The organism is Crossiella sp. SN42 (genome assembly GCF_023897065.1).
In the GTDB taxonomy this organism is placed as follows: Bacteria; Actinomycetota; Actinomycetes; order Mycobacteriales; family Pseudonocardiaceae; genus Crossiella.
Genome location: NZ_JAMHIV010000001.1, coordinates 519,045 through 574,191 on the forward strand (window position 1 = coordinate 519,045; position 55,147 = coordinate 574,191).

The window sequence follows — 55,147 nt, forward strand, 5'->3', positions numbered from 1 at the left end:
GCAGCCTGTCCCCCAACGCTTCCCGGAGTTCGCCAGCCCGTCGTTCATAACGCCGCGGCCAGTCCGGGTCGTACTCGGCCAGCGTCACCTGGGCCGGTTGCAGGGGACGGAGCAGCACGGCAGCCAACGTGGCGTCGTCAAGCGGCTTGGACATGGTGGGTCCCTTCCAGTGGGCATCAGACCAACGTACCTCAGCCCCGGCAGCTGACCCGGTACTCCGTCGGGGTGCGACCGGTCAGCTCCAGGAAGGCCGCGTTGAACGCCGACAGGGACGCGTAGCCGACCCGGAACGCCACCTCGGTCACCGGGTCGTCACCGGCCACCAGCTCCTCGATCGCGCGCGCCAGCCGCATCCGCCGCAGCACCGCCCGCCAGGTCGTCCCGGTCTCCTCGGCGAAGCGACGGGCCAGCGACCGAGGCGCCAGCCCGACCTGCGCCGCCACCTCCTCGAAGCGCACCTCCTCGGCCAGCCGCGCCTCGGTCAGCCGCAACGCCAGCCGCAGCTCCGGCGAACGCCCGGCCGGGATGGTGACCGGACTCGGCTGCTCGGCCAGCCGCCAGGTCACCGCAGCCAGCGCGGCGAACATGGTCTCCGCGTAGGGCGAGAGCACCTGGCCGGGATCGCCCCACGCGCCGCACTCGGCCACCAGGCACCGGGCCAGTGGGTTGAGGTCGAACACGGTCAGCGGCGCGGGCGGGGGCGGGGCGAACCCGGTGTCGAAGAGCACCGAGGCCGTCCGGACCGGCCGCGGAATGCTCACCTGGATGGGCCGCCCCGCCGCCACCAGCGCGGCCCTGGCCGGCGGCAGCAGCCACACCTGGCCTTCCGCGGTCAGCCGCAAGGCCCCGGCCGAGGCGTACAGCAGGTAGTGCCGATCGGTGCGCAGTTCCCGTTCGGGCCCCGCCTCGACCTCCCGCACGAAGCTGTACGCCTTGGCCGTCATCCGATCTCGACCGGCTCGGCCAGGAACCGCCTGCTCACCGGCGCCCCCACGGTCAGCGGCCGGACCACCGCGCCGAAGCTGGCGAAGGACTCCGAGGCCAGGTAGCCACGGAAGGACTCCTCATCCACCCACTCGTGCAGCACGGTGATCTGCCCTTCGTCCTCCCGCGAGGCGAAGATCCGGAAGTCGCGGTTGCCCGGCATGGCCCGCACCCGCTCCTGTTCGGCGTCGAAGTGGGCGAGCGCGGCGGCCCGGTCGGCGGGCGCGGTGCTGAAGTCTACGGTGGCGATCAACATGTGGCGTCTCCTCTGTCGTGGTTGCTGAGAAGATCCTCGCCCGAGCACCACATGGCACGCCGCCGTCAGTCGGACAGCTTCACGCTCCTATCGGACAACCCCGAGACCAGCAACGCGGGGCTACTGGAACCAGTGCTGATAGGTCTGGCCGAGGCAACCCTGCTGGACCACCGGCGCGCCGTCACCGACACTGCCATCGCGAACGGTGACGCACTTGCCGGTGACCCGGTTGCGCATCTCGAAGGTGTCCTCGCTGACGGCATTGGACTTCCAGTGCTGGTCAGTCCACTCCTCGTGGCACTCGAACTGGATGACCGGAACCCCGTCGGCCGGATTGCCCTGCGCGATCGCCAGACACTTGTTCGTGAGCTCGTTGCGCAGCATCGTGTACCCGTCCGGGGCCGGATCGAAGAACCAGTACTTGTCGGTTCCCGCCTGGTCACAGGGATACTGGATCGCGCCGAGCCCGTCCGCGGGACTTCCGTTCGGGATGGCGATGCACTGCCCGCTGTTCACGTTCCTCAGCCACGGGGGCGCCTTCGTGCCCCGGGTGGGCGGATGCGCCGCGGTCGTGCTCGCATCGCTGGTGAAAGCAACGGAAGTCGGAGCGGTCAGTAACGCGAGCGCAACGGCCGCGGACATGGTGACCGCGGACAGCGGCACGCTGACTAATGACACTCTATCCCCCTAGGACAAAACATCCGTTATTCGCCACGGAATGGCACTCGTAGCGACAATCAAACGTTCACTTCCCACAGGACGCGCCATCTAGGCGCCTGGGAAGTGGCGAACAATGACGGGGGCGCGCTGATCAGATTTCATGGTTCACACAGCGGACGCAATGGTGCGCTCCGCCTAGCCTGCTCCCCGTACCCCCATTATGCCGCATTTCTTCTTCAAGGAAGCAACTATTTCTATCGTTGCCGTCACAACAAAGTCAAGGGCTGTCTGCGGTGTCACTAATTCGGAGCAGCAAGGTCAAGTTCGCTCGCTCCGGCCGGGCGGGCACTCAGGACAACGCCGCCAAGGCGCACCAGCCCGCCCGCGCCCGCTGGTAGCCGTCAGCCACCTGCAACAACACCGGCTCCCCCAGCGGCGGGCCGATGAGCTGCAACCCGATCGGCAACCCGAAGCCGTCCAGCCCGACCGGCACCGACACCGCGGGCAACCCCGCCAGGTTCGCCGCCGCCGTCAGCCTGGTGTAGGCGGAGCTGACCGGCTCCGTGGTCCCGTCCGGCCAGTCGATCGCGTCCGTCCCGGTGCGGACGGCGGTGGCCGGCACCGTTGGTGTGGCCACCAGGTCGACCTGGGTGAACAGCTCCAGCCAGGCCGCCCGCATCAACGTCCGGACCCGTTGGGCCCGCAGGTAGTCCGTGGCCAGGGCGAACGAACCGGCCTCCAGCATCCGGCGAACCCCCTCGCCGTACCGGTCCGGCACCTGGCGCACGGTCTCATCGTGGTAGGCGCTGGCCTCCGGCACCATCAGCCCCCACAGCACCGGCAGCACCAGCTCCGCCATGGGCGCGCGCACCGGCACCACCGTGGCGCCCAGCTCCGCCAGCGCGCCGATCGCGGTGCGCACCGCGTGCTCCACCTCCGGTCGCGCCCGGTCGAAGTAGTGGTTCTCCGGCACCCCGATGCGCAGCCGGTGCAGGTCCTGGCCGAGCAGACGGCCGTAGTCCTCCCCCGGTGCGGCCAGGGAGGCCGTGTCGCGCTGGTCGTGCCCGGCGAGCATGCCCAGCACCAGCGCCGCGTCCGCCGCGGTCCTGGTCAGCACGCCGACGTGGTCAAGCGACCAGGACAGCGGCGTGATCCCGTAGCGGGGCAGCAGCCCCGCGGTCGGTTTCAGCCCGGTCACCCCGCTCAACGCCGCCGGGATGCGGGTGGAGCCCGCGGTGTCGGTGCCCAGAGCGAAGGTGGCCATGCCCGTCGCGACCGCGGCCGCGGACCCGCCGCTGGAGCCACCGGGGCTGTGTCCGGACAGCCAGGGGTTGTTCGTCTGCGGAGTGGTGACGCCGTAGGCGAACTCATCGGTGTGCGTCTTGCCGACCAGCACCGCCCCGGCCCAGGAAAGCCGTCGCACCACGGTGGCGTCGTGTTCGGGCACCCGGCCGGCGCGCACCCGCGAGCCGGAGGTGGTCGGCACCCCGGCGGTGTCGATGATGTCCTTCACCCCCACCGGGATGCCGTGCAGCGGCCCCAGGTGCCTGCCCTGGGCGAGGTCCTGTTCGGCCTGCCGGGCGGCGTGCCGGGCCTGCTCCGCGGTCCGGGTGGCGAAGGCGTTGATCCTGCCCTCGACCTGCTCGGTGCGCGCCAGCACGGACTCCAGCAACGCCACCGGGGACAGCTCCCCGCCCGCGATGGCCGCCGATGCCTCGGCGAGGGTCAGCTCATAGGCGTGCACGGTGTCTCCCCTGAGCCGGCGGTGTCGGGCTCGGTCTCCCCGAGCTGGAGGTCCCGCAACGTTGCCAGCACCGCGTCGAGCTGGTCCACCAGCGGTGCGATCAGGCGTCTGCGTTCCTCGGTGAGCGGCAGCCGGGTGCGGCCGCATTCGGTGACTGGCATGGTCGTCCTTCCTTACCCGGGACCGCGCCCCCGCCCCCAAATCTCCAGGGGCGCGGTCCCAGTGCTGCCCGTACCCGCGACGTCAGGCAGCGCTCCTCATTCGCAGGCAGGGGCAGGTGTCCCGCCGGGGCTTCCGGGGCCAGCCGACGGGACACCGGTCCTAGGTCAGCAGGTGAGGAAGTCCGCGCGGATCCACACGTTCCGCAGCCCGCCCCACAGGTCCCCGTGCCGCCAGTTCTGCCCGTCGGTGCCGCGGGCAGTGACCGGCGGCGTGAGCGTCAGCCGCTGGCCCCGGTTCGCCTGGCCGAGTGAGATCCAGATCGGCCCTGGACCGGCCCGGTAGTTCACGTTGTCGGCCTTGACTGTGCACCAGTAGCTCGGCGCGGCCTGGGCCGGCGTGGCGGCGCAGGTGACCACCGCGGCGGCGGCCAGCAGGACGCCGGTGATCGTCTTCCCCATCGCTCCCCCTGGCTCGTCAGTCGCACACGAGCTTGTCGGCTTTGATCCACACATTGCTCCAGCCGCCCCAGAGGTCGCCCTTGTACCAGAGCTCGTTGCTCACGGGTGCGGTAGCGCGCGACCAACCCTTGTAGACCAGTCCTTGACCGGCATTGACCAGCGTGACAAAGCGGTGGGCGTCCCCAGGACCCCACCGAACCGTGGTCTGGTTGAAGCGCACGAAGCAGTTTGCGCGCTGCTGCTCCGTGCCAGCCCGCACGGCGGTGCCGGCCTCGGGAGAGGCCACAGCCGGGGCGGCGAGCAGGCCAACCCCCAGACCGGCCACGGCCAATGCGGACAGGGCGGTGCGGGTTAGCCGGGTCATCGTCGAGTTCATGTGCATTTACCTTCCTGATTTCGCGAATGAGCCGATCGGGTTGTTCACCGGAATGCGGCCCATTTCCCCTCTAATCTGTCGGGCAACACCGACACTGCCGGGCAACCAGGGGTGTGGGGAGGGGTTGTCCGTCGTCACCGGGGAAGACAACGGCGAACGCAGGGGGAACTGTGCCGGAGATGTCGAAGATGTTCGGGGCGGAGCTGCGCGGCCGCAGGCTGGCCGCGGGCCTCTCGCTCACCGATCTGGCCCGGCAGGTGCACTACAGCAAGGGGCATCTCAGCCGGGTCGAGACCGGGCACAAGCCGCCGGGGGCGGACCTGGCCCGGCGGTGTGACGCCGTGTTCCAGGCCGACGGGGAGCTGGCCGCGCTGGCCGGGTCAAAACCGGCGGAGGACGCGGTGCCGGTGGACGGGGACGGGGAGGTGTGGCTGATGAGTCTTGGACCTGGCGGGGACAGCTGGTTCGCCCCGGTGTCCCGGCGGGAGGCGATGACCACCGGCGCGGCGGCGCTGCTCGGCGCGCGGCTGCCCGAGGTGGTGGCGCAGCGGGAGTCCACGGTCGCGGTGTTCGAGGCGATGTTCGTCCAGTACCGGCGCCTGGGCATGGTCGCGGGGCCGTCCACGGTGCTGCCCTCGGTGATCACGCAGACGCACACCCTGCGCGAGCTGGCCCGCGCCACCCCTGGCGAGACGGGCAAACGGCTGACGCTGCTGGCCGCGCGCTTCGCCGAGTACGCGGGCTGGATGGCGCAGGAAGCCGGGGACGACCGGCTGGCCATGTGGTGGACCCGCGCCTCGATGAAGCTGGCCGGCCACCTCGGCGGCGCCGACCTCGCCGCCAACGGCCTGATCCGGCAGGCCCTGGTCACGCTCTACCGCGACGACGCGGTGCGCACCATCGACCTCGCCCGGCAAGCCCAGGCCAACGCGGACGCCTCGCCCCGCATCCACGGGCTGGCCGCGCTGCGGGAGGCGCAGGGGCACGCGCTCGCGGGGGCCTACGACGACTGCCGCCGCGCGCTGGACCGGGGCAGGCCGCTGCTGGCCGGCGCCGATGACACCGACGGGCTCAGCCTCGGCCCGGCCTCGGTCACCGACTTCACCGAGGTCATCACCGGCTGGTGCCTGCACGACCTGGGCCGTCCGGCCGAGGCCGCCGAGGTGCTCGACCGCGCGCTGACCGCCATCCCGGCCGGTTCGCACCGCCCCAGGGCCCGCTTCGGCGCACGCCGGGCGCTCGCGCACGCCGCGGCAGGCGAGGTCGAGCACGCCTGCGCGCTCACCGCCGGTGTGCTCGACGAGGCGGCGCTGGTGGACTCCGCGACGATCCGCCAGGACCTGCGCCGGATCAGCCGTACCCTGGCCCGCTGGCACACCCACCCGCCGGTGCGCGAGCTCCAGCCCCGGCTGGCCGCGGCGCTGCAGGCCCCGCTGCCCTGACCGTCACTTCGCGCACGCCTTCTGGGGGAGCCACATGGGTGGCATTTTCATCAACTACCGCACCGGTGACGGTGACTGGGCCGCCACGCTGATCGCCCGCGAGCTGACCACCCGCTTCGGCGCGGACAACGTGTTCTTCGCCAGCCGCTCCATCCGGCTGGGCGAGGACTTCGCCGAGAGCATCGTCGAGGGCCTGCTGCGCAGCGATGTGCTGCTGGCCGTCATCGGCCACCGGTGGGCCACGATCACCGGGCCGGACGGCCGTCCACGCGTGCAGGACCCCGAGGACTGGGTGCACCGGGAGATCGCCGAGTCCTTCAAGCGCGACATCCGGGTCATCCCGGTGTTCCTCGACGGGCGCGGCCGACTGTCCGAAGAGGACCTTCCGGCGGCCATCTCCAGGCTGGCGCGCTGCCAGTACCTGCGGCTGCACCACCGCAACGACGACCATGACATCGCCCGCCTGCTCGACGAGCTGACCGGCCTGGTGCCCGCGGTCGCCGCCACGGCCCCCGCCTCCCCGGCAGTCGCCGAGCCGCGGCCGCTGGGCGAGTGCCCCTACCGCGGCCTGCAACCCTTCCGGGAACAGGACGCCGGGATCTTCCACGGCCGCGACCGCGAGCTGGACCGCCTGGCACAGCTGACCGCCCACCGCGACACGGTGCTGGTCGCGGGACCGTCCGGCTCTGGCAAGTCCTCCCTGGTGCGGGCCGGGCTGTGGCCGAGGCTGCGCGCGGAGGGCGCCGCGCTGGCGGTGTTCCGCCCGATCGCGGGCGTGCCGGCCCGGCAACTGCTGGCCGCGGCGATGAAACCGGTGCTCGGCCCGGACTGGGAGGACCGCCTCGCCGAGTCCGACCCCGCGGTGCTGGCCGGGTCGATCACCGCCGAGGCCGGGGACCTGGTGCTGTGCGTCGACCAGTTCGAGGAGCTGGCCGCCACCGACCCGGCTGCCGCCACCGAGCTGTTCGACCTGATCACCCGCTTCGTCCGCGCGGCCCCGTCGCGTCCCGGCGGCGCGCCCGCGTTGCGCGCGGTCTACACGGTGCGCTCGGCGCAGCTCGACCAGCTCCGCTCCCCCGGCCTCACCCAGGCGCTGGAGGAGGCGACCGTGCACGTGCGCCCGATGACGCCGGAGCAGCTGCACGCCGTGATCACCAAGCCGGCCGAGACCGCGGGCGCGTCGTTCGAACCGGGCCTGGCCGAGCGGATCAGCACCGACGCCGCCGACGCGCCAGGACAACTCCCGCTGGTGGAGTTCACCCTGACCCGCCTGTGGGAAAGCGGCGCGCTGACCCACCAGGCCTACGACGAGCTGGGCGGCGTTGCGGGCGCGCTCGCCGGTTACGCCGAAGAGGTCTACACCCAACGCCTCTCACCAGAGTCGCGTGCCCTGACCGAAGGCCTGCTCACCCAGCTGGCCCGTCCCGCCCCGGACGGCGGTTTCCGCCTGTCCCCGGCCCGCTTCGACCAGCTCACCGAACCCCAGCAAGCCCTCGCCGCCGAGCTCGCCGCCGCCCGCCTGGTGGTCATCCGCCAGGACGTCGACCAGCCGGAAGTCGTTGCCCTGGCCCACGAAACCCTGGTGCACGCCTGGCAACGCCTGCACACCTGGCTACTGGCCGCCGCCGAGTTCCGCACCTGGCAGGAACAACTCCGCGTCACCCTGGCCCAGTGGCAGGACGGCCGCGACCCGGGCAGCCTGCTGCGCGGCGCCCCGCTGGCGACCGCCGAGCAGTGGTTGACAGAGACGCCGGAACGGTTGGCTGCGGTGGAACGGGAGTACATCGCGACCAGCCGCACCTACCAGCGGCGGGGAATCCGGCGGTTGCGGGTCATCACGGCGGTGGCAGTGACCGCGGCCTTGGTCGCCGGACTGCTGGCGGTGGTGGTGCAGCGCCGGGGCAGCGAACTGGCGCACCGCCTCGACGACGCCAACGCGACCCTGTTGGCGCAACTGGCCCGGCGGGTGGCCAAGAGCGACCCGATGACCGCGTTGCAGGCCGCCCAGGCAGCGTGGCGCACGAGGCCGGGCAATGACGAGGCCTACGGCGCGCTGCTGGAGCAGTTCCTGCCGTGGCAGCACGTCGAGAAGGTCTACCCGCCCAGGCCAGGGTTCGCCCCGGACAAGCCGCGGGCCAGCGCGGATGGCCGCGTGGTCGCGGTGGTCAACTCCGCAGGCAAGGACCAGGTCGTGGTGTGGCCGGAGGGCGATCCCGGACGTCCGTGGGTCGTGCGGACGGGGCCGGTGACCGAGCACCGGGTCAGCCCGGACGGGCGGCTGCTGGTCGTGATGACACACGATGGCGCGCTGAACGTCTGGAACATCGCCGAGAGAACCGGACCGCTGCCACTGCGGCCCGCCACACCGCACACCACCAGCAGCGTCCGGATCAGCTCTGACAACACCACCGTCACCGTGCTGAACGGCTTCCGGCACGATCCACAAACCCTCTTCCGCTACGACCTCCGCACCCGCCAGGCCCTGCCCGGCGACCAGTTCCGTCCTTCCGAGGTCAACGACCTGCTGCCCATGGAAGGAGGGGTAGCGGTCCTCACCTCCGAGGGCCGCTACGACATCACCCGCGTGGTGCTCCGCGATGTACGAACCGGCGCGGCGATCCGGACCTATCCGCCCAGTGTCGTACTCGGCAACGGTGCGGCCCTGGCGACCTGTGAAGCCGGGACAGTCCGGATCGTGGACACCGCATCGGGCGAGCGGCACAACTCCGGCGCGATGCCGAACTGCAAGGACCTACAGCTCATCCCGGACGCCTCCGGTGAGTTCCTGCGCATCGCCAAGTCCAGCATCGCGACGGACAGTGCGCTGCCAGCCGCCACGCGAAACGATCTGTTCCACTGGCGCAGCGGGCAGCTCAGCACGGTGCGCGCGCCAATGCTGGTCAGCGGCCTCACCGGTCCCACCTTCGTCGCGCACAAGGAGACCAGCGGCGCGGCGCGGCTGCTCGCTGTTGACCGGGACATCGCGGCCCGCATCGCCGTGCCCCGACCATCTCAGCCGCCCGCGCCGATCACCGCCAGTCCGATAGCGACCGACCTGGCGATCCGCCCTGGAGCCCAGTCCTACATCCGCGCGATCACAGTGCCAAAGGGGTGGGAGCTGACTTCTTTCGACGCGAGCACCGGCGCGGTACGGGGCACTCGCCCGATCACCGAGAAGAGCCCCTCTCCCACCAGGTTCACACCGGATGGCAGCCGGGTCCTGTCCTCCGACGGCACGGCACTACACGTCCTGGACGGCGGTGACCTCGCCCTGCAGCGGAGCATCGCCCTGCCGAAGCCACCGGTGCCCGCGACACCATCCACATCAACCACCGTGGCCGTGCTGTCCAACTCCGAGGCGGTGGTGTCCCACGGCGGTCAGCTGACCCGCTGGAACCTCGACTCCGGCGAACGGATAGGCGATCCACTGCCACTGGCCGGGAACGACGCCGACCTGCGTCGGTACGCCACCCAGGCTCTGATCGAGCTCCGGCCCCAGCATCCTGGCCAGGTCGTGCTCCAAACCCACACCGCGATAGAGGTGTGGGATCTCGGGCAGCGGCGGCGGATCCGCGAACTGCCCGTGCGGACCAACGGCTTCGCCGTAGTGGATCCCACTGGCACGAAGGTGTTGGCACGCAACGACCTCAGGAAAGCCCTCGGCATCTGGGACCTCGACCGGGCGGAGGCGGTGGCGACTCTGGAGACCGAGGCGAGGAGCGTGGCCGGGTTCGACGGTCCGGTGCTCGTCACCACGGGGAGCGGCTCGATCCAGGCGTGGCGCTGGGAAAACTCGCAACTGATCGCCGAGACCCGCACGAACTTCGACAACGGCATCGTCGAGCACCGCAAACTGCACTACCTCGAACAGAAGGACGCCGTCCTGCTGACCCTCGACCTGGATCCCGACTCCTGGTTCCGGCGCCTGTGTCAGGTCAACGACCGCGAGTTCACCGAACGCGAAAGGTTATGGCTGCCCGTAGGCGCCAACACCGAACGTCCCTGCGGCTAGGGTCAGCGGAGTCCGCTGATCTCCAGTCTCCACACGATGGTGCTCGCCAGGTCGGCGAGTTGCGGGTCGGGGCACGGGGACAGGGTGGTGGTGCCGTCCACTGGGTGTCAGCGAGCTTGTCCACGCCCGCGCACTCCGAGCGCGTCGCGGGGCGGGATGCTGTCGACAAGGTAGCGATTGACCGTGGTGTCCACACAGGTGCTGCCGCTGCCGTAATGGCCGTGTTCGCCGTCGTTGGGGACGCTGATCAGGCGGGGGCGCAGGGTTTCCGCAATCGCCGCGCCGTTGGGTAGCAGGCCCAGGCGACGGCCGGAACCAGCCGCCGAGGATGAGGAAGAAGAACTGTGGCAGGGAATCAAGTGGGAGTGAGCGCGACCGTCGCGAGCCTGGTGGTGCTCTGCCTGGGCGCGGCCGCCTGTGGCGGCAGGCCGATGCCGGAACTGACCTGGACCGCCTCGACGACTCCCTCGGCCGCTGCCGCCCAGGACAAGTATGTCGAGGTCTTTCCCGGCTGCCAGGAGATCGCCGGAAAAGTTCCGGGACTGCCGCCGTTGCTGAAAGGCAGTGATGTCCCCGCGGGCGCGGACCGGGATGTCCGGTGCGAGTTCGCCCCTCCGCCCACCGGGCCGTTCGTGACGGTGCAACTGTTCTCCTGGCACAGCGATCCGAACGATCCCCGCTACCGGGCCGATGTGGGCAGGGGCCGGCACCTGGCCAGGGAGCGGTTCGCCACGAACACCGATCCCGCTGACGACGGGGTGATCCCGGACCTGGGGTTCGGCGAGCAGGCGAAGTGGCAGCGGCCCGGCAACGGCGACGGCTGCTACCTGACCGTCCTGGACGCCAACGCCGTGTTCCTCCTCCAGTACTCGATCCTCGGCGGCACCCGGCTTGATCCGAAGTCCGAGCAGTGCCGGGGACCGCTGCGCGCACTGGCCAAACCGGTCTACGACGCGGTCCAGCCGCGGTGACCCAGCCGAATCCCTACCCACCCCACTGCGTACCGGGCATTCTTGATCTCCACGACCGGGACCGCACAAGGAGTGGTGAACCTTGCCCACCATCGAACTGGGCTCCTTCGGCGCGCAGCGCCCGGCGGACTGCTCCTTCTGCGCCATCGCGCAAGGCCGCGCCCGCGCCCTGATCATCCGGGAGTGGCCGGACACCCTGGCGATCAGGCCCCGCAGCGGGGGCGTGTCCGAAGGGCACCTCCTGGTGCTCCCCCGGGCGCACGTCCGGGACGCCGGTGTGGATCCGGTGATCACCGCGGCGGTGATGGCCCGTGCCGCCGAGCTGATGGCCGAGCACCCGCACGCCAACCTGATCACCAGCCGCGGCGCGCACGCCACCCAGACCCAGTTCCACCTGCACGTGCACGTGGTTCCGCGCGAACCCGGCGACGGCCTGCCCTTGCCGTGGACACCGCGGCAGGCCGCACCGGAGCTCCACCATGGGTGAGGTCAACCTGGTCATGGCACGCGAGGAGATCCCGAGCGGGTCGAGCGTGTTCCTGGCCGGTCCGACGCCGGAGCGCGGGTCCGGGGTGCCGTCCTGGCGGCCGGACGCGGTGGCCGAGCTGGCGGCGCAGTGGCGCGGCGCCGGAGCGTTGGCCGTGCTCTCCCCGGAGTCGCGGGGTGGCGTGCGGGCCGAGCGGTACGAGGACCAGGTGGCCGCCGAGCTGGCGATGATCGAGGCGGCGACCGCGGTGTTGTTCTGGATTCCCCGCTGCGTGCGCACGATGCCCGGCTTCACCACCAACGTCGAATACGGCCTCGTCGCGGGCAGCAGGCCGGAGCGCGCGGTGCTGGGCTGTCCGCCCTGCCCCAGTCCGGAGCGCAACCGGTACCTCATCTGGCATGCCCGGCGGCTGGGCATCCCGGTGTGCGACAACCTGTCCGAGGCCGTGGCCGCCGCGCTGGAGCTGGTGGCGCGAACGGGCTGACGATCAGCAACCTGGTCCTGTGCCGCGATCGTCCAGGCTGGCCAACGTGTTCAGGTGACTCAGCGCGGTGTAGACGTTCTGGGCGGCGTGCCTGGCCTCGTCCAGGGCGCGGCGCAGGGTGGTGAGGTCGCGGCAGGCGTGGGCGAGGTGCCGGGTGGGATCGGCGCCGTCGTGGGCGTGCAACAGGTGACGCCGGGGGTAGGCGCCGACCTGGGGCGCCAGTGCGGTGGCCAGTTCGCCGAGCGCGCCGAGCAGGTGGATCAGCTGCCAGGTCTCCGCGCACGCGGTGGCGGGGCCCGGTGCCCGGTGTGGGTCCAGGTAGCGGTGGGTGGCCTCGGCGATGGTGCGGCCTGCCTCCTCCAGCGCGGTCGCGAGTGGGCTGGCGGCGCTCATGGCCGCACCTCGGTCGCGGCCGTGCCGAGGTGCAGGTCGTCGAGAGCGGGCGCGAGCAGCAGCGTGCCGGTGGTCAGGCAGCGGTGCACCGCCCGCAGGTCGGCGAGGACTTCGGTGCTGACCTCGGCGCCGTGCGTGCCGGCGAGGACGGGCGTGTGCTCCATCGCCGCCTCGACCAGACTGGCCAGCGCGCTGGTGACCTCATGCGCGCCGGTCACCACGGCTGACACCTCGCCCGCATCCGGTGTCCCGGCGCGCAGGGCGGTTTCCGCCTCGGTGAGCTGGCGGCGAGCCTCGGCCAGTGCGCCGGTCACCCGCGCCGCGCCGTCATGCCTGGGTGCCACATCGCGCATCGGTGTCTCCCGGGCATCGCCGCGGCACGGGTCGGTACACATCAACATCTCGCAGTCTCCTGCCACACCGGTCGGGTCAACGCGATGCCCGCCACGGCAACGCACGCCGTGGCGGGCAGGACGGACTCAGCTGTCGAGAGGAAGCAAAGGGGAGTCACACCGGCACCAGAGGCATCGACGGCCACCGCCGCGAGCGCTGCTGGGTACCTCGCCTGGTCACGTCGCGAGACGCCGGGCCGGCCTCCTCGCGGGTGGATGCCGGCGAACGAAGCGGGGCAGAGGCTGCCACCGCAGGCTCGCGGGCCGGCTCCGTCTCACCTCCCGGCACCACCTCCTTTCGCTGGCCGATCGCTGACTCCGGCGGCCACACCGCGCGCGGCGGAGGAGATCGCTCCCGAGCCGTGACCCGGCGCGCCGGCCGCGCGAGGGCACCGGGGCACGACCGCGCGTCCGGACCGCGCCACCGGGTCTTCTCACCAGGTCGGTCGCGGGCCCGCGGTGCGGGAGGGGGTGACCGGCGCACCGGCGGATGTCCTGCCGTGGCACCGAAGTTGGCGGCGATGATGGCGTCGAACTCCGCGTGCAGCCAGACCTCGTCGGCACAGACGAGGTCGGCGAATCCGGCCCCTCCGGTGCTCACGCCACGCATCTCGATCACTCCCAGCTCACCATCACCAGGTCTCTGACCGAATACTTTTCTTATAGTCACCACTGTAGATTGTGTCAAGTACGTGCTGGAGATAATCTCCAGGCGTGGCCACGAGCGACCTCGACAACGTCGACTACCCCACGTACACCACCGGGCAGGCCGCCCAACTGCTCGGCGTGCAGCAGGCGTTCCTGCGCAGCCTGGACACCGCCAACCTGCTGCGCCCGCACCGCTCCGACGGCGGGCACCGCCGCTACAGCCGCCGCCAGCTCGACCTCGCCGCCCGCATCCGCACCCTGTTCGACGAGGGCCACAGCCTGGCCGCCACCGCCCGGATCATCGAGCTGCAGGACGAGCTCACCGCCACCCACGCGGAGCTCGCCGAACTGCGCAGCCGGCTCGGCCCCGAACGGGCCTGACCGCCACGCACAAGGCCGGAGCGGGCCCGCCGTCCCTCGGCGGGCCCGCTCCGGTTCAGCTGGCCGACTTTACTTGTAGGTGATGTCCGAGGGCTGGTACAGGCAGTGCGTGCCGTCCGCACCCGAACCGATCTTCTTGGACGAGCCCTCGCCCTTGATCACACCCTTGTACTTCTCGCACACCGCCATCTTCTTCTTGCTGTCACCGACGATGGTGATGTTGCGGAAGCGCGCGGTGTCACCGTAGTTGGTGTTGATGCCGACCAGGGCCTTGCCCGGCACGGCCGCGGTGATGTTCTCCAGCACCACCGAGCGCTTGTGCTGCGCCCGGCAGTCGCCGCAGGACCGGTACAGCTTGCCGAAGTCCTCGACCTGGAAGTTGCGGATGATCATCGTGCCGGGACCGTTGTGCTGGAAGACCTTGTCCGAGGCCTTGCGCGCGCCGCCGCCGTCGATGGTCATCGTCTGGTTGGCCGAGGTGCCCTTGAAGGTCGCGGCGTCCTCGCCGACGTCCTCCCACCACACGTTCTGCAGCGTGCACGTGCCGAGGCAGTGCACGCCGTCGGCGGCCGGGCTGCCGAGCACGACGTTCTTCAGCACCGACCCGTCGGCCAGCTCGAAGATCGCGCCCTGGTTCTCGCTGCCGCCGCCGGTACCGAGCTCGCCGGTGCCGTAGAACCGCTTGAGACCACCGTCGAACGGGCCGTTGACCTTGATCGTCTTCGGCACGGCCTGGGAGCTGGTGGGCTTGGGCCACGGCGCGGCCGACGCGATCGCGGGCAGGGAGAGCGAGACCGCGGCGGCCATGGCGACCGCCGAAGCGGCCACAGTGGACAGTTTCTTGAGTGTTGCAGGGAACACCGTAGTACCTCCTTTGGTACTGGTGGGTTTTCAGTTCCGGCCGACACCCGCCTTGTCCCGCACCACGCGGGGGACGGATCCGACCGGGTCCAGGTGGGCGACGAGGGTGGGCCTCCACCCCACGTCGGTGCCCAGATCAGGGTCATAGGCGGCGTTGTGCGCCGCGACCACGTCGACCGCCCGCCCGTTGGCCACGGTTCCGGTGGCGTGCAACGCGGTTCCCTTCCACCACTTGGCGAAGGTGGCCGGGGACACCGCGCGGGCGGTCTCGAAGTAGTTGTTCTCCGCGTAGATCCTGGACTCCACGCCGACGCCCCAGGAGTACTCGTAGCTGGCCGACTCCGGGATGACGTAGAGGTTGTTGTGCAGGTGGACCTGTCCGTAGCGGACCCGGGGGGCGCGGGAACCGAGGTTCTCGAACAGGTTGTGGTGCAAGGTGACCCGCAGCTTGCCGGCATCCTGCGCCGGGCGGTCGGTGTTGCCGATCAGCAGGGACTTGTCGTGGTCGTGGAAGTGGTTGTACGACAGGGTCACCAGGTCCGCGCCGTTGACCACGTCCAACAGGCCGTCGTGCACCTCGTACCGGCGGCCGAAGTAAGTGGGCTTGGCGGTGTTGCCGCCGTCGCTGAACTCGCAGCGGTCCACCCAGACCCGGGTGGCGCCGGCGAGCACCAGGTTGTCGTACTCGGAGTTCCAGTTGCCGGTGGGCCCGTCGGCCGGATCCCATTGCGGGAAGCAGTCGTGCGCGTCCTCGAACCGCAGGTTGCGGATGATCACGTTGTGCGCACCGGAGACGCGCAGGGTGAGCCCGCGCAGGGTGGCGTCGTCGCCGAGCCCGATGATCGTGGTGTTGGATCCCACCGGCACCACCACCCGGCGGGCCTGGTTGGCCTGGGAGCGTGCCCTGGCTTCCTCCAGCGGTCCGGAGGGTTCGACCCGGCCCCAGGTCGCCGGGTCGTACTGCTTGAGGTAGGCGGGCAGGCTGTAGCCCGGATCGGCGTACTGCTCGCAGCTGATCGAGCGGCCCGCGTCGTCGGTGTTGCCGTCGATCGTGCCGCGGACGTAGACGATCTTGCTCTGGCCACCGGCCAGCGCGGCCACGAGTTCGGCCCGGCTGTCCACGTACGCGACCTGGTCCCGGGTGGCGGCCGAACCGCCGGTGGTGCCCGCGCCCCAGCCGTCGCGCGGACCGGCCACCTGCCTGCCGAGGTGTTCGAAATCGCCGGCCACGGCCGGCACGGGTAACAGCATCAGGGCGGTCACGACCGCCAGCAGCCGGTTGCGCATCAGGCGTTCTCCTTGTCCCAGCGGGGAACCACCCGCAGCGCGAGGTAGCGCTCGATCCGCTCGGGTTCCCAGTGGCCGTCGGCGACGATCGCGTGGTGGGTCAGTGCGAGCGTGGCGCCGGGTTCGATGAACAGTGGTTCGTGGAAGGTGGTGGCGAAGCTGACCACCGGGAACGGTTGGGTGCGCACGTACCAGGGCGTCGGGTAGCGGATGTTGGCCGGGCAGTCGACGAAGACCACCGTGGACTGCCGCAGGCTCACGTCGTGCCTGCCGGTGAAGGCCAGCCACGGCGCCCGCACGCCCATGGCCTCGTCGTCGTGCACACCGGTGGCCGTGACCACGGAACCACCGGTGAAGGACCGCGGGCCACGCCAGAACAATCCGCCGTAGCCCGCGGTCGGCCTGCCCTCGGTCACCGGACTGCCCCACCGCAGCCGCCGCCCGCTGGTGTTGTGCAACCGGGTCCGCCAGGTGAGCAGCCAGGAACCGTCGAGCGGGTCGACCTCGTCCACCTCGATGGACCGGTCCTCCACCAGCCAGCACTCGCCACGCCGGGTCAGCCACTCCAGCCGGTGCGCAAGCTCCGCGCGGCCGTCCTGGCAGCCGGTCTCGTGCCAGCGGATGTGCTGGATGGAGCCGTTGTTGTCCAGGTCGGTGTAGCCCTGGCCGCGGACGAAGGTGCGGCCGCCCCAGAAGTTCTCGCCGGAGAGGTTGGCCGCGGTGAACTGGAGGCCGTTGTGCCAGGTGTGGTCGTGCGGACGGAAAGCGCTTACCACTTCGCCGGCGGTGGTGCGCAGGGGATGCAGATAGGGCTTGGGTGAGTCGGCGCGGGGGCTGGTGGGGACGACCACGTACTCGGCGAGGTCGATCGCGCCCGCCCGGACGCGCACCAGGCCGTCGTCGACGACGAGCCGCACGACTTCCGCCGCGCTGGCGGCCGTGGCGGTGTCGGCCGCGATCACCTCGATTACCCCGGCCGCTTCGGCCCTCACCGTCGCCGCGGCCACCTCCGCCGCCTCGTTCACCCCGCCCATGGCACCCCCTGCTCCGAGAACAGCCGCAGCCGCTCGGCCGCGGACTCGATCGCCTCGCCGATCCCGCGCACCGCGTAGCGCCGCTCCGGCCCGCGCTCCAGCTGCTCGGCCCACTCCGCCGCGATGGCCTTGGGCTCCGGCGCGTCCCGCACCGCCTGCACGAACGCGGTGAAGGCCCTGGTCTGCTCCAGCGGCGCCGCCAGTGGCGTGCCCTCGCCGAGGTGCCACACCAGGTCGCGCAACAGGTCGACCGGCGTGCCCAGTGGCACGCGTTCGCCGTTGAGCTCCAACAGGTCCGTCTTGTACCACCACCTGGCCGTGCCCCTGCTGCCGTGCAGCACCACGCGGGGCGCGCTCTCCAGCTCCGCGCACAGGGTGGCCGCGGCGACCACGGGAGGGCCGCCGGGCAGCAGGACCCGGGCGCAGGCGGTGTCATCGGCCTCGATCGGGCGGGCGTGGTGCAGCTCGACCTCGATCTCGGCAGGCAGCTGGTCGGCCCGGCCGGTCAGCAGCAGCGCGGTGGCGACGGCGTGCGCGAACGGGTTGGTCAGCGCACCGTCCACAACGGACACCCCGTTCAGCCGCCTGCGACCCGCCCACGGGTTGCGCGTGTAGTAGGCGTCACGGCGGATCCACGCGCCCGCCGTGCCGATGCCGATCAGCTCGCCGAGTGCCCCGGCGCCGATCGCCTCGCGCAGCACGGGCAGTGCCCTGGACCCGAAGCTCTGGAAACCGACCTGGACCCGCACGCCCGCGCGCTCGGCCCTGGCGGTCAACTCGCCGAACCCGGCCAGGTCCAGCACGGGTGGTTTCTCCACCAGCAGGTGGCAGCCTGCCGCCACCGCGGTCAGCGCGAGCGGCAGGTGGGTGTGCGGCGGGGTGGCCACCACCGCGATGTCCGGGGTGGTGCGCCGGAGCAGTTCCGCCGCCTCGGCCGCGAACACCGCGCCGGGTGGCAGCAGCTCCCTGGCCTCCGGCGCGGGCTCCCGCACGTCGCAGGCGCCGGCCAGCACGAGCTCGCCCGCCTCGTGCATGGCCCTGGCCCGGCGCAGGTGTGTGGTGGCGTATCCCGCGGTGCCGAAGACCACCACCCGGGGCGTCATCGGGTGGTCCCCACGGCGGCCAGCGTCAGCGGCCCGCCGACCAGCAGCAGCATCAGCGGTTGCAGCCACACCAGCACCCCCGCGGTGGCCACCGCGGCGGCCAGCAGCAGGGATCCCTTGGGGTTCAGGCTGAAGTCGGCCGCCGCACGCGCCGCGGCCAGCCAGCCCCGCTGGGCGCCGACCAGGGCGCAGGTGCGCACCGCGACCACCAGGAGCACCGCCAGCAGCACCGGCAGGGCGACGGAGAAGAACCGCGCGCCGGGCAGGCCGTGGCCCAGCAGCGCCAGGTCCACGCTCAGCGCCAGCACCACCGCGAGCACCCCGGCGGTGAACGGGATCCCGCCGCCTGCCTGGCGGCGGAACTCCGCGGCGAAGGTGCGCAGCAGCGGCGGCGAGTCACCGTCCCGCCAGCGGCGGACCACCTGGCAGCCCGCCGCCAGCGACGGCCCGATGGTGACCACCGGGACGGCCGCCACGCACACCAGGATGCCGAGTTGCAGGCAGTCGGCGAACTCGGTCAGCCGGTCCCGCCACATCGCACTCACCCCTTCAAACCGCTGGTGCTCACGCCCTGCACCAGCAACCGCTGGAAGGCCAGGAAGAACAACACGATCGGCACCAGCGCGAGTGCCGACATGGCGAACATGGCGCCGAAGTTGGACTGGCTGCTGGTGTCCACGAACAGCCGCAGTCCCAGCGGGACGGTGAACTTCTCCGCGTCGTTGAGGTAGACCATCTGCGTGAAGAAGTCGTTCCAGGTCCAGATGAAGGTGAAGATCGAGGTGGTGACCAGCGCCGGTTTGGCCAGTGGCAGCACGATGTGCCAGAAGGTGCGGTAGACCCCGCAGCCGTCGATGGTGGCCGCCTCGTCCAGCTCGCGCGGGATGCCACGCATGAACTGCACGATCAAGAACACGAAGAACGCCTCGGTGGCCAGCAGTTTCGGCAGCACCAGCGGGACGAAGGTGTTCACCAGCCCGAACTGCTGGAAGATCACGTAGTGCGGGATCAGGGTGACGTGGTGCGGCAGCATCAGCGTCGCGATCATGAACACGAACAGCGGCCCGGCGAGCCGGAAGCGCAGCCGGGCGAAGGCGTAGGCGGCCAGCGTGCAGGAGAACACGTTGGCCAGCACGGAGGCGAAGGCCACGATGAAGGAGTTCAGGAAGAACGTGCCGAACCCGATCCCGGCCGCGCCCTCCCAGCCCTGCCGGTAGCCGTCCAGCACGAACCGGCTGGGCAGCAGGGACAGGCTGGAGAGCACCTCCTCCGGCGGTTTCACCGACGCGAAGGCCAGCCACACCAACGGGTACAGCACCACCGCGACCGCGGCCAGGCACACCAGGTGCCAGAGCACCGCCTTGGCCCTCATGCCCGGTCTCCGTAGAACACCCACAGCTTCGCGCTGCGGAAGATCACCGCGGTGATGATCGCGATCACCACGAGCAGCACCCAGGCCATCGCCGAGGCGTAGCCCATCTCGAAGTCCTCGAACCCGGCCTGGTACAGGTAGAGCGTGTAGACCAGCGCCGAGTCCGCCGGTCCGCCGCGGCCGCCGCCGATGACGAAGGCCGGGGTGAACACCTGGAAGGCGTGGATGGCCTCCAGCACCAGGTTGAAGAAGATCACCGGGGACAGCATCGGCAGCGTGATGTGCCAGAACCGGCGCACCGCACTGGCCCCGTCCACCTCGGCCGCCTCGTACAGCTCACGCGGGATCTGCTTGAGCCCGGCCAGGAAGATCACCATCGGCGCGCCGAACTGCCACACCGCGAGCAGGATGATCGCCCAGATCGTGTAGCCCGGATCGTCCACCCAGCTCGGCGTCTCCAGGCCGATCGAGTCCAGCAGCTCGTTGACCGTGCCGCCCTCGGCGAACATCGCCCGCCACACCAGCGCGGCCGCCACACTGGCGCCCAGCAGCGAGGGCGCGTAGAACGCGGCGCGGTAGAAGCCGCTGGAGGCCACCTTGGTGTTCAGCGCCATGGCCACCAACAGGGAGACGATCATCTTCAGCGGCACCGCGACCAGCACGTAGACCAGCGTCACCTGGACCGAGCGGAGGTAGCGCTCGTCCTCGGTGAACATCCGGACGTAGTTGTCCAGGCCGATCCACCGGGGCTCGCTGAACAGGTCGTACTCGGTGAAGGACAGGTACAGCGAGACGATCATCGGCCCGACGGTGAGCCCGATGGCGCCGATCAGCCAGGGGGTGAGGAAGACGTAGGCCTGCGGCTGGTGACTCCGGCTCCGGCCGGCCGCACGGGGACGGCGGCTCCGTGCGGGCGGCGGCGCGCCGGCACTGGGCGGTGGCGTTTCCTGCAGGAGCGACATGGGCTACTTCAGGTCCTTCTGCGCTTCGGACATGAACCGGGTGACCGCCTCGTCCAGGCTGAGGCGCCCGAAGGCGATCTCCTCGTAGGAACGCTGCAGCAGCTTCTGGATCGCGCCCGCGCCCTTGGGCGGCACCGCGGGCGCCGGGCCGAGCTGGCTCTCAAGGCGGGCCTCGTAGTCGTAGACCGTCTTGTTGGTGCCGGTGGCCTCCGCGGCCAGCTGCGCCCGGATCTTCAGGTTCGGTGGCAGGCCGCGGTCGGTGCCGAGGATCTTGCCCGCTTCCGGGTCGTTGATCAGGAAGTGCACCAGCTTGGCCGAGGCTTCCTGGGCCTTGCCCCTGGCCGAGACGGACAGGAACATCGCCGGGCGGCGGTACTGCCCGGTGTCGGCCGGGTTGTCGGTGGGGTAGCCGGTGACCATCAGCGGTGAGCCGTGCGCCTTCTCGAAGCTGGGGTACACGCTGTCGTAGGCGAACTCGGCGCTGGTGAGCTTCTTGCCGAGCGGGGACTGCTCGGGCGAGGTGTTGTGGGAGGCGGTGACCTCGGCGGTGGAACCGGCCTTGCTGGTGCGGAACTGGCTCGCCAGCTGCCAGAACCGGCGCAGGTCCTCGGCGCCGAAGCCGAGCTTGCCGTCCTGGGTGTAGAAGGACTTGCCGTTCTGCCGCAGCCAGATCTCCAGCGCGCTGTCCAGGATGCCGAAGTCGGTCACCCCACGCCGGTTGAACCCGTTGGCCGCGCTGACCTTCTCGGCCGCGGCGCGGAACTGCTCCCAGGTCATCGGCTTGCTCATGTCCACCCCGGCCGCCTGGTAGGCCGCCGGGTCGTAGACCAGCGAGGAGGTGTTCTGCGCCCACGGCACCGCGTACCGCTTGCCGTTGAGGGTGCCGGTGGCGGCCAGCTCCGGGTTGATCTCGGCCAGCGAGACCTGCTTGCCCGCGCCCTCGTTGAGGTCCAGCAGCACCCGCCGCTCGCCGTACTCGGACAGGTAGCGGGAGTCCATGGTCATCACGTCCGGCGGGTTGCCGCCCGCGGTCTGCGTGGCGACCTTGTCCCAGTAGGCGTTGTAGGCGGCGAAGGTGGTGTTCACCTTGATGCCGGGGTTGCGCCGCTCGAACAGTTCCACGGCCTGCTTGGTGATGGTGGCCCGGCCGTCACTGCCCCACCAGGCGAAGGAGATGGTGACCTCACCGCCGGCGCCCCCACCCGCCGCCCCGCCGCACGCGGCCAGCAGCGGTGCCACCGCCAGCGCGGCGACCACCGTCCGCCACCTGAGTCCTGCAGCGACCATCACGTGGCTCCGTTCGCTTGCATGATTTGTGGATTTTCAGCAAACTCTGGCATTGGCTCGAAACGGTAAGACCCAGCTTCCTTGCCTGTCAACGGTTAGTCAGCGGCCGTGTACTTTCTGAAAACGATGCGAGGTGGGCATGCGCGGGGATCACAGCCGGGCGGCGACGGTGGTCGACGTGGCCACCAGGGCCGGGGTCTCCACCGCCACGGTGTCCCGGGTGCTCAACCAGAGCGCACCGGTCTCCCCCGAGGTCCGGGAGCGCGTCGAACAGGCGATCGCCGAGCTCAGGTACGTGGTCAACGGCCACGCCCGTGCCCTGGCGGCCGCCACCTCGGACCTGATCGGCGTGCTGGTCGGCGACCTGACCGACCCGTTCTTCCCGCACATCGTGGCCGGGGTGCAGGAGGAGACGATGACCTCCGGCCAGCTGGCGCTGGTGTGCGGCACCGGCGGCGACCCGCACCGGGAGATCGAACAGCTGGAGCAGCTGCGCAGGCTGCGTGCCCACGGGGTGATCCTGGTCGGCGGGGCGCTGCGCGAGGCCGCGCACCAGGCGGAGCTGAACCGCCAGCTCGGCGAGTTCCTCCGGCGCGGCGCGCGCGTGGTGCTGTGTGGGCGGCCGCCGATCCCTGGTGTGCCGGAGGCGACCGCGATCACCTTCGACAACACCGGTGGCACGGTCCGGCTGGTCGAGCACCTGATCGATCTCGGCCACCGGCGCATCGGTTACATCGCCGGGCCCGCGCCGCGCAGCATCGCCTGGGAACGGCGGCACGGCTTCCGGCTGGCCGCCAAGGGGCTGGCGCGCAGGCTGATCATCGAGGGCTCCTTCACCAGGGAGTCCGGCTACGCGGCAGGCCTGGAGTTGTTGCGGCAGGAGGACATCACCGCGATCGTGGCGGCCAACGACCTGATGGCCGCGGGCGCGCTCGCCGCCGCCACGGCCCAGCGCCGCCGGGTGCCCGCCCAGCTGTCCGTGGCCGGGTTCGGCGACACGCAGTTCTGCCAGGACACCAATCCGCCGCTGACCACGGTCCGGCTGCCGCTGCGCGAGGCGGGCGCGCTGGCCGGCCGGATCGCCTGCGGCCGGGACACACCACCGGCCGCGGGCCGCATCGCACTCGGCGCGGAACTGGTGGTGCGCGAGACCACCGGACGGGTCAGGTGACCGCGGGCTGGCTGGGCGACCCGCGCCGCCTGCGGTGCGGACCGGCCCAGGGCACACCGATCTCGGAGAACAGCGCCAGGCGTTCGGCGGCCACCGCCACCTCCTCGCCGATCCCGCGGACCACCGGATGACGCCCGGGGCCCACGCCCACAGTGCGGATCCAGCCCTCCGGGATGGGCACCGGTTCCGGGGCGTCCCGCACCGCCTGCGCCAGGCAGGTGAAGGCCCTGGTGCGGCTCAGCGGCGCGAGCAGCGGGACGGTGTCCGGATCGGCGCGGTGCGCCAGCAGGTTGCGCAGCAGATCCGCGGGCGGGGCAACCGGAATCCGCTCGTCGTTGATCTCCAGCCGGTGTGTCTTGTACCAGAACTTCGCCCGGCCCTCGGTGCCGTGCACCACGACGTAGGGCTCGTGGTCCTGTTCCGCGCACAGCGAAGCCGCCACCACGACCTCGGGTCCGGTCTCGAAGCACAGCCGCACGCAGGCGGTGTCGTCGGCCTCCAGGTCCCTGGTGCCGAACAGCTCGACCGCGATGTCCGCGGGCTCGGACTCGGCGACCCCGGCCACCAGCAGGGCGGTGGCCACCGCGTGCGAGAACGGGTTGGTCAGCGCCCCGTCCACCACGGCCTGGCCGTCCAGCCAGCGCCGCCCGGCCCAGGGGTTGCGCGCGTAGTAGGCGTCGGTGCGGATCCACGCGCCCGCGGCGCCGACCCCGGTCACCACGCCGAGCTCACCGCGCTCGATCGCCTGGGCCAGCACCGGGATCGCCGCGGACCCGAAGCTCTGGAAGCCGGTCTGGCAGACCCGGCCGGTCTCGGCGGCCAGCCGGGTGAGCTCGGTGTGCCCGGCCAGATCGAGCACCGGCGGGGTCTCCACCAGCACGTCCGCGCCGGCTCGCAGCGCCGCGCCGGCCAGCGGCACGTGCGCGTGCGGCGGCGTGGCCACCACGACCACATCCGGTCTCGCCCCGCGCAGCAACGCCTCGACGTCGCGGTACACCCCGGCGCCCGGTGGCAGCAGCGCGCCGGCCTCGGCCGAGGGCTCCCGGATGTCGCACCCGCCCACGAACTCGGCGCGGCCCTCATCGTGCAGTTCCCGCGCCCGCCGCAGGTAGGTGAAGGCGTACCCGGCCATGCCGATCACGGCAAGACGTGCGGTACCCGCCATTGGGTCTCCGATCCTGCAAACGTCCGGCTACTTTCTGCAAACGACGCTAAGTGCGCACCGGAACCGCTGTCAAGAACAAAGGGGCAGGTAGAAGCCTGATCGTAGGCAGCGCGAAGTCAGCGTTCCGGGCGCGTTGAATTGACAGGAAAGCAGACGGTTTACATGATGAGCGCAAGTGCGCGCCGGAGGAGCCCTGTGACTGTCACCATCCACGATGTCGCCAGCCGGGCGAAGGTCTCCATCTCCACGGTCTCCCGCGCGTTCACCTCGCCCGAGGTGGTCAAGCCCGAGACCCGCCGTCGCATCCTGGTCGCGGCGGAAGAGCTCGGGTACCAGCCGCCCGGCGGGCCGCGCAAGCTCACCAGTCGCACCGGGCACATCGGGATCATCGTCTCCGACCTGGACAACCCGTTCTTCACCGGCGTGCTCAACGGGGTCCAGGCGCGGGCCAGGCAGGACGATGTCGCGGTGCTGTTCGCCAACAGCGACGAGGACCCGGTCGTCGAGGAGAACCTGGCCCGCAACATGGCCAAGCAGGTGGACGGGCTGGTGCTGTGCAGCCCGAGCATGTCCGACGAGCAGGTGCACGACCTGGCCCGGCAGACCTTCCTGGTGCTGCTCAACCGCGAGATCGAGGACATCCCGTCGGTGGTGATGGACAGCCCGGGCGCGATGCGCCAGGCCGTGCAGCACCTGGCCGCGCTGGGCCACCGGCGCTGCGCGTTCATCGGCGGTCCCAGGGACTCCTGGCCCAACGAGGCCCGGCTGAGCGGGTTGCGGCCCGCGGCCGAGGAGTACGGCATCGAACTGGTGGAGTTCGGGCCGTTCCCGCCCCGGTTCGAAGGCGGGTTGCAGGGGGCCGATCTGGCGCTGGCCGCCGGGGTCACCGCGATCATCGCGTACAACGACCTGGTCGCCTTCGGCGTGCTGGCCAGGCTCAACGCCCGCGGCGTGCCGGTGCCGGAGGAGGTCAGCCTGGTGGGTTCGGACGACCTGGTCTTCGCCGCGGTCTCCGCGCCACCGTTGACCACGGTGGCCATGCCCGCGGAGGCGGCCGGCCGCGCCGCGGTCAACGTCCTGCTCGCGCAGCTGGACGGCGAGCACCGGGTGAGCATGCACCAGTCACTGGACACATACCTCATCGTGCGCGCCACCACCGCCCCTCCCACCGCCTAGCCGTCCCCGTCCTCGGGAATCGAGCATCGGGAAAGCCGAGAGCGCTCCCACTCTGCACTGTAGTCACTGACGGCCTGCTGTGAACCCGCTGACCGGCGGGCTGCCGGCACCGGTGCGCGGGCCGGGTCAGGGTTGGTCCTCGCTCTCGGCCGGGTCGCGCCGCAGCCGGTGCAGCGCGAGGGCGGCGAGGAGGCGGGCGCCGTCGGCGAGGACGGTGTCGTCGAAGACCGCCTCCGGTGCGTGGTTGTGCGCCGCGCTGGCCGGATCCCGGTCGGCCGGGCAGGCGCCCAGCACCAGGTACGCGCCGGGAACCCGTTGCAGCACATAGGAGAAGTCCTCCGCCGCCGGCAGTGGACGGGGGGCACGCAGGTACCGGCCGGCACCGAAGAGCGTGCCCACCACCCCGGCCGCGAACGCCTCCTCTGCCGGGTGGTTCACCGTGGCCGGGTAGCCGAGCGCCTCCTCGACCTCCACCGTGGCGCCGTGCGCGGCGGCGATCCCGTGCAGCAGCCGGGTGATCCGCTCGATCAGGCCGGTGCGGGCGGCAGCGGAGAAGGCGCGGACGGAGACGGTGAACCGGGCCTGCTCCGGGATGACGTTGCCCGCGTGCCCGGCCGCGAACGCGGTGGGGGTGACGACCACCGGGTCGAAGGCGTCCATCGTGTTGCCCGGCAACGCTTCCAGGGCGGCGACCAGCGCGCACGCCACCGGTATCGGGTTGCGCGCCAGGTGGGGCATGGCGCTGTGTCCGGCGCGGCCCCGCACCGTGACCCGCAGGGTGTCGGCCGAGCCGAGGATCGGGCCAGGGCGGCTCACGAAGATCCCGCGCGGCAGCAGGGCGGAGAGCACGTGCAGCGCGTAGGCCGCCACGGGCGGTTCGCCCGCGGCGGCCAGCACGCCTTCCTCGATCATGATCCGGGCGCCGCCGTGGTGTTCCTCCCCCGGCTGGAACATGAGGATCACGTTGCCGTGGAAGGATTCCCGGTGCAGCAGCCGGGCCGCTCCCACCAGCATCGCGGTGTGCAGGTCGTGTCCGCAGGTGTGCGCGGGGACGCCGTCAGGGCCGGGCAGCGCGTCCATGTCCGCCCGCAGCAGCACGGTCGGTCCAGGACCCTGCCCACGCCGGACGGCGGTCACCGAGCTCAGCCCGGTCCCGGTGCCGACCTCCAGGTCCAGCCCGGCCAGCGCGTCCAGCACCGCCCGCTGGGTCCGCGGCAGGTGCAGCCCGGCCTCCGGCTCCGCGTGCAGCTGGGCGCGCAGGCGCCGCAGGCCGGGCAGCAGGTCGCCGTCGGGGGTCAGCGGGGCGGGTGCAGGCACACCGACTCCGTCCCGGTGCAGTCGCAGGGCTCGAGCCGGCCGGTGAGGTTCATCGCGGTCATGACCGCCATCGTGCGGTCGTGCACGTCGAGCTTCCGGAAGATCCGCTGCCAGTAGGTCTTCACGGTGGCCTCGCTCAACGACAGCGCCCGCGCGATGTGCGAGTTGGTCTGCCCGTCGGCGGCGCGCAGCACCACCTGGATCTCCCGCGAGCTGAGCCTGGCCGCGTTCGGCCGCGCCGCCCGCAGTTCGGGCCGCTCCGGCCCGCCGGCGGCCAGCACCGCGGTGGTGACCTGTTCCGCGGTGGCCTGCCACGGGATCGTGCCGCTCACCCCCGCGGACTGCGCGGCCAGGGTGAGCAGGTCCCGCTCGCCCACGGTGAGGAGGGTGACCGGCGGTGGCGCCAGCGCGAGCACCTCCTCCACCAGTGGCCGGATGTCCCCGCGGGTACTGGTGATCACCACCCGTGGCCGGGTGCGGCGGATCGCCTCCACCGCCTCGGCCGGGGTGCCAACGGTGCCGACCAGGTCCACCCCGGCACACCGGGACAGCGCCTGGATCACGCCGCTGGTCGCTATCGATCCGTCGTCCACCACGAACACCCGGGTGCCCGGGTCCTCGTACTCCTCCTCCACCACTGAGTCCCCCATTCGCCACGCGTCGATCAGGAAAGGAACACGTGCCACACGTTCGGCGTCGCAGCACTGTCCACTTCGGACATCACAGCCAGCTCGGCGAAGCCGCGGAACAGCAGGCGCGCGGACCGCCCGCTCCGGCGGCCCACCGCCGCCACGAGGGCGGCCGCCTCCTCCCGGCTCGGCCACAGCGCCAGCTGCTCCCGCACGTACCTGGCCTCGGCCGGACCGGTGGCCGGGGCGAGGCAGGCCGCGAGCGCCACCTCGTCGGCCGGGCGCAACAGCTCCAGCACGTAGCAGAGGCCACCGGGGGCCAGCCGGTCCAGCACCGCGCACAGCCCGTCCACCGGATCGGGCCACAGCGCGAGGGTGAGGTGGACGAGGGCGAGGTCGAACTGACCCGCCTGAGCCCCGGCGCCGGCCGGCCCCAGATCCTCAGCGCCCGCTTCGAGCACGGTGACCCGGTGGTCGAGGGCGAACCGGTCCCTGGTCGCGGCGACCGCCGCGGCGGCGGGATCGACGCCGACGAGCTCCGCCGCGGGAAGTTGCCTGCGCAGGATGTCCAGCACCTCGCCGTGACCACAGCCCACGTCGAGCACCCTGGACGGCGTCCGGCCCAGTTCGGCCAGCGCCAGTGCCACCGCGGTGGCGCCGAGAACCCGGCCGAAACGCCGGTCGCAGGCCGAACTGACCCGGACCAGATCCGGATTGACAAACCATTCTTGCGCGCGGAATCTCGCGGATTCCATTAAGTCCCCCAACCCCCAGGCTGGTCACATGCTCTCCATGCCGCATGCCCAAGGCCAGCGTACCGGAAAGCGGCAATAGTCCGACCAGACCAGCCTTGCCCTGCCAATGAGCTAGCTCGTGGGAGCGACCGGAATTGTGCGCAAATTTGCGCCGAGTGCGACGGATTGACCCCTAGAACTTTCGTCGCTAGGTTCTGCGCATCTTATCGCGAAAAGATTATGATCCAAAATGGGGGAAAAGATGTTGTGGAGGTGTGCCGCGCTGGCCGCGGTGTTGTCGCTGAGCGGGCTGCCCACCGCCGAGGCGGCGCCCAAGCCCGCGGTCTCGGCCAAACCGGCGAAGAAGCTGCGGGACGGGGACACCATCGCCGTCTCGGTGCGCCACTTCGCACCGGAGAAACTGCTGGTCGTCGCCCAGTGCGCGGTGGTGGAGCAAGGCGCGCTGGCCTGCAACCTCGCCGAGTGGAGCGGGATCTCCACCGACCCGCACGGCGCGGGCGAGACCACGATCCCGGCCCGCCGCACCTTCGCCGGGGTGGTCGGCGACCACAAGCCCTGGGGCACCGTGGACTGCACCACGATCAAGGGCGGCTGCCTGGTGGTGGCCTCCAACCAGGTCGACCTGACGGCCAGGACGGCCATCTCCTTCCACCACTGACCCACCGATCGGTGGGTTCGGCCGCCCACCGTTGGATGCTCCCGGGGTCCGTGCGCGACGCGGGAGGCTTCCGGCATGACCACCAACACCGCGGTCCTCGTACGGGACCTGCGCAAGACCTACCGGGGCAACCTCGCGGTCGACGGGGTCGGCCTGGACATCGCGCACGGCGAGATCTTCGCCCTGCTCGGTCCCAACGGCGCCGGGAAGACCTCGGTCGTGGAGATCCTCAACGGCCACCGCCGGCGGGACTCGGGCACCGTGCAGGTGCTCGGCGCCGATCCCGGCTCGGCCGGTCCGGCCTGGCGGGCCAGGGTCGGCATCGTCTCCCAGGAAGAGCTGGCGTTCCCGGAGCTGCCGGTCGTGGATCTGTTGCGGCACTTCGCCGGGTACTACCCGCGACCGCGAGATCCCGACCAGCTGGTCGAGGCGGTCGGGCTGACCGAGAAACGCACCGCGCGGGTGCAGCAGCTCTCCGGCGGGCAGCGGCGGCGCCTGGACGTGGCGCTGGGCATCGTCGGCGGGCCCGACCTGTTGTTCCTCGACGAACCGACCACCGGGTTCGACGCCGAGGCGCGCAGGCAGTTCTGGGAGCTGATCAAGGGACTCGCCGCGGCAGGCACCACGATCCTGCTGACCACGCACTACCTGGAGGAGGCCGAGTACCTCGCGGACCGGATCGGCCTGATGGCGGGCGGGAAGCTGGTCGACATCGGCCCGGCCGACCGGGTCGGCCGCACCGGGCAGGACCTGGCGCGGGTCAGCTGGGACGCGCCCTCAGGGGCGAAGCACGTGGACACCGACACGCCCACCGGCACCGTGCTGGAGCTGGCCGAACGCTACGGCGGCGAGGTGCCCGGCCTCATCGTGCGCCAGCCCACCCTGGAGGACGCCTACCTGCGCCTGATCGGAGAACAGCGATGACCAGCCCATCCACCCGGCCCGCGCCCCACCAGCCCTCGACACTGGCGATCGGCCTGCGCCGGGGAGGCGTGGAGATCCGCCAGATCCTGCGGCAGAAGGACACGCTGATCTTCACCTTCACCTTCCCGGTGATCATCATGTTGACCTTCGGCGCGGTGTTCAACCGGGAGATCCCCGGCACCGGCGTGGACTTCCGGCAGTACTTCATGGCCGGGATGATCGCCACCGGCGTGATGGCGGCGGCCTTCATCACCCTCGGCGTCGGCATCGCGATCGAGCGGGACGACGGCACGCTCAAGCGGCTGCGCGGCACGCCCATGCGCGCGAGCTCGTACTTCATCGGCAAGTTCGTCATGGTGTTCGCGCTGTGCCTCGGGCAGGTGGTGCTGCTGCTCGGGGTGGCCACGCTGTTCCTGGGACTGAGCCTGCCGGAGACCGGCGCGCGCTGGCTCACCTTCGCCTGGGTGATGGCGCTCGGCGTGCTCGCCTGCACCGTGCTGGGCATCGCGATCAGCGCGGTGCCCAGGAGCGGGCGCAGCGCGGCGGGTGTGGTGGTGCTGCCGTTCATGGTGCTGCAGTTCGTCTCCGGCGTGTTCTTCGTCTTCACCCAGATGCCTGCCGGTGTGCAGCAGGTCGGGGCGCTGTTCCCGCTCAAGTGGATGGGCCAGGGCCTGCGCTCGGCGTTCCTGCCGGACGTGCTGCAGCGGGTGGAGGCAGCCGGATCCTGGGACCACGGCACCACCGCGCTGGTGCTCGGCGCGTGGGTGGTCGGCGGCACGCTGGTCTCGTTGCTGACTTTCCGCTGGTACCGGCAGGCTGTGTGAGACTGGCGTGGTGAACGCGGGGACGGGGGGCGACGCGCACGCGTTGCACGTCGCCTCGGCTGTCGCGGTGGCCCTGGTGGCCGTGCTGTCGGCCGTCTGGGGCGCACCGTGGCACGCTTACCCGCTGCTCATCGCGCTTGTCCTCTGGTACGTGACGCTGGCCAGGCCGCTGGTGGGCCGCAGCACGGCGACCGCGCCAGGGGTCCGGGCCATCGGGTACCTGGCCGGGGCGATCGCGCTGGTCACCGCACTCGTGCTGGCCTCCCCGCCGGCCGTGGTGCTGGTCGTGGTGCTCTACACGCACACGTTCTGGCTGCTCGACCGGCTCTGGCTGGCCACCCTGGTCATCGCGGTGGCCACCACCGCGACGGCGCTGGCGGTGGCCGCCCAGTTCGGCGGCTCCGGGCTGATCGGGCTGGCCGTGACCGGCGGCGCGGTCAGCACCTTCCTCATCGGCACCGGGGTGGGGTTGCTGGTACGGCGGCAGGTCGAGCAGGAACGACAGCGCGACCTGCTGATCCGCGACCTGGAAAGCGCGCGGGCGGAGCTGGCCGCGGTCTACCGCAGGGAGGGGGCGCGGGCCGAGCGCGAGCGGATGGCCCGCGACATCCACGACACCCTGGCCCAGGGCTTCACCAGCCTGGTCATGCTGGTGCAGACCGCCAAGGCGGCCTTGGACCGCGACCTGGACCTGGCCAGGCGGCAGCTCGCGATGGCCGAGCACACCGCGCGGGACAACCTGGCCGAGGCCAGGGCCCTGGTACACGCCTCCCAGCCGGACGGGCTGCGGCACTCCGGGCTGGCCGGCGCGGTGCGCAGGCTCGCCGAGCAGCTCGGCGCGCTGGCGAGCCTGACCTGCGTGGTGCGCGCCGACGGCTTCACCGGGGCGCTGACGGCCAACGAGGAGGTCGCGATCATGCGCGCGGTGCAGGAGGCCTTCGCCAACATCCACAAGCACGCCGGGGCCACGGCCGCCTCGGTGACGCTCACCTCGCGGGCAGGCGGCACCGCGCTGGAGATCACCGACAACGGTCGCGGCTTCCGGCCTGCCGAGGCCGACGGGTACGGACTCAGCGGCATGCGCGCGCGGATCGAGGAGATCGGGGGCTCGGTGGTGGTGACCAGTGCGCCCGGCGAGGGCACCAGGGTCAAGGTGTGGCTGCCATGACGGCCGCGCTGCGGGTGGTGATCGCCGACGACCACCCGGTGGTGCGGGAGGGCCTGCGCGGCATGCTCACCCTGGACGGCGCCATCACCGTCGTCGGCGAGGCCGCCTCCGGACGCGAGGCGGTCGAGCTCGGCGAGCGGCTGCGCCCGGATGTGGTGCTGATGGACCTGCGCATGCCGGACACCGACGGCGCGACCGCCACGGCGCAGCTGGCCCGGCGGGCGCCCGGCGTGCGGGTGCTCATCCTGACCACCTACGACTCCGACAGCGACATCCTGCGCGCGGTGGAGGCCGGCGCCGCGGGCTACCTGCTCAAGGACACCCCGCGCCAGGACCTGGTGGCCGCGGTGCGCGCCGCGGCACGCGGGGAGACGGTGTTCGCGCCGATGGTGATGGACAAGCTGCTGAGCCGGGTGCGGATGCCGAAGGTGGAGCCGCTGACGCCGAGAGAGGTCCAGGTGCTGCGGCTGGTGGCAAGGGGGCTGACCAATGCCGAGATCGGCGGTGAGCTGGCCATCGGCGAGACGACGGTGAAGAGCCACCTGCTGAAGATCTTCGCCAAGCTCGGGGTGTCGGACCGCACCGCGGCGGTGACCACCGCGCTCGTGCAGGGCGTGCTGACCCTGCCCTGAGCGGGCTACCAGTCCCGGCTGGGCGGCAGCTCCGGCACGGTTGCGGGCGCGGGCGCCGCCTCGGGCGGAGGTCGTGCCGCGAGCACGGCGTTGTGCGCCACGTGCGCGGCCGCCGCCGCGAGCAGGCCCGCGGACTCGGCCAGCGCGGTCAGCACGAGGGCCAGCACCAGCAGGTAGGGCAAGCCGCGCCGGCCGTGCCGGGGCAGGTGCAGCACGGTGAAGCCCGCCACGGACAGCGCCGCGGCGACCAGCCAGGGCAGGCCGGCGGCGGTGAGCGCGAGGACCGCGGCCGCTCGCCAGAGCAGCTCTTCGGCCACCGCGGCGGCGGCCTGCAACGGCAGGCCGGACAGCCGTGGCCGCCAGCGCCTGCCGGCCGCGCCGGAACGCCTGCGGGCCAGGGCCGAGGCCAGCAGCGGCAGTCCGGCGCCGACCACCAGCCCGGCTCCGGCCGCGGCCACCGGGTGTGCGGCGGGCGGCCACGCCCGCGCCGCGGTGAGCACCACGGCCGCGGCGGCGCCGAGGGCGGTGGTGGCCAGGCCGTACACCCGCACCGGCGCGCGGCGCACCGCCAGGGTGAGTCCCGCGGCCCGGCCGCGCGCGAGCAGGCCGAGGCACCAGGGCAGCGCGAGATGGGCCGCCACGAGCACCGCCAGCAGCCCCACCGCGGCCGGGTGCACGGCGGGTCAGCCCGCGGGGGCGGCCGGCGCGGGCGGGCCACCCGGAGTGCCGATCAGCAGGGCGTAGAGCGGGGCGTCGTCCACCCCGTTGTGGTCGGGCAGCAGCGCGGTCAGGCCGGCGTCCAGGAAGCCGCCGACCGGACGGCCGGCCAGGCCGTAGGCGGTGGCCAGCAACAGGATGTTCTGCGCGAGGTGCCCGGCCTCCATCAGGGCGAACCGCAGCGCACGCTGCCCGTACTTGAAACGCGAGCGCCAGAAGGAGGCGGAGAGCACGAGCGTCACCGAGGCCGAGGGCGGCAGGCCCGGCGGGTTCAGGCACTCGCCCAGCGCCGTGGGCGAGACCGCGCCCAGGTCGGCGAGCACGTTGCGGAAGGGGTCGAAGTGGTACAGCCCGTTCGCGGTCAGACCGGGCACGCGCTGGGCGATGACGAAGACGTCCAGGGGGTAGAGCGCGCCACCGGAGGGCGTGGGCCGCAGCGGACGCTCGCCCTCCTGCCCGGAGATGCCGTAGCTGTGGCGCAGCAGGCCGGCGAGCACCGGCAGCCCGACTGGACCAGCCCCGAACGACATCGCGCTGCGGCGGCCGGTCAGCACGGTGACCAGGTCGGCGGCCAATGGTTCCGGCTCGGCCAGGGCCAGCGCCGGTCTGCTGCCGTACCGCCTGCCCGCACGGGTGGTCATGGTGCGCAGGGCGGCCGAGCGTTCCAGCGCCTGCGCGCCGGGCACGTCCCACTGGGCGCTGCTGAGGTACAGCTTGGACGCCTCGAAGTAGTCCTCCGCCGGGTCGCCCGCGCCGGGCAGCCCGCCACCGGAGTAGACGACGTCAACCAGGTTCGCGCTGTCGACCACGATCTGGTCGCTCATACCGGTGCTCCTGTCAGGGGAAGGGATGCGGAAGCGGGTTGAGCTCCGCCGCTTGCGCCGGGGTGCGCAGGCCGAGCCGCACCGGCAGCTCGCGCAGCCGCCTGGTGCCGAGGAAACGCCTGCGGTATCCGCAGTCCAGGGGTTGCAGTTGCGGGGAGAAGACCTTGACCACGTGCCCGCCCGCCTCGGCCACGTCCGGGCTGGTGACGTTGACCGCGATGAGGTCCACCCCCTGCCGGCGCAGGCGGTCGACCAGGGCGTCGCGCAGCACCCCCGGCGTGTCGTCGGGCAGGGCGGGCAGGTCGGCCAGATCGCTGCGCCGGCGGCTGCCGTCGAGGAACTCGGTGGCGGGGATGTGCGTGGGGTGCGCGTAGAGGGAGATGTGGTCGTCGAAGGTGCGCACGGTCTCGTCGAAGTCCCCGTGCGGGTCGACGACCTGGCCGTCGCGCTGTTTGAACACCACCCAGCCGCGGGTGCTGACCGCCTCGCACACCGCCTTGGTCACCGCGCGCAGCGGGGTGGCGCCCGCGGCGGCGCCCAGGCCCAGCGGAGCCAGCGGCGAGCTGCGGTTGCGCACCACGGCCAGCACCGTCGGCACGCCGCTGACCGTGCTGAGGTCGACCGCGGAGACCTCGATGCCCGCTGGGCGCACGTGCCGGTGGAAGAACTCCGCGAGGTCCGGATCCGACTCGACCGCGACCAGCGGCATGGACAGCCGCTGGTACCAGGTGATCATCACCGCGTCCCGTTCGACGAGCTCGAGGATCCCGCTGACCAGCGCCTCGTCCACCGTGCTGCCGTAGGCCAGGCCGTTGCTGGTCGGATAGCCCACCGGATTGACGTCCATGAGATCCGCGCGCAGGTAGACCAGCTGCGCCGGCACCTGCACCAGCGCCCCGTCGGCCAGCCGTCTGCCTTCGGCCCACGGCAGCGGGGTGTCCTCGCCGAAGGGCACGAACGGCGCGCCCTCCCGCGCGTACTGCCAGTCGGCGAAGGGGGTGAACTCCGCGGGGGACACGCACACCAGGCCCCGCGCGGTCAGTTCGCGGTAGCTGCCGTGGCGGAGCTGCTCGAACGGGACCCAGGCGCCGCTGTAGCGCTCGACGGTTTCCCCGATCGCGCCCAGCCGGGCGCTGAGCCTGCTGGTGCCGCATCCCCCGTTCGACCGGTTGGTCATGGTGCCGACCAGCATCCGGGCGTCGCACGCCTCGCCGCCGGTGGAGAAGGCGTACAGCTCGTCCATGTCGTGCATGCGCTCGTAGAGCCTGCGCACGATGCCCACGGCAGGGGACAGGAACGCCGACATGACCCGCTCGGACTCCGTCTTCGGCGTCCACGCGGTGGCCCCGGCCAGCGCCAGCTCGCCGATCGCGGTGCTCATCGGCCGGCCTCCACCGAGCGCCCGAACCAGACCTGCGGGTAGCCGACGCCGCGGGCGGGGGAACACCGCGGGCACCTCGGCACCCGCAGCACGCGGTGGTGCGCCACCGCGACGCCCTCGGGGCCCGCCGTGACGGTGGTGAGCCCGCCGGGCACCGACTGCCACGCCTGCGACTCCAGTCCGGCGCGCTCAGCCAGGCGGTCCACCACCAGACCGGCCTGGACCAGGTTCAGCCCGGGGTGCCGGGTGGAGTGGTCGGGGGCCGGGCCGAGCAGGACGGCCTCGGCGAGCCGGTCCGCGATCGACTCGTCCGGGAACACCGAGGCGCGGCGCAGCCGGAAGCAGTGGTAGCAGGCGGACTCCCCCGGCACGATCCAGGGACCGACGGTGGCGTGCTGGCCGTCGTAGGGCAGCACGGCCAGCCAGGGCCGCCCGCGCGGCTCGGCCAGCGCGCGCTCGTTCCACTCCGCGAGCAGCGGATCCTCCTCCTGCGCGCCGACCACGACGGCGATCCCACCGGGGTCCTCGCCGACGGTGGCGGTGACGCGCAGCCCGCTGTCCCGGCACTGCTCCCGCAGGAGTTCGGCGAGCCTGCCCGCACCCAGCACGGTGACCGCCCGCTCGCGCAGGCGCCGGGCGATCTCCGCCCTGGCCACCGTGCCACCCGCCCGCCGCCACAGGCCCACCGGCACCGGCGCTGCCTGCTCGTCCTCGACCAGCTCCACCAGCAGCCCGGCCTCGGTCAGCCGGGCGAGCAGGGCCTCGATGCCGGGCCTGCGCTCGGCGGCCACCTCCGCCAGGTCCAGGGTCACGGCCCCGTCCCTGGCGCCTGCCAGGAACGCGGCGAGGAAGGCACGCACCCCCGCTCCGGCGCAGCGGGTGACCACGCCACCCCGGCGGATCAGCACCTCCTCCCCCGCCGCCAGCACGCGGGCCTGCCCATCCACCAGCCAGGTCCGCCGCGCGGGCGCCACCGGTCCTCGGGTTGTGGTCACGTCGGTTCCCCTTCTCACTCGGCGTGGGCCAGGCACGCGCGGGCGGCCTGCACGAGGTAGTCCGCCAGCGGACGGGCCGGGCGGCCCAGCGCGCCGGCGAGCACCGGCGAGACCTCACGGTTGCCCGCCGAGGTGCACCAGGTCATGTACCCGGCCCGATGGGCGGCGGAGGTGGGGTCGAACCCGACCTGGGTCATCGCGGAGGCGAGCATCTCCTCGTCCAGCCCCACGTACACCAGCGGCCGCCCGTGCAGGTCGCCGAGCAGCTCACACGCCTGTTTCATGGACACCACCGCGGGGCCGGTCACCTCGTAGGCGGCCTGTCGCCGCGCCGGCTCCTCGGCCAGCCGGACCACCAGGTCCAGCACATCGGCGGCGTCCACCCACGGCGCGCCTGCCGACTGCCAGGCGGTGTACATCGCGCCGCCGGTCTCGTAACGGGAGTTCCAGGCGAGCTCCTGCCCCAGCGGCGCGCACCGCAGCACGCACCAGTCGGCCGCGCCCTCGATCACGGCCGCCTCCCTGGCCGCGACCAGGGCGGGGAAGGAGCCCGGCGGCGCCTGCGCGGCGTTGCGGACCGACAGCACGAACGTGGGCAGACCGCACTCCGGCAGGCTCGCCGCGAACTCGGCGACGAGGTCGCCCGGTTCGAAGGTCGCGGCGTCGATGAGGACCACCTCGGCCTCGGCCAGGTCCTCGACCGGGGTGAGGCGCGGCGAGGACCGCAGTGCGGCCAGCACACTGCGACGGAGACCGAAATGCAGCACACGGAATGCCTTTTCGCGCGACATCAGGCCTCTTTTCATAATTCGGGGTGCGATGCCACAACCGATGGTCGCGGACTCCACTGGCCGGGGCAATAACGATCGAGGAGATCCGCTGTCGTCTCTTTGGTGGACGTTTGGAGAACGCGGGACCCACTTAGGCTGGGCCCGCCGGGTGAATCCGGCATTGCTATTTGTGAAGGGAGGGATCCTGTGGAGAAGTTGTTCATCGAGACCGATGTTCCGGTCATCGAGTTCAGTACGCATGGTGAGGCCATGACCTACTTCGAACCGGTCGCGGCCTACTGCAGCAGCATCGTCTGTTGTTGTTGCAGCAGCTGATCACCTTTTCCTGTCGGCGGTGATCGCCGACCCGGCGGGACGGCCCGGGCGGGGCGCGACCGCCGTCATGCCCCGCCCGTGGCCGGGCACGCCCGACTCTGTCTGCGGAGACCGCTATGCGCGTACTGTTCACCACCTTCGCCGCGCCCTCGCACCTGAACCTGATGGTGCCGCTGGCCTGGGCGCTGCGCTGCGCCGGACACGAGGTGCGGGTGGCGAGCCAGCCCAACCTGGCCCCGGCCATCACCGAAGCCGGGCTCACCGCCGTGCCGGTCGGCCTGGAGCTGGACATGGCCGCGCACGTGCGGGCCACCGGGCGCATCCCCGGCGGGCGGTCCGTGCTCGACCTCGCCGAGACCCGCCCGGACCGGCTGGACTGGCACTACGTGCGTGGGGCGCTGGCCCTCTACAGCACCGGGGTCTCGGCCTTCCTCGCCGATGACCGCATGCTGGCCGAGCTGGTGGACTTCGCGCGCTCGTGGCGGCCGGACCTGGTGGTGTGGGACGCCTTCACCTTCCCCGGCGCCATCGCCGCCAGGGCCTGTGGCGCCGCGCACGCGCGCTTTTTGTTCGGGCCGGACCACTTCGGCCGGATGCGCGCCCGGCTGCGCGAGCTGGCGGGGCAGCGCGCCCCCGAGGAGCGGGACGACCCGATGGCGGCGTGGCTGGCGGCCAGGGCCGGGCGCTTCGGCTGCTCCTTCGACGAGGAGCTCGCCCTCGGCCAGCTCACCCTCGACCCGATGCCAGCCTGGACCCACGAGGTGGCCACCGCGAACCGGGCAGGCCTCCGGTTCCTGCCCTACGGTGGCGCGCTGGAGTGTCCACAGTGGATTCGCCAGCCACCCCCGCGGCCACGGGTGTGCCTCACCCTCGGCCTAGCCGCGCTGGCCTACGGGCTGCCCACTCCCCCGGTCGCCGAGATCCTGGCCGGGCTGGGCCGGCTGGACGTGGAGGTGGTGGCCACGCTCGACCGGGAGCAGGTGCCCGGCCCAGTGCCGGACAACGTCCGCCTGAGCGGTCCGGTGTCCCTGCCGGACCTGCTGCCGACCTGCTCGGCGGTGGTGCACCACTTCGGCGTCGGCACCATCGGCGCCGCGATGACCTACGGCGTGCCGCAGCTGCGGGTGCCGGACGGGGTGAACGTGTGGGGCGAGGCGGAGCTGACCCGCAGGCTCGTCGACCGCGGTATCGCGCTCGCGGTCGAGCCGGCGGAGTTCTCCCCGGCGGCGGTGGCCGAGCGGGTGACCCGGTTGCTGCGTGAACCCGCCTTCCGGCAGTCGGCGGAGCAGGTGCGCGGGGAACTGGCCGGCACCCCGAGCCCACACGACCTGGTGCCCCGGCTGGAGGAGCTGGCCGCGCGGCGGCGGCCGGGACCGGCGCCCGCGCCCGCCCTCCGGTACGGGCCGGCGGCCGCGCGCGTCTACGACCTCGTGCACCGGCACCGCGGGCGCGATCGCGCGGCCGAGGCGCGACAGGTCCTCCGGCTGGCGCGCTCGCGGCTGCCGTCGGCGAGCTCCCTGCTGGACGTGGCCTGCGGCACCGGCGCCCACCTGCGCACCTTCGGCGAGGAGTGCGCGGAGGTGCATGGGCTCGACCTGTCCCCGGCGATGCTGGCCCACGCCGGCCGGGTGCCGGGCGTCACCGTGCACACCGGTGACATGCGCGCCTTCGACCTCGGCCGCACCTTCGACGTGGTGTGCTGCATGTTCGCCTCGGTCGCCTACCTGCGCGACACCGGTGAACTGGCCGCGGCCCTGGCCTCGATGGCCCGCCACCTGTCCCCCGGCGGGGTGCTGGTGCTGGAGCCGTGGTGCTTCCCCGAACGCTTCATCGACGGCTACGTGGGCGCCGACCTGTGCCAGGAGGAGGACCTGACCGTGGTCAGGGTGTCGCACTCGGCGCGGACCGGCGACCAGGTCGACATGCGGGTCCGGTTCGTCACGGCTGACGCGGGCGGTCTCACCGAGTTCGCCGAGGTGCACACCATGACCCTGTTCAGCCGCGCGGAGTACACCGAGGCGCTCACCGCGGCCGACTGCACCGCGGAGTACCTCGAGGACGGGATGCCGGGCAGCACCTGCGGGGTTTTCCTGGGCGTGCGCAAGTGATCCAGGCGCCTGCCGTGGACGTGCGCGCGGAGTCGCTCCGGGACTTGGGGAACTCCTCTGGAGAACCAGCCGGATGCGCTGGAACGGGGGACTCCGGAACGACCACTCCCCCGGCGCCGACTCGGTAGCATTGACCCATGGACCCGATCACCCTTGCTGTCGGTGGGGGCCTGCTGATCATCGGATACCTCACCGGCCGGCTCACCCGGCGCAAGCGCCCGCCGGAGCCGGTCACCGCCGTGTGCGGGTGCGGTCACTCCCTTGCCCTGCACGACGTCGCCGACGGCGCGTGCCACGGGGAGAACGCCCGGCCCAAGTCCTACAACAAGAAGGGCGACTACGTCGGCACCGTGTACACCCGGTGCCCCTGCCGACGCTACGTCGGGCCCCAGCCGCTGGAGGACATCATCACCACGCGCTACCTCCCGCCCGCGCCCTGAAGCGTTGTCCACCCAAGAGATGACGGGTCAACGCCCATCCCCGTGGCTAGCCTGAACTTGTTGATCAGGAAGCCGCGGAGGCCCGAATGCGTGTCCTGTGCACCACCTTCGCCGCGCCCTCGCACCTGAACCTGATGGTGCCGCTGGCGTGGGCGCTGCGCTGCGCCGGTCACCAGGTGCGGGTGGCCAGCCAGCCCAACCTGGCCGAGGCGATCAAGGACGCCGGGCTCACCGCGGTCCCGGTCGGCGCCGAGCTCGACCTGGCGGGGCAGGCCCGCGCCTGGGGCGGCGCACCGGCGGACGGGACCCTGTACCGCAGCGGGCTCCGGCTGGACGAAACCCGTCCCTCGGTGCTGGACGCGGACTACGTGCGCGGCGCGCTGGCCTTGTACGGCACCGCGATCTCCGGCTACCTCGCCGATGAGCTGATGCTGGCCGAGCTGGTCGGGCACGCCCGTTCCTGGCGGCCGGACCTGGTGCTGTGGGACGCGCTCACCTACGCGGGCCCCATCGCCGCCCGGGTCTGCGGAGCGGCCCACGCCCGCGTGCTGTTCGGTCCGGACCACCTCGGCCGGATGCACCGTCTGCTGGGCAGCCGCCGGGACGATCCGCTGACGGCCTGGCTCACCGCGCGGGCCCAGCGCCACGGCTGCGACTACCACGACGAGCTCGCCGTCGGGGCGCTCACCCTCGACCCGATGCCTGCCTGGATGCGCCAGCCCACCGGCTTGCCGCAGCTGGCCGTGCGGTTCGTGCCCTACAGCGGTCGCGGCGACCTGCCGGACTGGCTGGCGCGCCCGCCCGCCCGGCCACGGGTGTGCCTGACCCTGGGGCTGGCCAGCAGGGCGGGCGCGCTGACCGCGCTGCCGGTGGCCGACCTGCTCGCCGCGGTGGCCGGCCTGGACGTCGAGGTTGTGGCCACTTTGGACAGTCAGCAGCTCGCGGCGGTGCCCGAGGTGCCGGACAACGTGCGGCTGGTCGACTTCGTGCCACTGGAGGCGCTGCTGCCCAGCTGTGCCGCGATCGTGCACCACCTGGGCGCGGGCACCATGGCCACGGCCGTGCTGTGCGGGGTGCCGCAGCTGTGCGTGGTGGAGGACAACACCATCTGGGGCGAGCCGGGCCAGGCTCGCCAGCTGGTGGCCAGGGGCGCCGCGCTGGCCGTGCGCGCGCGGGAGCTCACCCCCGGGACGCTCGCGCGGCAGCTGAGCCGGCTGCTCACCGAACCCGCCTTCGCCACCAGCGCGGCCGGGTTGCGGGCGGAGATGCTGGCCACCCCCAGCCCGCACGAGGTGGTGCCCCGGCTGGAAGAGCTCGCGGCCGGCCGCGCGGGTGTGCTCGCCGGGAGCGCCTGATGACGCCGCCACGACCGCCGCTGGTGGTGGTGCTGGGCTCCTCGGGGCCGCTGGGTGCCGCGGTGGTGCGCGAGTTCGCGGCGCGGCCGGTGTCGGTGCGCGCGGTCTCCCGCCGCCACACCCCCTGCCCTGGCACGGACGTGGAGGTGCGGGCCGCCGACCTCACCGCAACCGGAGCGCTGGCCGGCGCGGTGGCCGGGGCGGACGTGGTCATCCACCTGGTCGCGCACCGCCGCGCCGGCCACGACTGGCGGGTCTCCGGCGAGGACCGGCACGCGGAGCGGGTCAACACCGGGCTGATGCTCGACCTGCTGGCGGAGCTGCGGCGGCGGGCCGGCCGCGGCGCGGCGCCGGTGGTGCTCTTCGCCGGATCCACCTCCCAGGCGTGGGGCCCGGCCGTGGCCTACGACCGGCACAAGCTCGCCGCGGAGGAGGCGCTGCTGGCCGCGACCCGGGACGGCGTGGTGCGCGGCGTGTCACTGCGGATGCCCACCCTCTACGGCCCCGGTTCCGGGCACGGCGTGGTGGACACGATGCTGCGGCGCGCCCTCGCCGGGTCCCCGCTGCCGGTGTGGGGTGACGGCGCGGTGCTGCGGGACCTGGTGCACGTGCGGGACGCGGCCGCGGCCTTCGCCGCCGCGCTCGCCGAGGCCGGCGCGCTCGCCGGAGGGCACTGGGCGGTGGGCTCCGGCGAGCCGGTCACCGTGGCCGAGCTGTTCGGCCGCATCGCCTGGGCCGTGGCCGAGGTGACCGGCCGCCCGCCCGTCTCGCTGACCACCGTGCCGCTGGGACCGGCCGCCGTCGAGACGGACCTGCGGGACCACCGCGGCAGTCCGCACGAGTTCCACCGCGTCACCGGCTGGCGGGCCCGGATCCCGTTGGCGCAGGGGCTCCGGCAGACCGCCGCGGCCTGCCTCCGCCGAGCACCCGAGGAGCTGCCATGACCACCCTCGCCTGCCGGGTGTGCCCCGGCGTCGTCGCCGAGTTCTTCGACTTCGGCAGGCAGCCGCTCTCCGACGCGTTCCGGTGGCCTGCGGAGGAGTCGCCGGAGTTCTTCCACCACCTGGCCGTCGGCGTGTGCGACCGGTGCGAGCTGGTGCAGCTGATGTCGGATGTGCCGCCGGAGCTGATGTTCCACCAGGACTACCCGTACCTGTCCTCCGGTTCGGCGGGCATGGCCCGCCACTTCACCGAGTTCGCCGAGCGGGTGCTCGCCGGGCTTTCCCGGCGCCACGATCCGCTGGTGGTGGAGATCGGCTGCAACGACGGCGTGCTGCTGTCGGCCATCGCCAGGGCGGGCGTGCGCCACGTCGGGGTGGAACCCTCCGGCGGGGTGGCCGAGCGGGCCAGGGCCAAGGGTGTCTCGGTGCGGACCCAGTTCTTCGACGAGCCGACCGCGAGGGAGATCCTGGCCACCGACGGCCCGGCCGACCTGGTGTACGCGGCGAACACCTTGTGCCACATAGCGGATCTCGGTTCGATCCTGCGCGGCGTGCGCGAACTGCTGGCCCCGGACGGGGTCCTGGTCTTTGAGGACCCCTACTTCGCCGACATCGTCGAACGCACCTCCTTCGACCAGATCTACGACGAGCACGTCTTCTTCTTCACCGTCACCTCCGTGCGCGCCCTGGTGCGGCCGTACGGGCTGGAGCTGGTCGAGGCCGAACGGCTGCCGGTGCACGGCGGCGAGCTCAGGTACACCGTGGCCCGTCAGGGGACCCGCCCGGTCTCCCCCGCCATCACCGAGCTGCTCGCCGGGGAGACCGCCGCCGGCCTCACCCGGGAGCGGACGCTGGCGGAGTTCGGCAGGCGGATCCGGCGCAACCGCACCGAGTTGCTGGCCCTGCTGCGCGAACTGCGCTCCCAGGGCCGCACCGTGGCCGGCTACGGGGCCACCGCGAAGAGCGCCACCGTGCTGAACTACTGCGGGATCGGCCCGGAACTGCTCTCCTTCGTCTGCGACACCAGCCCGACCAAACAGGGCAGGCTCACCCCCGGCAGCCACATCCCGGTGCGTCCGCCCGCGGAGTTCGCCGAGCGCGGGCCGGACTTCGCGCTGCTGCTGGCGTGGAACCACGCCGAGGAGATCTTGGCCAAGGAACAGGACTTCCGGCGGCGCGGCGGCCGGTGGATCCACTACGTGCCGACGGTGCGGGTGTCCTGAGCCGGGTCCACGCAGTCGGTGTAGCGCGGCAGCAGGCCGGCTGCCCGGGCTCGCGCCAGCGTCGGGGCGGCCCGGTCGCGGGCGGAGCGCACCAGCTCGATCCCGTGCGGCAGCGGCAGTCCCAGCTCGGGATCGGTCGCCGAGACCGCCAGCTCGTGCTCGGCGACGTAGCCGCCGGACATGAGGTAGGACATCACGGTCCCCTCCGCCAGGGCGAGGAAGGCGTGCCCGACGCCAAGGGGCAGGTAGACCGCGCCCGCGGTGGTGCCGTCCAGTTCGACGGCGTCCCAGCGGCCGAAGGTCGGCGACCCGATCCGCAGGTCCACCACCACGTCCAGCGCCCGGCCCCGCACACAGCTGACGTACTTCGCCGTGCCCGGTGGCGTCCGGGTGAAGTGGATCCCGCGCAGCACGCCGCGGCGGGACTCGCTGATGTTGGTCTGCGCCACCGGGAACAGCGCTGTCCCGACGGCCGCGCGGAAGGCGGGCTCCTGGAACGGGGAGACAAAACTTCCCCGGTCGTCCAGGTGGGTCTCGGGGACGAACAGGTGTGCTCCGGTCACGGCGAGCCGGTGGGTCCGCATCGGCGCAGTCCTCTCACCCGTCGGTCGGCGCGGTCAGGCTGTGGAAGCAGGCGAGCAGGGTGCGGCCCTCCACGTTGAGGTAGTGCCCGTGCCGCAGCAGGCCGCCCAGCTGCCGCGCGGTCAGCCAGCGGAAGCGTCCGGGCACCGCGAGCGGGAAGTCCTCGCCGACCCGGACGATCCGGTACCGGGTCCGCGCGTGGCGGAAGCGCCCGCCTTCCTCCGACAGCACGGTGTCGAACAGGACTTCACCGGCGGCGGCCGGCTCCGACTCCAGTGGCACCGGCCGGTCCTGGCCGGGCGCCACCTGCACGGTCGGCCCCAGCTCGACCAGGTCCAGCAGCCCCAGTTCGACCCGTGCCTGCACCAGCAGGTGTGGCACTCCGCGCCACTGGCGGATGACCATCGTGGCCATGCCCTGCCCGAAGGGTTCGAGCAGCGGCTGGGTCCACTCCCGCACCTCGCGGTTGTGTGCGCCGGCGCGCACCCCGACGACCCGGAACTCCCGGCGGCGGCGGTCGGCGATCTCCTCGGGCGTACGCGACCAACCGTCCACAGTGGATAGTGGTACCAGCCGTGCCTGCCACGCGCAGTGCGCCCTGGCCGCGGTGAACCAGCTCAGGATCTCCTGCCGGGTGTGCACCGAGGGCCCGGCCACACCCGGTGGCGGGGGCAGGCAGGACAGCACCGTGCGAGCGTCCATGTTGACCAGGTTGTCCACCGCCAGCAGGGCACGCAGCAGGTCCAGGGTGATCCACCGGTAGTCCTCGTGCGGCGGCACTGGTCCCCTGGCCCGCACCACCATGTTGCGGTTGCGCTTGCGCCAGAACCAGGCGCCCTGCTCGGACTGGAGCACGTCGGCCAGCACCTCACGGGGACCCGGGTCGGTGAAGTGCCGCAGGTAGCGGGTGGCCGCGCCACCGTGCACCTGCTGCTGGTTGCTCCTGGTGGCCTGCACGGTCGGGGAGAGCTGGAGCCCGTTGACGTTGCCCGGTTCCCACTTGGCCTGCATCAGGCAGCACAGCCTGCCGCCGAGGTCGGCGACCAGGATGCCGAGCACGCCGATCTCGGGCTGGTGCAGGACCGGCTGGGTGCGCACCTGGCCGGTGTCGTCCTTGGCCAGCAGTCCTTCCACGGTGAAGAAGCGACCGCTGCGGTGGCCGAGGTTGCCGGTGGCCGGGTCGAAGTCCCACTGGTCGAGCTGATCGAAGGGCACCGTGCGGACCTCGAACCGCCCGGCTCGCTGCCGCTGCGACCACCACCGGTGGAAGTCCTCGGCCGTGGCCAACGGCTCCTGCCCGCGCAGTGCCGCCTCGGCCGCCCGCAGCTCGGTCACGACGGCCTCAGATCCCGGCCAGGACGGTGTGCAGGGCGTCGATCACCCGATCCTGCTCGTTCCTGGCCAGTGACGGGTACATGGGCAGCGAGAAGATCTCCTCGGCAAGCGCCTCGGTGACCGGCAGCGAACCGGGTCCGTTGCCGTGGTGGGCCAGGCCGCGCTGCAGGTGCGCGGGCCACCGGTAGCTCACCGACAGCGCGATGTCCTTCTCCCGCAGGCGTCGCAGGATCTCCTCGCGCCGGGGATGGCGCACCACGTAGAGGTAGTAGACGTGGTCGTTGCCCGGTGCGAGCTCCGGCAGGCGCAGGTCGGTCTCCCGCAGGGCCTCGGCGTAGCGGCAGGCGATCGCGCGCCGGGCGGCGAGGTAGTCCGGCAGGCGCCGCAGCTTGCGGCGCAGGATCTCCGCCTGCACCTCGTCCAGGCGGCTGTTGTGCCCTGGCGTGCTCACCACGTGGTACTGCTCGGCCATCCCGTAGTAGCGCAGCCGCCGCAGCGCCGCGTCGACCCCGGGATCGGCGGTGACCACGGCGCCGCCGTCACCGTAGGCGCCGAGCACCTTGGTGGGATAGAAGGAGAAGGCGGCCGCGGCGCCGAGGGATCCGGCGAACCTGCCGCGCTGCCGGGCGCCGTGGGCCTGCGCGCAGTCCTCCAGGATGGGCAGCCCGTGCGCGGCGGCGATCTCGTTGAGCGCCTCCAGGTCCGCGCACTGGCCGTAGAGGTGCACTGGCAGCAGGCACCTGGTCCGTGCGGTGAGCGCGGCGGGCACCTGGCTGACGTCCATGAGGGCGGTGCCGGGGTGCACGTCGACGAACACCGGGACCGCGCCGACGGCGTCGATGGCCACGATGGTGGGCGCGGCGGTGTTGGCCACGGTGACCACCTCGTCGCCGGGGCCCACGCCGAGCGCGCGCAGGGCGAGCACCAGGGCGTTGGTGCCGTTGTCCACGCCCGCGCAGTACGGGCGGCCGAGGAAGGTGGCGAACTCGCGCTCGAACTCGCGCACGCTGGGCCCCAGCACCAGGGTCCCGGAGCGGAAGACCGTGTCCACGGCCGCCAGGATGTCCTCGCGTTCCCGCTCGTACTCCCGGAGGTAGCCCCACACCAGCTGTGTCATCGCCGCCCCCTAGATCGCCAGTTGCCAGCCACTGGGTTCAAGACCGAGGCCGAGGCGGATCCGCCCGTACAGTGGGTAGATCCGGCTGCTCACCTGCACCTGCTGGGTGATCACGTGCGCGTCGCGCAGCCGCCGCTGCAGGGGGTTGTCCCGCCGGACGACCGCGCCGCCGCCGAGCGGGTAGACCGCGTCGACCACCGCGGTGGCCTCGGCGGTGGCGTGCGCCAGCGCCAGCCGGGCCCGAGCGCGCTGTTCCCTGGCAGGCGCTCGCCCCGCCACCGCCTCGTCCCAGAGCTCGGCCACCGCCTCCAGCAGGAAGGCGCGCGCGGCGTGCAGCCGGGCCTCGGCCCTGGCCAGCTCGACCACGGCCAGCTCCGGACCGCTCGACCCCGGACCGGCCAGCGCGAGGTAGTCGGCCACCGCGCCGGCGGCGTTGCCCAGCGCGGTGGCGGCGAAGCCGAGCGCGGCGTGCACGGTGACCGGGAAGCGGGACAGCGCGGCGCCGGTCCGCGGCCGCCACGCGCTGGTGTCCAGCAGGCGGTGCGCGGGCACCAGGGTGCCGGGGTGGACGGTGAAGTCGCCGGAGGCGGTCGCGCGCATGCCGTGCGCGTCCCAGTTGTCCACCACGGAGAACTGGCCCGCAGGCACGAACCCGAGCAGCATCCGGCCGTCGACCACCATGCCGAAGCCCATCCAGGAAGCCACCGCGCCCGCCGATCCCCACGGCCACTGTCCAGAGTGGACGATCAGTCCGTCGTCGGTGAGCTCGCCACTGCCCTGGGGCAGCCCGGAACTGCCGACGGGCGCGGTCCCGGCGAAGACCTCACGGGCGGCGTGCTCACCCAGGTAGTGGCTGAACACCGAGTTCGCCGAGGACACCGCCGCGTACCAGGCGGCGGAGGCGTCGCCCTCGGCCACCGCGGCGATGGCCAGCACGATGGTCATCGGATCGACCTCGGGACCCCCGACATCCTCGGCCAGCCCCAGCCGCAGCAGGTCCGTGCGCGCGTACTCGGCCAGCACCTCCGGCGCCAGCACACCCGCGCCCTGCCTCGGCGTGCGCCCTGGCCACCGCGGCCACCTCCCGGGCAGCGCGGACGAGCTTTTCCCTCATGCCCCTGATCGAAACACGCGGGCGAGGCCCGCCCCAGGTCTCACTTTGGTGGACAGAGCACCGCGCGCCCCCGGCACCGGAGCTGTCGAGGCCCGATTTCCGGTTCCGGTGGCGGAATCAGCGTGGGGACACGCGGGCTCGAGGTTGGAGGCGGCTCGGCGCCCAGCGCCGCACCGGCCTCAGCCGCCAACCCCGCCCACACCACGCCCAGCGGCAGCGCCAGCCACGAGCCGCCTGGCACCAGCAATGCCACCAGGAGCACCGGTGCGGCCAGGGCCATGCCGCCCAGCAGCGCGCCGTAGGCGGTGATCGCGGGCTGGGCCTGGCCGCCGGGTGGGGTGGCGAAGGGTTTGTCGGGCGGTGCGGGCACGTGCGGCACCCGCGCGGAGAGGATGGTGGCCAGTGCCGCGGAGCTGCTTCCGCAGGGCCAGGGCCGGGGTGGCGGTGTGCTGATGCTCCGGCCCCGAACCGGCCAGATCCTCAGTCGCCATGCTCGGCCCCGTGTCGCAGCAGCTCGAACGCCTCCGCCAGCGCCGCCTCCGCCTCCGGGTACACCTCCGCCGCCGAGCGCCCCGAGGCGATCGCCCGTGAGTTCTCCTGCATCAGCATCACCTCCAGCGCCCCGAACTGCACCGCCACGAACTGCGCCCGCCGGGGCGGATAGCCGGCCTCGGTGAGGGCCGCCACCAGCATCGCCTCCGACTGCTCGGCGAACCGGCGCAGCCGTGCGGTCAGGCTCTCCGTGCCGGTGATCAACTGGTAGAAGCGGACCACCTCCGGCTCGTCGCACAGGCCGCTGATCGGGTCCTGGCGGCGTAGCGCGTCCAGCCAGCCGCGGTGCAGCGCGGCCAGCGGGGACTCCCCCGGTTTCCGGGCGCGCACGTGGCGGGCCGACTCGTCCTGGTGGTCGGCGAAGCGTTGCACCACCAGGTCTTCCTTGCTGGGGAAGTACTTGAACAGGGTGCGCTTGGACACCTCGGCGGCGGCGGCCACGTCGGCGACGGAGACCTGGTCGAAGCCGCGTTCCAGGAACAACGCGATCGCGGCCTCCGCGATGGCTTCGCGTGTCCGCTGCTTCTTGCGCTCGCGCAGTCCCGTTGGCTCACTCACCGGCCCATCCTAGCCAACTCGTACACCCGGGCGATAAGTAAACCTGGTATATCTTTCTACCGAGTGGACCTTTTCGAGGGAGAGTCATGCGAACTCAGGTGATCGTCGTGGGGGCCGGGCCGACCGGTCTGATGCTGGCGCACGAACTGCTGGTGGCCGGGGTGTCGACGGTGGTGGTGGAGCGACTGCCCAGGGCGAACGTCCAGTCCAGGGCGGACAGCCTGCAGCCGCGCACCGCCGAGGTGCTGGACCTGCGCGGACTGCTCGCGCCGCTGCTGGCCGGCGTGCCGCTGACCGGGCTGCTGGGCGGGCACTTCGCCGGGTTGCCGGTGCCGCTGGACTGCACGCCGTGGCAGACGCGCTACCCCGTGCCGGTGCCGGTCTCCCAGGGCAGGCTGGAGGGCTTCCTGGAAGAGCGGGTCAGCGCGCGCGGCGGCACGGTGCTGCGCGGCACGGCGGTGGTCGAGGTCGGCCAGACCGCGCACGACGTCCAGGTCAGCACCGACACCGGCCGCACCCTGTCCGCCGAGTACGTGGTGGCCTGCGACGGCGCGCACAGCACGGTGCGCAAGCTGCTCGGCCTGCCCTTCCCCGGCCAGGCCGCCACCGCCCGCTCGGTGGTCGCCGACGTGGTGCTGGCCGCGCACCCGGACACCCTGGCCGAGGGCAGGCGCCACTTCAGCGAGCGCATCCGCGCGGCCAACGGCTACTGGACCGTGCTGCACCCGTTGGGCGACAACGTCTTCCGGTTCATCTTCGGCAGCATCGCGGACCCGAACCCGCCGCGCGAGCAGCCGGTCACCGAGGCGGAGGTGCGGGCCGCGCTGCTCGCGGTGTACGGGCCCAGCGCCGAGCTGACCGCGATCCGCGCCGCCTCCCGGTTCTCCGACGCCTCCCGCCAGCTGGAGAGCTACCGCCAGGGCCGGGTGTTCTTCGCCGGGGATGCCGCGCACATCCACCTGCCGGTCGGCGGCCAGGGCGTCAACCTGGGCATCCAGGACGCGATGAACCTGGGCTGGAAGCTCGCCGCCCAACTGCACGGCTGGGCTCCTGCGGACTTGCTGGAGACCTACCAGAGCGAGCGCCACCCGGTCGCGGCCGGCGTGCTCGCCAACACCCAGGCCCAGGGCGTGCTGCTCAACCCGGAGGGCGGTGCGGGCGTGGGAGAGCTGCGCGCGCTGATGGCCGAGCTGATGCGCCTGCCCGAGGTCAACCGGCACCTCTCCGGCATGATCTCCGGCCTGGACATCCGCTACGACCTGGCCGGCGCGGACCACCCGCTGACCGGCCGCCGGATGCCCGACCTGGACCTGGTGACCACCGGCGGCGCGGACCGGGTCTCCGCGCTCACCCACACCGGCCGCGGCCTGCTGCTGCGCTTCGACGACCGGACCGAGGTCACCGCCGAGGGCTGGACCGACCGGGTCGAGGAGGTCACGGCCAAGACCGCCGAGGACCCGGGCGCGGCCGCGGTGCTGCTCCGGCCGGACGGGCACGTGTGCTGGGCCGGGTCCGACCCCGCGGTGCTGACCACGGCGCTCACCCGCTGGTTCGGGGCCCGGACCGGCTGAGGTTCAGGCGGCGCGAGGGCCGGTGCCGTTTTCGCTTGCCCGGCAACCGCATCCGGCACTCGCGCCAGCCGCCCTGCCGACCGCAGACCAACTCCGGCACGCGTTCTTGTCCTCTCGTCCACTTCGGACTCAGCCGGACCGGTGCGGCCCACGTGCGATAGTGGTGGCCGCGAGGTCCGGTCAGCAAGATGCCCACCGAGAGGGCTCCTCATGGCATCCGGCGATTCCCAGCCACCACAGCTCCACGGACCCGAGTTCGACGCGGACCCGGCCCCGGCCTACCACTGGCTCCAGCGGCACTCGCCGGTGCACCGGGTGGAGTTCGCGGCCGGCCTGTCCGCCTGGCTGGTCACCCGCTACGCCGATGTGCACGCGGCCCTGACCGACCCGCGGCTGGCGAAGGACCCGGCGCGCGGCTGCCCGTTCTGGCGGAACTCGGGCATGGGCCTGCCGCTGGACCACCGGCCGTCGCTGGCCCAGCACATGACCAACGCCGACCCGCCCCGGCACCAGGACCTGCGACGGCTGGCCAGCGGCATGTTCAGCACAGAACGCCTGCACCAGTTGGAGATCCGCGTCCGGCAGGTCACCGACGAGCTGCTGGACCGCATCGCACCGCGCGGTCAGGCCGACATCGTCAACGACCTGGCCTACCCGCTGTCCACCACGATCATCTGCGACCTCATCGGCGTGCCGGCCGAGGACCGCGCCAAGCTCCAGCGCCAGGCCGCCGTCATCGACGCCTCCGACGCCACCGACCGCGAGGACCTGCTCGCGGCCACCGACGCGATCGACGCGTACCTGGCGGACCTGCTGGCGCGCAAGAAGGCCGAGCCGGGCGATGACCTGATCAGCCACATGATCCAGAGCCGGCACCGCGGCGCGATGACCGACGACGAGCTGACCTCCACCGCCTTCCTCATCCTCATCGCCGGGCACGAGACCACCACAGCCCTGGTCGGCAACTCGGTCCTGGCCGCGCTCACCCACCCCGAGCTCGCCGCCCGGATCCGCGCGGACGAGGCCCAGCTGGCCGGCTTCGTCGAGGAGTCGCTGCGCCGGGACTGCCCGGTGCGCAACGTCAGCTGGCGCTTCCCCACCGAACCGATGCGCCTGGGCGGCCAGGACCTGATGCCCGGCGAACCCGTGCTGCTGTCGATCCTGGCGGCCAACCTGGACGCCGAGCAGTTCACCGACCCGGACACCTTCCGGCTGGACCGGAATCCCGAGGACCACCTGGCTTTCGGCCGCGGCAGGCACGCTTGCCTTGGCGCCGCGCTGGCCCGGCTCCAGGGCGCCACCCTGCTCGGTGCGCTGCTGCGCCGGTTCCCCGACCTGGCGCTGGCCGAGCCGGTGGACCGGCTGCGCTGGTGGCCCAGCCCGATCATCCGCGCCCTCTACGCCCTGCCGGTCACGTTCTGAGCCGGCCACGCTCAGGCGCGCTGCCACAGCCAGAACTCGATGCCCTGGTTGTCGGCGCACTCCGCGGTGATCCCGTAGGACCCCCGCTTCGGCGCGGAGGCCTGGCCGCCATGCCCGCGCACGGCGCGCGTGGCCGCCTCGATGTCGTCGACGGCGTACATCGGCCGCCAGCCGCTCTGCCGCTGACCGCCCCACAGACCGGCCATGGTCAGGCCGGCGCCCTCGACGCCCCAGGCGCGGGCGACCTGCCCCGGCTCGAACCGCCAGCCGAAGACGCCGCCGTAGAACTCCTTCGCGGCCTCGTCGTCGTCCACGGTGAGGGTGAAGTTGCCCACCTCCCCGTGCGCCGGTCGCACCTGCTCGACCGAGGTCACCGTCCACTGGTGACCGAACGGGTCCCGGACCGTGGTCGCTCCCACCGGCTGCCCGCCGTGTTCGACGAGCCTGCCGATCAGACCGTCCACATAGGACTCGGCGATGCGCAGTGCGGAGCCGGGACCGGCTTCGGCCGACTGGACCACCGAGATCACCGAGTTCCCGATGGCGATGTCGACCGTGCCGTCCTCGTGCTCGGCGTGTCGAACCGCACCAAAGACGGCGCGGTAGAACTCGATCGCGCGTGCCAGGTCGGACACCCGCAGGCAGGGGGTGACGGTGCTCGTCACCGTCGCTTGGGTCGTTGGCATGGTTCCTCCATCCGGTTCGAGAATCGCGTTCTCCAGGCGGGCGCGGAGCTCGGCGGCGAACCGCGGATCCGGGGCGAGCGGACGTACCGGCTCGTGGAGGGCGTCGAACGGATCAGCCATGGCCACCCTCCTGTCCCTGGTAGACGCGCCGGAACGCGTTGCGCGCCCGCACCAGCAGCGATTCCGTGGCGTGCACGGTGCGGCCGAGGTGTCCGGCGACTTCCACGACGGGCAGGCCGTCCAGATAGCGCAAGGTCAGCGCGGCCCGGTGCTGGGCGCTGAGCCGCGCCAGTACCCACTTGACGTCCAGCGCGTCCAGCTCGGTCTCCCACGGATCGGTCTGATCGACGGTCTCCCGGTGCAGATCCGCGAGCCCCCGCTGCTCGCGTTGCCTGGCTCGCCAGTGGTCGACCAGCTTGTGCCGCGCCACCCCGATCAGCCAGGCCGTGCTCACCGCCGGCGCGTCCTGGCGGCGAGCGGCGCCAACAGCCGCGAGAAACGGGGCCGTCGTCGCCCGGACCCGAACTCCGTCGGGTGGTCACCAGACTTTTGTCGGGCCATCCCGGCCACGGCTCAAGATGTGGCCGGGATCGGTCGATCCCTACCGGTATGGCCGCGTCCACTGATTTCGAGGCGGTGCACTTCACCTCCGACCACAACTGGGTCCGCTTCGACGGCGACACCGCGCGGATCGGTCTCACGGCGTGCTTCGCCGAACGGCTCACCGGCCTGCGCCAGCTGTCCCTGCCCGGACCCGGCAGCCTGGTGCGCCAACGGGATCCGTGTGGTCTGCTGGCCACTCGCCACTGGTGCGGGGACCTGTTCGCCCCGGTGACCGGCACGGTGACCGGGGTCAACCAGTTCGTGCTCGACCGGCCGGGACTCATCCGGCAGGAGCCCTACGGCGCGGGCTGGCTGTTCGAGGTGCGCGTGACCACCGCGCCCGGCGGGCTGCTCGACGGCCTCGGCTACCTCGAACTGACCAGCCAGCAGGGCTGAGGCGGGCAACCTGTCCGGCACCCGGCTCCCTTCACTCCGGGCCGACAACCCAAACGGGTAACGTCCGGCGGTACTGACCATGGCCGACGGGGGTGGAACGGGTGATCCGCTGGGGACGCGCTGGCGGCCGTTTCGTCGGCATCACCCAGCCGCAGCGCATCCGCTGGCTGCACGCCCGGCTGATCCTGCTGCGCGAGCTGCTGGACCGCCGCACCGCCGAGTACTCCACCGACTACCCCCTCGGCGACCGGCTCGGCCTGCCCATGCCCTGCGCCCCGCCCGCGGACCCGGCCCTGGCCACCCTGCTGCGCACCGGCCTGCTGGACCCGGACGAGCCCCCGGAGATCCAGCTCTGGCACGAACCGGAGTTCCTCGCCTGGCTCCAGGACGGCATCACCGCCACCCTGGCCACGCTGGAGGACCAGTACGGGTTGATCACGGTGGCGGTGGACCCGGAGGCGGTGCGGCAGTGGAGCTCGGTGCTGCTGAACCTGCGGATCGCCTACGCCGCGGCCCGCACCCCGGAACTGCTGACCGCCGGGGAACTGCCGGACCCGTCCGAGGACCGGCGGTTGGTCTATGAGCACGCGGCCTGGTTGTGGGACGCGGTGAACACCTTGCACGCCTTCGCGGTCAGCTGAGCACCCGGCCGGGAGTGCGAGCATGGGTGGTGTGGACGCGCCACTGCGAATCGTTCTCATCTCCTTTTCCGCCGACCGGTTCGCCGCCCTGCACGAGACCTGTGCGCGCGGCGGCCACCTCCCGGTCGCCTACGCCTACTCACGTTCCCTCAAACCCGGGACTCCCACCGATCCGGGCAGTGCGAAAGCGGTCGCGGAAATCACCGACGCGCTGCCGCCGGGCATGGACCTCATTCTCCCGGGCAGCGCCCGGGGACTGGCGAAAAGCATCGCCGGTCACCATCCGGACCTTCTGGTTGTTTACGGTTTCTCTTGGAAAATTACCGCCGCGGTACGCAAGATGACCCGACTGGGCGCTATCAACATCCATCCGTCGCTACTCCCACGTTATCGCGGTCCCGCGCCGCTGCTGCACGCCATCCGGAATGGCGACCCCGATATCGGGCTGACCGTGCACTGGATGGACGAGGGTTTCGACACCGGGCCGGTGCTGGCCAGCCAGGGCGGCATTCCGCTGGCGGAGGAGGTGACCGCGGCCGGTCTGTGGCAGCTGACCCGGCCGGTGCTGACCAGGCTGCTGACCACCGCGCTGGACCGGGTGGTCGCGGGCCATCCCGGCGAGCCGCAGCCGGAGACCGGCGCCTCCTACGCCGGGCCGCTGGGTCCGGACTTCGGCGAGGTCGACTGGTCGGACACCGCGGCCGCCGTGCACAACCAGGTGCGCACCCACCGGTTCATGGGGCCTGGGCGCGGGCCGGTGGCCGAAGTGGACGGAGTGCGGATCCGGTTGCTGCGCACCAGCCTGACGCCTGCCGAGGGCCTGCGGGTGCGGTGTGCGGACGCGCCGATCTGGATCACCGAGTCCGTTCCGGCCACTGCGCCAGCCGCGCCCTGATCCGCTCGCGCATCGCCGCCGCGCGCTGGTCAGCGAAGCGGTCCAGGTTGGTCAGCGCGTCCGTCCACAGCGGAACGGGGTCGCCGGGCGGGTCGGTCTCGGCGTGCGCGTCGGCCAGGTTGGCCAGGGTGACCGCCAGCTGCCAGTCCTCGCCGAGTCTGCGCTGGGTGACCGCGGCGACCTGGTGGAAGCGCACCGCCTCGGCCGGGCGGCCCAGCGCGCGGTAGGCCTCGCCGGTGGCGTTGAGCGCGACCGCCTCCCGGGCCTGGTCGCCGAGCTGGCGCTGGATGGTCACGGCGTGCTGACAAGAGGTCAGGGCGAGCTCGGCGGCGCCCTCGGCCACCTGGAGGCGGGCCAGCTCGATCAGCCAGTGCGCCTGCCACGCCTGGTTGTCCGCCTGCCGCGCGATC

At 72.3% G+C, this 55,147-nt stretch carries 59 protein-coding genes and 1 pseudogene (2 of these 60 only partly in view); 24 read left to right on the forward strand and 36 right to left on the reverse strand.

What is annotated here, in order from left to right:
- The 8 genes from M8C13_RS02235 to M8C13_RS02270 all read right to left on the reverse strand — a co-directional run.
- Nucleotides 1–154, reverse strand: the 5' portion of a protein-coding gene (locus M8C13_RS02235) for a GrpB family protein (protein WP_252478714.1). The gene continues 416 nt to the left of window position 1, outside the view; only the first 154 of its 570 coding nucleotides appear in the window; it begins with the start codon at nt 152–154; its stop codon lies beyond the left edge, outside the window.
- Between the two features lie 37 nt (nt 155–191).
- Nucleotides 192–944 (reverse strand): AraC family transcriptional regulator, encoded by a 753-nt coding sequence (locus tag M8C13_RS02240; RefSeq protein WP_252478715.1) that lies wholly within the window; start codon nt 942–944, stop codon nt 192–194.
- Nucleotides 941–1,240 (reverse strand): putative quinol monooxygenase, encoded by a 300-nt coding sequence (locus M8C13_RS02245; RefSeq protein WP_252478716.1) that lies wholly within the window; start codon nt 1,238–1,240, stop codon nt 941–943. The genes M8C13_RS02240 and M8C13_RS02245 overlap by 4 nt, the downstream gene beginning before the upstream one ends.
- 120 nt (nt 1,241–1,360) lie before the next feature.
- Entirely contained in the window at nt 1,361–1,903 is a 543-nt protein-coding gene (locus M8C13_RS02250; RefSeq protein WP_252478717.1) for an RICIN domain-containing protein, read from the reverse strand.
- Nucleotides 1,904–2,249: 346 nt separating this feature from the next.
- Nucleotides 2,250–3,644 (reverse strand): amidase, encoded by a 1,395-nt coding sequence (locus M8C13_RS02255; RefSeq protein ID WP_252478718.1) that lies wholly within the window; start codon nt 3,642–3,644, stop codon nt 2,250–2,252.
- Nucleotides 3,626–3,805, reverse strand: coding sequence for a hypothetical protein (locus M8C13_RS02260; protein ID WP_252478719.1), 180 nt, complete (start codon nt 3,803–3,805; stop codon nt 3,626–3,628). The genes M8C13_RS02255 and M8C13_RS02260 overlap by 19 nt, the downstream gene beginning before the upstream one ends.
- 165 nt (nt 3,806–3,970) lie before the next feature.
- Nucleotides 3,971–4,264 carry a hypothetical protein gene (locus tag M8C13_RS02265; protein WP_252478720.1) on the reverse strand — a complete coding sequence of 98 codons (294 nt, stop codon included), beginning with the start codon at nt 4,262–4,264 and terminating at the stop codon, nt 3,971–3,973.
- 16 nt (nt 4,265–4,280) lie between these two features.
- Nucleotides 4,281–4,640: a hypothetical protein gene (locus M8C13_RS02270; RefSeq protein ID WP_252478721.1), complete on the reverse strand. Its 360-nt coding sequence runs from the start codon at nt 4,638–4,640 to the stop codon at nt 4,281–4,283.
- Between the two features lie 179 nt (nt 4,641–4,819).
- On the opposite strand from M8C13_RS02270, the gene M8C13_RS02275 reads away from it, so the two are divergent.
- From M8C13_RS02275 to M8C13_RS02295, 5 genes are all read left to right on the forward strand, one after another.
- Nucleotides 4,820–6,082 carry a helix-turn-helix transcriptional regulator gene (locus tag M8C13_RS02275; RefSeq protein WP_252478722.1) on the forward strand — a complete coding sequence of 421 codons (1,263 nt, stop codon included), beginning with the start codon at nt 4,820–4,822 and terminating at the stop codon, nt 6,080–6,082.
- A gap of 34 nt (nt 6,083–6,116) precedes the next feature.
- Complete coding sequence (locus M8C13_RS02280) at nt 6,117–10,094, forward strand: TIR domain-containing protein (protein ID WP_252478723.1); 3,978 nt, start codon at nt 6,117–6,119, stop codon at nt 10,092–10,094.
- Nucleotides 10,095–10,459: 365 nt separating this feature from the next.
- The gene (locus M8C13_RS02285) at nt 10,460–11,065 is read left to right on the forward strand and encodes a hypothetical protein (RefSeq protein WP_252478724.1); all 606 of its coding nucleotides are present in this window, start codon (nt 10,460–10,462) and stop codon (nt 11,063–11,065) included.
- Between the two features lie 82 nt (nt 11,066–11,147).
- Nucleotides 11,148–11,552: an HIT family protein gene (locus M8C13_RS02290; protein WP_252478725.1), complete on the forward strand. Its 405-nt coding sequence runs from the start codon at nt 11,148–11,150 to the stop codon at nt 11,550–11,552.
- Nucleotides 11,545–12,036, forward strand: a complete 492-nt coding sequence (locus M8C13_RS02295) for a nucleoside 2-deoxyribosyltransferase domain-containing protein (protein WP_252478726.1) — start codon at nt 11,545–11,547, stop codon at nt 12,034–12,036. The genes M8C13_RS02290 and M8C13_RS02295 overlap by 8 nt, the downstream gene beginning before the upstream one ends.
- A gap of 3 nt (nt 12,037–12,039) precedes the next feature.
- On the opposite strand, the gene M8C13_RS02300 is transcribed toward M8C13_RS02295, so the two are convergent.
- On the reverse strand, nt 12,040–12,429 hold the full coding sequence (locus tag M8C13_RS02300) for a hypothetical protein (protein ID WP_252478727.1): 390 nt from the start codon (nt 12,427–12,429) through the stop codon (nt 12,040–12,042).
- Nucleotides 12,426–12,782, reverse strand: coding sequence for a hypothetical protein (locus M8C13_RS02305; RefSeq protein ID WP_252478728.1), 357 nt, complete (start codon nt 12,780–12,782; stop codon nt 12,426–12,428). Before M8C13_RS02305 ends, M8C13_RS02300 begins: the two co-directional genes overlap by 4 nt.
- Before the next feature lie 753 nt (nt 12,783–13,535).
- Between M8C13_RS02305 and M8C13_RS02310 the strand changes: the two genes are divergently transcribed.
- The gene (locus M8C13_RS02310) at nt 13,536–13,850 is read left to right on the forward strand and encodes a MerR family transcriptional regulator (RefSeq protein WP_252478729.1); all 315 of its coding nucleotides are present in this window, start codon (nt 13,536–13,538) and stop codon (nt 13,848–13,850) included.
- A gap of 69 nt (nt 13,851–13,919) precedes the next feature.
- On the opposite strand, the gene M8C13_RS02315 is transcribed toward M8C13_RS02310, so the two are convergent.
- From M8C13_RS02315 to M8C13_RS02350, 8 genes are read right to left on the reverse strand one after another with little or no spacing between them, the layout of a single operon-like run.
- Entirely contained in the window at nt 13,920–14,711 is a 792-nt protein-coding gene (locus M8C13_RS02315; protein ID WP_252478730.1) for a pectate lyase, read from the reverse strand.
- Between the two features lie 30 nt (nt 14,712–14,741).
- Nucleotides 14,742–15,998 (reverse strand): polysaccharide lyase family 1 protein, encoded by a 1,257-nt coding sequence (locus M8C13_RS02320; protein ID WP_252478731.1) that lies wholly within the window; start codon nt 15,996–15,998, stop codon nt 14,742–14,744.
- A complete protein-coding gene (locus M8C13_RS02325) occupies nt 15,998–17,032 on the reverse strand; it encodes a PmoA family protein (protein ID WP_252478732.1) in 1,035 nt (344 codons plus the stop codon). Before M8C13_RS02325 ends, M8C13_RS02320 begins: the two co-directional genes overlap by 1 nt.
- The gene (locus tag M8C13_RS02330; RefSeq protein WP_252478733.1) at nt 17,020–18,135 is read right to left on the reverse strand and encodes a Gfo/Idh/MocA family protein; all 1,116 of its coding nucleotides are present in this window, start codon (nt 18,133–18,135) and stop codon (nt 17,020–17,022) included. The genes M8C13_RS02325 and M8C13_RS02330 overlap by 13 nt, the downstream gene beginning before the upstream one ends.
- A complete protein-coding gene (locus tag M8C13_RS02335) occupies nt 18,132–18,671 on the reverse strand; it encodes a YesL family protein (protein ID WP_252478894.1) in 540 nt (179 codons plus the stop codon). Before M8C13_RS02335 ends, M8C13_RS02330 begins: the two co-directional genes overlap by 4 nt.
- Nucleotides 18,672–18,676: 5 nt before the next feature.
- Nucleotides 18,677–19,507 carry a carbohydrate ABC transporter permease gene (locus M8C13_RS02340; RefSeq protein ID WP_252478734.1) on the reverse strand — a complete coding sequence of 277 codons (831 nt, stop codon included), beginning with the start codon at nt 19,505–19,507 and terminating at the stop codon, nt 18,677–18,679.
- On the reverse strand, nt 19,504–20,469 hold the full coding sequence (locus tag M8C13_RS02345; protein WP_252478735.1) for a carbohydrate ABC transporter permease: 966 nt from the start codon (nt 20,467–20,469) through the stop codon (nt 19,504–19,506). The genes M8C13_RS02340 and M8C13_RS02345 overlap by 4 nt, the downstream gene beginning before the upstream one ends.
- A 3-nt stretch (nt 20,470–20,472) precedes the next feature.
- Nucleotides 20,473–21,756, reverse strand: coding sequence for an ABC transporter substrate-binding protein (locus tag M8C13_RS02350; protein WP_252478736.1), 1,284 nt, complete (start codon nt 21,754–21,756; stop codon nt 20,473–20,475).
- A 139-nt stretch (nt 21,757–21,895) separates the two neighbouring features.
- Here M8C13_RS02350 and M8C13_RS02355 point away from each other — a divergent pair, with 139 nt between their 5' ends.
- On the forward strand, nt 21,896–22,927 hold the full coding sequence (locus M8C13_RS02355) for a LacI family DNA-binding transcriptional regulator (RefSeq protein WP_252478737.1): 1,032 nt from the start codon (nt 21,896–21,898) through the stop codon (nt 22,925–22,927).
- On the opposite strand, the gene M8C13_RS02360 is transcribed toward M8C13_RS02355, so the two are convergent.
- The gene (locus M8C13_RS02360; RefSeq protein WP_252478738.1) at nt 22,920–24,092 is read right to left on the reverse strand and encodes a Gfo/Idh/MocA family protein; all 1,173 of its coding nucleotides are present in this window, start codon (nt 24,090–24,092) and stop codon (nt 22,920–22,922) included. The genes M8C13_RS02355 and M8C13_RS02360 overlap by 8 nt on opposite strands.
- Before the next feature lie 195 nt (nt 24,093–24,287).
- Between M8C13_RS02360 and M8C13_RS02365 the strand changes: the two genes are divergently transcribed.
- Nucleotides 24,288–25,268: a LacI family DNA-binding transcriptional regulator gene (locus M8C13_RS02365; RefSeq protein WP_252478739.1), complete on the forward strand. Its 981-nt coding sequence runs from the start codon at nt 24,288–24,290 to the stop codon at nt 25,266–25,268.
- A 126-nt stretch (nt 25,269–25,394) separates the two neighbouring features.
- Here the strand turns inward: M8C13_RS02365 and M8C13_RS02370 are convergent, their stop codons facing one another.
- From M8C13_RS02370 to M8C13_RS02380, 3 genes are read right to left on the reverse strand one after another with little or no spacing between them, the layout of a single operon-like run.
- Entirely contained in the window at nt 25,395–26,585 is a 1,191-nt protein-coding gene (locus M8C13_RS02370; protein ID WP_252478740.1) for a M20 family metallopeptidase, read from the reverse strand.
- A complete protein-coding gene (locus M8C13_RS02375; RefSeq protein WP_252478741.1) occupies nt 26,564–27,235 on the reverse strand; it encodes a response regulator transcription factor in 672 nt (223 codons plus the stop codon). The genes M8C13_RS02370 and M8C13_RS02375 overlap by 22 nt, the downstream gene beginning before the upstream one ends.
- A 14-nt stretch (nt 27,236–27,249) precedes the next feature.
- Entirely contained in the window at nt 27,250–27,969 is a 720-nt protein-coding gene (locus M8C13_RS02380) for a class I SAM-dependent methyltransferase (RefSeq protein ID WP_252478742.1), read from the reverse strand.
- Between the two features lie 241 nt (nt 27,970–28,210).
- Between M8C13_RS02380 and M8C13_RS02385 the strand changes: the two genes are divergently transcribed.
- From M8C13_RS02385 to M8C13_RS02405, 5 genes are all read left to right on the forward strand, one after another.
- Entirely contained in the window at nt 28,211–28,627 is a 417-nt protein-coding gene (locus M8C13_RS02385; RefSeq protein ID WP_252478743.1) for an enediyne antibiotic chromoprotein, read from the forward strand.
- A gap of 75 nt (nt 28,628–28,702) precedes the next feature.
- Entirely contained in the window at nt 28,703–29,551 is an 849-nt protein-coding gene (locus tag M8C13_RS02390; protein ID WP_252478744.1) for an ABC transporter ATP-binding protein, read from the forward strand.
- A complete protein-coding gene (locus M8C13_RS02395) occupies nt 29,548–30,375 on the forward strand; it encodes an ABC transporter permease (RefSeq protein WP_252478745.1) in 828 nt (275 codons plus the stop codon). Before M8C13_RS02390 ends, M8C13_RS02395 begins: the two co-directional genes overlap by 4 nt.
- 10 nt (nt 30,376–30,385) lie before the next feature.
- A complete protein-coding gene (locus M8C13_RS45250) occupies nt 30,386–31,543 on the forward strand; it encodes a sensor histidine kinase (protein ID WP_252478746.1) in 1,158 nt (385 codons plus the stop codon).
- On the forward strand, nt 31,540–32,175 hold the full coding sequence (locus M8C13_RS02405) for a response regulator transcription factor (protein ID WP_252478747.1): 636 nt from the start codon (nt 31,540–31,542) through the stop codon (nt 32,173–32,175). Before M8C13_RS45250 ends, M8C13_RS02405 begins: the two co-directional genes overlap by 4 nt.
- A gap of 5 nt (nt 32,176–32,180) precedes the next feature.
- Here the strand turns inward: M8C13_RS02405 and M8C13_RS45255 are convergent, their stop codons facing one another.
- The 5 genes from M8C13_RS45255 to M8C13_RS02430 are packed head-to-tail and all read right to left on the reverse strand — an operon-like array spanning nt 32,181 to nt 36,832.
- On the reverse strand, nt 32,181–32,852 hold the full coding sequence (locus M8C13_RS45255) for a type II CAAX prenyl endopeptidase Rce1 family protein (RefSeq protein WP_252478748.1): 672 nt from the start codon (nt 32,850–32,852) through the stop codon (nt 32,181–32,183).
- A 6-nt stretch (nt 32,853–32,858) separates the two neighbouring features.
- Nucleotides 32,859–33,716, reverse strand: a complete 858-nt coding sequence (locus tag M8C13_RS02415; protein WP_252478749.1) for a SagB/ThcOx family dehydrogenase — start codon at nt 33,714–33,716, stop codon at nt 32,859–32,861.
- 13 nt (nt 33,717–33,729) lie between these two features.
- Nucleotides 33,730–35,097 carry a YcaO-like family protein gene (locus M8C13_RS02420; protein ID WP_252478750.1) on the reverse strand — a complete coding sequence of 456 codons (1,368 nt, stop codon included), beginning with the start codon at nt 35,095–35,097 and terminating at the stop codon, nt 33,730–33,732.
- The gene (locus tag M8C13_RS45260; protein ID WP_252478751.1) at nt 35,094–36,092 is read right to left on the reverse strand and encodes a TOMM precursor leader peptide-binding protein; all 999 of its coding nucleotides are present in this window, start codon (nt 36,090–36,092) and stop codon (nt 35,094–35,096) included. Before M8C13_RS45260 ends, M8C13_RS02420 begins: the two co-directional genes overlap by 4 nt.
- 14 nt (nt 36,093–36,106) lie before the next feature.
- A complete protein-coding gene (locus tag M8C13_RS02430; RefSeq protein WP_252478752.1) occupies nt 36,107–36,832 on the reverse strand; it encodes a hypothetical protein in 726 nt (241 codons plus the stop codon).
- Nucleotides 36,833–37,069: 237 nt separating this feature from the next.
- Here M8C13_RS02430 and M8C13_RS44305 point away from each other — a divergent pair, with 237 nt between their 5' ends.
- The 6 genes from M8C13_RS44305 (at nt 37,070) to M8C13_RS02455 (ending at nt 43,265) form a co-directional block, all read left to right on the forward strand.
- Nucleotides 37,070–37,198: a hypothetical protein gene (locus M8C13_RS44305; RefSeq protein WP_256508404.1), complete on the forward strand. Its 129-nt coding sequence runs from the start codon at nt 37,070–37,072 to the stop codon at nt 37,196–37,198.
- A gap of 116 nt (nt 37,199–37,314) precedes the next feature.
- A complete protein-coding gene (locus M8C13_RS02435) occupies nt 37,315–39,306 on the forward strand; it encodes an activator-dependent family glycosyltransferase (RefSeq protein WP_252478753.1) in 1,992 nt (663 codons plus the stop codon).
- 137 nt (nt 39,307–39,443) lie between these two features.
- Nucleotides 39,444–39,746, forward strand: a complete 303-nt coding sequence (locus tag M8C13_RS02440; RefSeq protein WP_252478754.1) for a hypothetical protein — start codon at nt 39,444–39,446, stop codon at nt 39,744–39,746.
- Nucleotides 39,747–39,832: 86 nt separating this feature from the next.
- Nucleotides 39,833–41,101 carry an activator-dependent family glycosyltransferase gene (locus tag M8C13_RS02445; protein WP_252478755.1) on the forward strand — a complete coding sequence of 423 codons (1,269 nt, stop codon included), beginning with the start codon at nt 39,833–39,835 and terminating at the stop codon, nt 41,099–41,101.
- Nucleotides 41,101–42,045, forward strand: a complete 945-nt coding sequence (locus M8C13_RS02450) for an NAD(P)-dependent oxidoreductase (RefSeq protein ID WP_252478756.1) — start codon at nt 41,101–41,103, stop codon at nt 42,043–42,045. The genes M8C13_RS02445 and M8C13_RS02450 overlap by 1 nt, the downstream gene beginning before the upstream one ends.
- Nucleotides 42,042–43,265, forward strand: a complete 1,224-nt coding sequence (locus tag M8C13_RS02455; protein ID WP_252478757.1) for a class I SAM-dependent methyltransferase — start codon at nt 42,042–42,044, stop codon at nt 43,263–43,265. The genes M8C13_RS02450 and M8C13_RS02455 overlap by 4 nt, the downstream gene beginning before the upstream one ends.
- Here the strand turns inward: M8C13_RS02455 and M8C13_RS02460 are convergent.
- From M8C13_RS02460 to M8C13_RS02485, 6 genes are all read right to left on the reverse strand, one after another.
- On the reverse strand, nt 43,238–43,849 hold the full coding sequence (locus tag M8C13_RS02460) for a dTDP-4-dehydrorhamnose 3,5-epimerase family protein (RefSeq protein WP_252478758.1): 612 nt from the start codon (nt 43,847–43,849) through the stop codon (nt 43,238–43,240). The genes M8C13_RS02455 and M8C13_RS02460 overlap by 28 nt on opposite strands.
- 13 nt (nt 43,850–43,862) lie before the next feature.
- Nucleotides 43,863–45,182, reverse strand: coding sequence for an NDP-hexose 2,3-dehydratase family protein (locus M8C13_RS02465; protein WP_252478759.1), 1,320 nt, complete (start codon nt 45,180–45,182; stop codon nt 43,863–43,865).
- Nucleotides 45,183–45,189: 7 nt separating this feature from the next.
- Nucleotides 45,190–46,299 (reverse strand): DegT/DnrJ/EryC1/StrS aminotransferase family protein, encoded by a 1,110-nt coding sequence (locus tag M8C13_RS02470; protein ID WP_252478760.1) that lies wholly within the window; start codon nt 46,297–46,299, stop codon nt 45,190–45,192.
- Nucleotides 46,300–46,308: 9 nt separating this feature from the next.
- Nucleotides 46,309–47,337 (reverse strand): hypothetical protein, encoded by a 1,029-nt coding sequence (locus tag M8C13_RS02475; RefSeq protein ID WP_252478761.1) that lies wholly within the window; start codon nt 47,335–47,337, stop codon nt 46,309–46,311.
- 116 nt (nt 47,338–47,453) lie between these two features.
- Nucleotides 47,454–47,783, reverse strand: coding sequence for a hypothetical protein (locus M8C13_RS02480; RefSeq protein WP_252478762.1), 330 nt, complete (start codon nt 47,781–47,783; stop codon nt 47,454–47,456).
- A gap of 110 nt (nt 47,784–47,893) precedes the next feature.
- Entirely contained in the window at nt 47,894–48,523 is a 630-nt protein-coding gene (locus tag M8C13_RS02485) for a TetR family transcriptional regulator (protein ID WP_252478763.1), read from the reverse strand.
- 86 nt (nt 48,524–48,609) lie between these two features.
- Between M8C13_RS02485 and M8C13_RS02490 the strand changes: the two genes are divergently transcribed.
- Both M8C13_RS02490 and M8C13_RS02495 read left to right on the forward strand, forming a co-directional pair.
- A complete protein-coding gene (locus M8C13_RS02490) occupies nt 48,610–50,094 on the forward strand; it encodes an FAD-dependent monooxygenase (RefSeq protein WP_252478764.1) in 1,485 nt (494 codons plus the stop codon).
- Between the two features lie 210 nt (nt 50,095–50,304).
- A complete protein-coding gene (locus tag M8C13_RS02495; protein WP_252478765.1) occupies nt 50,305–51,516 on the forward strand; it encodes a cytochrome P450 in 1,212 nt (403 codons plus the stop codon).
- A gap of 11 nt (nt 51,517–51,527) precedes the next feature.
- On the opposite strand, the gene M8C13_RS02500 is transcribed toward M8C13_RS02495, so the two are convergent.
- Nucleotides 51,528–52,322: a VOC family protein gene (locus M8C13_RS02500; protein ID WP_252478766.1), complete on the reverse strand. Its 795-nt coding sequence runs from the start codon at nt 52,320–52,322 to the stop codon at nt 51,528–51,530.
- Nucleotides 52,315–52,713, reverse strand: a pseudogene (locus M8C13_RS02505) (RNA polymerase sigma factor); the annotation flags it as partial. The gene M8C13_RS02500 and the pseudogene M8C13_RS02505, both read right to left, overlap by 8 nt.
- Before the next feature lie 98 nt (nt 52,714–52,811).
- On the opposite strand from M8C13_RS02505, the gene M8C13_RS02510 reads away from it, so the two are divergent.
- The 3 genes from M8C13_RS02510 (at nt 52,812) to M8C13_RS02520 (ending at nt 54,737) form a co-directional block, all read left to right on the forward strand.
- The gene (locus M8C13_RS02510) at nt 52,812–53,201 is read left to right on the forward strand and encodes a glycine cleavage system protein H (RefSeq protein WP_252478767.1); all 390 of its coding nucleotides are present in this window, start codon (nt 52,812–52,814) and stop codon (nt 53,199–53,201) included.
- A gap of 101 nt (nt 53,202–53,302) precedes the next feature.
- Complete coding sequence (locus M8C13_RS02515; RefSeq protein WP_252478768.1) at nt 53,303–53,842, forward strand: DUF2017 family protein; 540 nt, start codon at nt 53,303–53,305, stop codon at nt 53,840–53,842.
- A 31-nt stretch (nt 53,843–53,873) separates the two neighbouring features.
- A complete protein-coding gene (locus tag M8C13_RS02520) occupies nt 53,874–54,737 on the forward strand; it encodes a methionyl-tRNA formyltransferase (RefSeq protein WP_252478769.1) in 864 nt (287 codons plus the stop codon).
- On the opposite strand, the gene M8C13_RS02525 is transcribed toward M8C13_RS02520, so the two are convergent.
- On the reverse strand, nt 54,697–55,147 hold the end of the coding sequence (locus M8C13_RS02525) for a tetratricopeptide repeat protein (protein ID WP_252478770.1). It continues 1,961 nt past the right edge of the window; 451 of the gene's 2,412 nt are visible here — the last part of the coding sequence; its start codon lies off the right edge, out of view; it ends in the stop codon at nt 54,697–54,699. The genes M8C13_RS02520 and M8C13_RS02525 overlap by 41 nt on opposite strands.

Bases quoted from the DNA above. Each gene is read 5' to 3' on its own strand.
- M8C13_RS02240 (WP_252478715.1), bottom strand. From the start codon at position 944: ATGACGGCCAAGGCGTACAGCTTCGTGCGGGAGGTCGAGGCGGGGCCC.
- M8C13_RS02245 (WP_252478716.1), bottom strand. From the start codon at position 1,240: ATGTTGATCGCCACCGTAGACTTCAGCACCGCGCCCGCCGACCGGGCC.
- M8C13_RS02260 (WP_252478719.1), bottom strand. From the start codon at position 3,805: ATGCCAGTCACCGAATGCGGCCGCACCCGGCTGCCGCTCACCGAGGAA.
- M8C13_RS02265 (WP_252478720.1), bottom strand. From the start codon at position 4,264: ATGGGGAAGACGATCACCGGCGTCCTGCTGGCCGCCGCCGCGGTGGTC.
- M8C13_RS02270 (WP_252478721.1), bottom strand. From the start codon at position 4,640: ATGAACTCGACGATGACCCGGCTAACCCGCACCGCCCTGTCCGCATTG.
- M8C13_RS02275 (WP_252478722.1), top strand. From the start codon at position 4,820: ATGTCGAAGATGTTCGGGGCGGAGCTGCGCGGCCGCAGGCTGGCCGCG.
- M8C13_RS02280 (WP_252478723.1), top strand. From the start codon at position 6,117: ATGGGTGGCATTTTCATCAACTACCGCACCGGTGACGGTGACTGGGCC.
- M8C13_RS02295 (WP_252478726.1), top strand. From the start codon at position 11,545: ATGGGTGAGGTCAACCTGGTCATGGCACGCGAGGAGATCCCGAGCGGG.
- M8C13_RS02300 (WP_252478727.1), bottom strand. From the start codon at position 12,429: ATGAGCGCCGCCAGCCCACTCGCGACCGCGCTGGAGGAGGCAGGCCGC.
- M8C13_RS02305 (WP_252478728.1), bottom strand. From the start codon at position 12,782: ATGCGCGATGTGGCACCCAGGCATGACGGCGCGGCGCGGGTGACCGGC.
- M8C13_RS02320 (WP_252478731.1), bottom strand. From the start codon at position 15,998: ATGCGCAACCGGCTGCTGGCGGTCGTGACCGCCCTGATGCTGTTACCC.
- M8C13_RS02325 (WP_252478732.1), bottom strand. From the start codon at position 17,032: ATGGGCGGGGTGAACGAGGCGGCGGAGGTGGCCGCGGCGACGGTGAGG.
- M8C13_RS02330 (WP_252478733.1), bottom strand. From the start codon at position 18,135: ATGACGCCCCGGGTGGTGGTCTTCGGCACCGCGGGATACGCCACCACA.
- M8C13_RS02335 (WP_252478894.1), bottom strand. From the start codon at position 18,671: ATGTGGCGGGACCGGCTGACCGAGTTCGCCGACTGCCTGCAACTCGGC.
- M8C13_RS02340 (WP_252478734.1), bottom strand. From the start codon at position 19,507: ATGAGGGCCAAGGCGGTGCTCTGGCACCTGGTGTGCCTGGCCGCGGTC.
- M8C13_RS02345 (WP_252478735.1), bottom strand. From the start codon at position 20,469: ATGTCGCTCCTGCAGGAAACGCCACCGCCCAGTGCCGGCGCGCCGCCG.
- M8C13_RS02350 (WP_252478736.1), bottom strand. From the start codon at position 21,756: ATGGTCGCTGCAGGACTCAGGTGGCGGACGGTGGTCGCCGCGCTGGCG.
- M8C13_RS02355 (WP_252478737.1), top strand. From the start codon at position 21,896: ATGCGCGGGGATCACAGCCGGGCGGCGACGGTGGTCGACGTGGCCACC.
- M8C13_RS02360 (WP_252478738.1), bottom strand. From the start codon at position 24,092: ATGGCGGGTACCGCACGTCTTGCCGTGATCGGCATGGCCGGGTACGCC.
- M8C13_RS02375 (WP_252478741.1), bottom strand. From the start codon at position 27,235: ATGGGGGACTCAGTGGTGGAGGAGGAGTACGAGGACCCGGGCACCCGG.
- M8C13_RS02380 (WP_252478742.1), bottom strand. From the start codon at position 27,969: ATGGAATCCGCGAGATTCCGCGCGCAAGAATGGTTTGTCAATCCGGAT.
- M8C13_RS02385 (WP_252478743.1), top strand. From the start codon at position 28,211: ATGTTGTGGAGGTGTGCCGCGCTGGCCGCGGTGTTGTCGCTGAGCGGG.
- M8C13_RS02390 (WP_252478744.1), top strand. From the start codon at position 28,703: ATGACCACCAACACCGCGGTCCTCGTACGGGACCTGCGCAAGACCTAC.
- M8C13_RS02395 (WP_252478745.1), top strand. From the start codon at position 29,548: ATGACCAGCCCATCCACCCGGCCCGCGCCCCACCAGCCCTCGACACTG.
- M8C13_RS02405 (WP_252478747.1), top strand. From the start codon at position 31,540: ATGACGGCCGCGCTGCGGGTGGTGATCGCCGACGACCACCCGGTGGTG.
- M8C13_RS02415 (WP_252478749.1), bottom strand. From the start codon at position 33,716: ATGAGCGACCAGATCGTGGTCGACAGCGCGAACCTGGTTGACGTCGTC.
- M8C13_RS02420 (WP_252478750.1), bottom strand. From the start codon at position 35,097: ATGAGCACCGCGATCGGCGAGCTGGCGCTGGCCGGGGCCACCGCGTGG.
- M8C13_RS02435 (WP_252478753.1), top strand. From the start codon at position 37,315: ATGCGCGTACTGTTCACCACCTTCGCCGCGCCCTCGCACCTGAACCTG.
- M8C13_RS02440 (WP_252478754.1), top strand. From the start codon at position 39,444: ATGGACCCGATCACCCTTGCTGTCGGTGGGGGCCTGCTGATCATCGGA.
- M8C13_RS02445 (WP_252478755.1), top strand. From the start codon at position 39,833: ATGCGTGTCCTGTGCACCACCTTCGCCGCGCCCTCGCACCTGAACCTG.
- M8C13_RS02450 (WP_252478756.1), top strand. From the start codon at position 41,101: ATGACGCCGCCACGACCGCCGCTGGTGGTGGTGCTGGGCTCCTCGGGG.
- M8C13_RS02455 (WP_252478757.1), top strand. From the start codon at position 42,042: ATGACCACCCTCGCCTGCCGGGTGTGCCCCGGCGTCGTCGCCGAGTTC.
- M8C13_RS02460 (WP_252478758.1), bottom strand. From the start codon at position 43,849: ATGCGGACCCACCGGCTCGCCGTGACCGGAGCACACCTGTTCGTCCCC.
- M8C13_RS02470 (WP_252478760.1), bottom strand. From the start codon at position 46,299: ATGACACAGCTGGTGTGGGGCTACCTCCGGGAGTACGAGCGGGAACGC.
- M8C13_RS02490 (WP_252478764.1), top strand. From the start codon at position 48,610: ATGCGAACTCAGGTGATCGTCGTGGGGGCCGGGCCGACCGGTCTGATG.
- M8C13_RS02495 (WP_252478765.1), top strand. From the start codon at position 50,305: ATGGCATCCGGCGATTCCCAGCCACCACAGCTCCACGGACCCGAGTTC.
- M8C13_RS02500 (WP_252478766.1), bottom strand. From the start codon at position 52,322: ATGGCTGATCCGTTCGACGCCCTCCACGAGCCGGTACGTCCGCTCGCC.
- M8C13_RS02510 (WP_252478767.1), top strand. From the start codon at position 52,812: ATGGCCGCGTCCACTGATTTCGAGGCGGTGCACTTCACCTCCGACCAC.